This is a genomic window from Pedococcus sp. P2_E5 (genome assembly GCF_056403895.1).
The window spans coordinates 1-45385 of record NZ_JBFUEP010000037.1 but is presented as its reverse complement, the minus strand read 5'-3'; the positions used below and the strand labels follow the sequence as shown (position 1 = coordinate 45385).

The following is a 45385-nucleotide window of genomic DNA, read 5'->3' as shown; positions in this document are numbered from 1 at the left end:
CCACCGAGCCCACCGAGCCCACCGAGCCCACCGAGCAGACCGAGCCCAGCGCGGCGGAGCAACTCACGGCGACGACCCAGTCCACGGCGGTGACGACCACCCAGCCCACGGCAACGCCGGACCAACCTGTTGACGAGACACGGCGGACCGCGGTCGGCGAGACGGTGGACCCTGACAATGACGACGAGCTGGTGACGGTGGCCGGGCTCGGGATGCCCGGCACCACTCAGGTGCGGAAGTCGTGGCTCGAGACCCTCGGGGAGACCGCCGACCATGATCCCGGTGCCACGCGCGACAGCGCGGCGGGCAGCGAAGTGACAGTGCGCCACGACGTGGTCGCCTGCGACAACGAGACCGGTGCCTTGCTGTCCGTGACGACCGACCCCGACATGACCAGCCCAGAGAAGCCGGGTCGTCGACCAGTCACCGAGTCGAAGGCCTACCGACCACCCGCGGCACTGATCGACCTGGTCAAGGCCCGCGACGGGCGATGCCGTTTCCCCGGCTGCACCGTCAACGCACGGTTCTGCGACCTGGACCACGTCCGACCATGGCCTCTCGGGCAGACCCATGCGGCGAACCTGATGTGCCTGTGCCGCCGACACCACCGCATCAAGCAGACCGTGCGGTGGCGGGTCCGCATCGAGCCTGACGCCACCGTCACCTGGACCGACCCGACCGGCAGGGTGCGCACCACCCTGCCCCAGGACTTCCTGCAACGCCGAGACAACGAGCCGGTGCGTCGAGTCACCCTGCCTGCGGCCGTCGCGGGGCCCGAGCATGCGGGACCCGAGCATGCGGGACCCGAGCATCCGAGACCCGAACGCGCGGGACCCGAACCCGCAGGACCCGAACCCGTGGCTTCGGCGCCACGGGACGAACCCGGCGTGCTCTGGTCGGCCTGGGAGGAGGAGCTCGCCCACGAGCTGGCCCGGGCGGAACGCCACGCCGACAGACGGCGGGTCGACCCCCGGCGCGCCGAGGAGCGCGCCGCGCCACCTCGGCGAAGTGCCGGGCGAACTGCCGGGCGAACTGTCGGGCAAACTGTCGGGCGACCGGTCGTGCTGAGCGCCGAGCTGACCGCTGGACTCGATGACTACACGCTCGACCCCGCCTTCGCGGCAGCCTGTCCGGGTCGGAGGTTGCGCCGACGCACCAGTGGCGAGGGCGATCCACCGTTTTGAGCGGATAGCGTGACGGCCATGGCATCGGACCCGCCCTCCTTGCGATCACGACTGTCCCGGCTCTGGCGGCGAGCGTCCACGCCTGCCCATGACGCCCGGACCCCTACCCGCGACCCGCAGAGTCCAGCGCGTGACAACAGGACTCCCCCACCGGGTGCCACGCACCAGCACGAAGCCACCGCCTATCCGGGCGACTTCACCGGCACGCCAACCCTCGACTACGCTCCCAGGCCCGACGGCGAGCCCGACCCGGGCGAGATCGTCTGGACCTGGGTGCCGTACGAGGAGGACCACCGGCAGGGCAAGGACCGACCGGTGCTCGTCATCGGTCGCGACGGTGCGTGGCTGCTGGCTCTCATGCTGACCAGCAAGGACCACGACCGTGACCACGAGCAGGAAGCCCGACACGGTCGGCACTGGCAGGACATCGGACCAGGCGCCTGGGACCGCCAAGGGCGTCCCAGCGAGGTCCGCGTGGACCGGATCCTGCGCGTGGATCCTTCCGCGGTGCGTCGGGAGGGCGCGGTGCTCGACCGCGAGCGCTTCGACCAGGTGGCCGCGGCCGTCCGCGCTGCGAGCTGAACTCGGCCCCGCGGCATGCCCGTGGCCGCGCCCCACGAGGGGTGCCAAGGCACGACAGCGTCGACGAGGACAACGCGAAGGGCCGGTCACCCGCAGGTGACCGGCCCTTCGTGAGATGTGCAGTGGAAGGCGACTCGCGTCAGAGCGAGGTGACCTTCTTCGCCATGGCCGACTTCTTGTTGGCGGCCTGGTTGGCGTGGATGACACCCTTGCTCGCGGCCTTGTCGAGCTTCTTGCTCGCGGTCGCGAGGGCGTCGTTCGCCGCACTGGCGTCGCCGGAGTCGACGGCTGCCTGGAACTTGCGGATCCAGGTCTTGAGCTCGCTCTTGACGGCCTTGTTGCGCTCGGTCGCCGTGCGGTTCGTCTTGATCCGCTTGAGCTGGGACTTGATGTTTGCCACAGGTGTGTCTCTCTTGGTTGGTCGGTGGTTGCCGTTAGAGGGCGGCAGAAGCCTCTCGGGACCAGGCTGGTGGGGCGCCTGTGGTTGAGAGGCTCTGGATGGTGCTGCATGCGCGCACGACCATGCGCGCACGCGATGGGCAAATCTACCAGCGAGGTGCCCACTCCCCCAAAACGTGGGTATCCCGCGTGCTCAGCGGCCGCTGCGGGCGCGCGTGATCGTGAGGACGGCACGCTCGACGGCGTAGACCGGGTCGCGACCACCGCCCTTGACCTCGAAGTCGGCGTTCGCAACTGCCTGGATCGCCTCGGCAAGCCCCTCGGGCCCCCATCCGGACAGCCCGCGGCGTGCCTTGTCCACCTGCCACGGGGCCATGCCGAGGTCGCGCGCCACGTCGGCCGAGCGTCCCCGACCGGCCGCGCCCACCTTGACGAGCTGGCGCAGCTGCTGGGCGAGCACGGCGACGATCGGGACCGGGTCGACACCGGTGGCGATGGCGTGGCGCAGCAACCGGAGCGCCTCGCCGGCATTTCCCGCGAYCGCCGCGTCGGCCACCTTGAAGCCGGTCGCCTCGACCTTGCCCCCGTGGTACTTGGCGACGAGGTCCTCGTCGATGGTGCCCGTGGTGTCGGCGACGAGCTGCTGGYAGGCGGAGGCGAGCTCGCGCACGTCCTTCCCGATCGCCTCGATCAGTGCGCGCACGGCATCGGGGGTGGCCCGGCGGCCGGCTCGGCGGAACTCGTGCATGGCGAAGTCGGTCTTGTCGCGATCGGTCTTGAAGGCCGGAGCCTCGAGAACCCGCGCCTGCGACTTCTTGAGGGTGTCAAGGACCTTCTTGCCGCGCTGGCCCGACTTGTGGGTGACGACCAGGGTCACGTCGGGGTCCGGGGCGGCCAGGAAGGCGAGCAGGTCTTCCTGCAGCTCGTCCGGAGCCTCGTCGAGGTCGGCGACGACGATGCACTTCTCGCCCCCGAAGAGGGACGGGCTGGCGTGCATGCCGAGCGCGCCGGCCTCGTAGGTCTCGGCCGCCAGCCGGATGACCTCGAGGTCTGGGGCCGACGCTCGGAGCTCGTCGAGCGTGGTGCTGAGCGCGCGGTCGGCGATGACGGCCTCGGGTCCGCTGATGAGGACGAGAGGGGGCACGGTGCGCGTCGCGGTGGCGGTCACGGGCCCAGCCTCCCATGAGCCGGGGACAGTCTCAGCCGCCCGGGCAGTAGGCGTCGCCAGGTGTGAGCTCCGGATGGATCGGGCCCTCCCTGTCGCTCACCGAGCCGCCACCACTGCGCCCTGCGCGCACGGCGATGACCTCGGCGAGGATCGCCACGGCGATCTCTCCCGGGGCGTTGGCGCCGATGTCGAGCCCGATGGGGGCGTGCACCGTCGCCAGCGCCTCCTGCGTGACCCCGTGATCCAGCAACCAGGTGCGCCGGCGTTCCTGGGTGCGCCGCGACCCCATCCCCCCGATGTATGCCGTGCCAGCCTCCAGTGCCGCGGCGATCGCCGGGGCGTCCACGCCGTCGTGGTGACTCGTCACGACCAGGGCGTCGACGGCTTCGGGGACTGAGGGGTCGTCGGTCGACACCGTGACCGACCAGCCGAGCGGCGTGGAGAGGGCGACGAGCGCCTCGGCCACGGGGCCTTCACCGACGACGTGCAGCGCGCAGGGATCCGCCATGCGGCCAGTATCGTCCGCTGCCCGTTGCCGCGCTAACGGACCAGCGCTGCCCGGCGGCGGGCCCGAACCCGGCGGGCGAGCACGACCACGCCGAGGCCGACCAGGAGCAGGCCGACCACGAGCTCGCGCCACCACCACGTCCACCAGCCGCCGCTGGTCCCCCACGCCGTCCACGCAGGTTCGCCGGCCAGGGCATCCTCAGCCCACAGGATGCACTGCGCCCCGATCGCCGGGTCGGTTGTCGCCACCACCCGCCCGCCGTCGATCTGTGGGACGACCAGGGCGGTGCTTCCCCGCCAGTCGGCGTTGGCAGCAGCGCCCGCGCTCGTGAGTACCGGCCCACAGGCAGCATTGGCGCTGTCGCCACCCATGGCGACCGTGCTCTCGACGGCCCCCGTGTCCGGGTCCACCAGGCCGATCCGGGTCCCGTCCGACTCGACGGTCTCGTAGACGAGGCGTTGGGCGATCCGCGACCAGCGAAAGGTCCACTGGCTCGCCCGGGAGGCGTCGATGTGGGAAGGGCTGATCTGTGCGCCCAGTTCGACGTGGCGAGCGTCCACGTCGTACGTCCACAGCGTCAGGGGGGCCTCGGCCGTCACACCGACGAGCGTGTGGTTGTCCCGCCACCCTGCGATCCGAGCCGATTCCACGCCCGGCAGTGGAGTCTCGGAGCCATCGATCCCGAGCAGCACGGCCCCACCGTCGCCGTACGAACCAGCCGCCAGCGCCAGGTGCGAGCCGTCGGGCGAGAACCACGAGGGAGTCTGACCACTGGTCCACCACGGGCCACCGGGCTGCGAGCCGTCCACGAGGGCGTTGTCCGTGATGTCGCCGAACTCCACCCGCCGGCCTGTCACGAGGTTGTGCAGCACGTACGGACCATTCGGCGCCGAGAGGTAGCCCACGACGCTTCCGTCATCCGACACCGAGGGAAAGGAGTCGTTTCGAGCCGGGTCGGCTGGGAGTCGACGTAGACCACCCCCAGGCATGACTGCCAACCACTCGGTGTGTCCGGAATCCTGGTCCACAGACTGCACGAGTCCGGCGACCGGGCCCGGTCGGTCGCCGAGCCCAGGAGTCCACCACTGGTGGCCGATGCGCTGCGGATGGCCGCGTACGCCTTCTCCGTCTCCCCCCGCGGGGACGACGGTCAACCCGCCGGACGGAGCAAGGACCAGGGCCACCATCAGCACTGCGACCAGGGCTCCCCCGCCGGCCGCCACCCGGCGTCGGAGCCGACGACGGGCCCCAGCCCGCCACAGCCCTTCTGGCGCGGGCGTGACGGCACCGACCTCGAGCTCGTCGGCGACCGCCCCCATTCGTTCGCACAGTCGAGTGGTCACTGCAGTTCCTTTCCGACCGGCGTGAACTCGCGCACGACATCAGGCGCCAGCTCACGCATCCGGGCCAGCGCGTGCCGCGCCTGCGACTTGACCGTGTTGGGCGAGCACCCGAGCACCCGCGCTGTCTCGACCTCGGTGCGGTCCTCCAGGTAGCGGAGCACCAACACCGCCCGTTGGCGCGCGGTCAGCGCAGCGAGCGCCTGCCGCAGCAACAGCCGGTCGAGCGCCTCCCCCACCAGATCAACAGGTATGCCGCGCGGCTCGCCCAGCTGCTCGGTCACCGTCTCGGGTCGCACCCGTCGCCGACGCCACGAGTCAACGGCCAGCCGGTAGAGCACCGTGCGCGCGTAAGGCATCGGGTCATCACCCCCGCTGGTGAGGCGCGGCCAGCGGTCGGCGACCCGGGTCAACGTCTCCTGGACGAGGTCCTCACCCGCGTGCGTGTCGTTCGTCAGCAGGACTGCCGAGCGCAGCAGCGGACGCCACGCTGCCCGGACGAACGTGTCGAAGTCCTGCACTCCGCCCCCTCCCGGCCTCCTGGCCCCGTGCCCCCACACTCATACACGCACCAGACACCACGGACGGGTGGAACCGGTGAACTGGAGCTGCCCGGCGCAGGAGGACGAGGTTTGGTCCGGCTACTCGAACGCGAGGGTGGCAGCGCCGGTCGCCTCGAGGCCGAGGCCCTTGAGACGGGCCGCGACGACGTCGGCCGGCAGCTCGAGGCTCTCGGCGAGCTCGTCGACCGACAGTCCCAGCTCGACGCCGTCGCGCAGCTCCTCGTCGGACTCGGCCGTCCAGGCGTGGCCGCCCGTCACCGCGGTGCGCGTCGACTCGGCGGGTGGCGGGGAGTCGGCCACGGGTCGGGGATGCTCGGCCACGTCCTCCCCCGTCGCGCCCATCGACGTTCCGACCAGTGCGCCGGTGATGCCCCGCAGGGCGGGCTCGTGCACCTGAACTGGCGGAGCCGCCGTCTCGTCGAGCCGCCTGAGCGCGGCGAGGACCCGCTCGCGGTCGGTGGTCGGCCAGAACGGAGGCAGCGAACGCTGGAGGAAGCCGGCATACCTCGCCGTCATCATGCGGGAGTCGAGGAAGGCGACCACCCCGCGGTCGTCGGCGCGGCGGATGAGCCGCCCCGCGCCCTGCGACAGTCGCAGCGCGGCGTGGGTCGCGGAGACGGCCATGAAGCCGTTGCCCCCCATCCGGGCGATGGCCTGTGAACGCGCCGACGAGAGGGGGTCGTCGGGGCGCGGGAACGGGATCCGGTCGATGATGACCAGCTGGCAGGCCGAGCCGGGCACGTCGACGCCCTGCCAGAGGGTGAGGGTGCCGAACAGGCAGGTCTGCGGGTCTCGCGCGAACTGCCGCACCAGGGTGGTGATCTGGTCCTCGCCCTGGCAGAGGAAGCCGATGTCACCGTCGAACCTCTCGCGCATCGCCTCGGTGGCCTCCTTGGCCGCGCGCATCGAGGAGAACAGTCCGAGCGTCCGGCCCCCCGCAGCCCTGACCAGCGCCTCGATCTCGTCGAGGGTCTGCTCACTCAGGCCGTCGCGTCCCGGTGCCGGAAGGTGTTGCGCCACATAGGCGATCGCCTGCTGGGGATAGTCGAAGGGGCTGCCGACGTCGAGCCCACGCCACTCCGGAGCACCCTCGCCGCGCAGTCCCATCGTGCCCGCGACGGCATCGAACGTCCCACCCAGCTCGAGGGTCGCCGACGTCATCACCACGGTGCGGTCGCCAAAGACCTTGTCGCGCAACAGCATCGCCACGCTCATCGGCGCCACGCGCAGCACCGAACCGCGTCGCTGGTCACGACTCACCCACACGACGTCGAGGTCGCGCTGCTCGAGGACGCGAGACGAGTTCTCGAACATCTCGTCGATGGCGGCCTGCGCCACCTTGCGTGCGCCGTCGGGCTCGACACCCTTCTCCGGCTTGAGCTCGGACTGCACCTGCCTCGTCGTGTCCCTCACCCTCRCCAGGGCGAGCGACAGGGAGTCGGGTATGCCGTTGAGCTTGCCTTCGGGGAGCTGGTCGAGGACTCCCTGGAGGAAGACGGCCGCGTCGTCGACGGCCTCGGTCGACTCGGCCAGGCGTCCGGCCCGCTTGGCCGCGGCGCTGACCATGCTCGGTGTGATCTCGTCGGTAATCGTGGACGTGACCCGGTCGACCAGCTCGTGCGCCTCGTCGACGATGAGCAGGTCGTGCTCGGGCAGCATCTGACGGCCTTCGAAGGAGTCGATCGCCATGAACGAGTGGTTGGTGACGATGACGTCGCAGTCCTTGGCCGCGTCGCGCGAGCGCTCGACGAAGCAGTCGGCGAACGCCGGGCACTTGCTGCCCATGCACTCGTGGGCGCTGACCGACACCTGTCGCCACGCCCGTTCGCTCACCCCGGGCACCAGCTCGTCGCGGTCGCCGGACTCGGTCGTGTCGGCCCACTCGCGCAGGCGCACCACCTCCTGGCCCAGCCGCGAGGCCGCGCGGTCGACCTCGGCGACCTCGAACAGCCCTTCCTCGTCGTCGGGGAAGCCACCCTCGAGCTTGTGGGCGCACAGGTAGTTGCGGCGGCCCTTGACCAGGCCGTAGGTGGGTCGCTTCCCCAGCAGGGGGGCGATGGACTCGGCCAGCCGCGGCATGTCGCGGTCGACGATCTGGGCCTGCAGCGCGAGGGTCGCGGTGGCGACGACGGCCGGTTTGCCCGTCTTCTGCGCATGCATCACCGCGGGGATGAGGTAGGCGAGCGACTTGCCCGTGCCGGTGCCCGCCTGGACCAGGAGGTGCTCGTCCCTGGCCACGGCGTCCTCGACGGCGTGCGCCATCTCGACCTGACCGGGACGCTCGACCCCACCGACTCCCTGGACGGCGGCGTGCAGGAGGTCGTCGAGACTGGCCATTGGGTCAGCGTATGCCGTGCGACGGGCTCGTTCGTCGCCCGTCCCCACCCTGCGCCGCAGCCTGCCGTGAAGGCACAGCCGTGACCCCGGTGCCGATGGCGCCGGGGTCACGGTGGTGGGTTCCGGGTCAGGTCACCTCTCGTCCACCCAGGCGGGTGCCGGAACCCCGTTCCCCGTCAGGTTGTCGCACCCGACGAACTGGGTGTCCACGCGCTGGATGGCGCAGAAGTAGGTGACCGTCGGCTCGACGGGTGCCGGACCCGAGTCCTGCCGGGCCGAGGCCGGCAGGGTGCCGAGTGCGACGAGGAGGGCGGTGGCGGTGATCATGGGAAGGATTCGCCGGGTCTGCTGGATGGTGTTCACGGTGTGCTCCTGGTGCTGAGAGGTGTGTTGTGCTGACCTCTCCACGGTCCGACCGGGAGGCCCTGACCCACATCGGGTGCACCCCCTCAGAAGCACCGCCGAAACCCCTCAAGTAACGGGTGTCGGCCCGCCGGGCACAGGAACACACTGGGGACGTGCCCCCTGCGGACCCGCTCGCGAGCGACGGCTTCGTCGGCCGCTCCGGCGAGCTGGACGAGCTCGGCTCGGCCCTGGCATCGGCACGGGCGGGCCGCGGGCGTGCCGTGCTCGTCCTCGGTGATGCCGGGGTCGGCAAGACCCGGCTGGCGCAGCAGGCCTGCGTGCTGGCCGGGGACTTCCTCGTCCTCACGGGTGCCTGCCTGCCGCTGACCTCGATGAGCGTCCCCCTGCTGCCGTTGCGGACCGCAGTGGGTGGGCTTCCCGCCGAACAGCGGCCGGCCCTGCGGCGTGCTGCCGGCGTGGAGGCGGCGGAGGAGTTCGACCGGTGGCTCGACGACCGCTGCAGCCGGGGCCCGGTCGCCCTCGTGGTCGACGACCTGCAGTGGTCGGACCCCGCCACCCTCGACGTGCTGATGTGGGTCTTGGCAGGACTGACGACCCGCAGCCTGGCGCTCCTGGTGACGGTGCGCCGCGGGGAGGTCGGGCCCGGCCATCTGCTGCAGCGCTGGCTGGCCGACGTGCGGCGCCTGCCGGGATTCGTCGAGATGTCCCTGGGGCCCCTTGACCTCGAGGAGACCCGGGCCCAGCTGGCGGGCGTGCTGGGGGACGTCCCGCACGACGCCCTGGTGCGAGAGGTCTACAGCCGCACTGGCGGCAACTCCTACCTCAACCGACTGCTCGTCCAGGGCCTCTCCCCCACCGAGACGGCGCTCGGGCAGGGCCTCCCGACGGACCTGTCCTCAGCGGTGCTCCGCGCCTGGCACCGCCTCGACACCCCGGCTCGGGAACTCGCACGGGTCCTGGCCGTTCACGGACGGGTCGCTGGGGACGGCGCCCTGGACCGCGTGGCCGGCCTGGCCGGCGTGACCGACCTGCGCCCGGCACTGCGGGACTGCCTGGACGCCGACCTCCTCGAGGCCGACGGGAGAGGCGGCTACTGGTTCCACCACCCCCTCCAGGCAGAAGCCTTGGCGGGCAGTCTCGGCCGACTCGATCGGGAGCACCTCCACGCGGCCCTCGCCGAAGCCCTCGAGCACGACCTTGCCTCTGGGTCCTCCGTGTCCCCCGCACCCGCAGACCAGTCGACGCTCGAAACCCTCAGCCTCATCGCGGACCACCACCACCACGCCGGTCACGCCAGGGAGTCATACACCGTGGCTCTGCGCGCCGCTGACCTGGCCGAGGGCATCGGCGCGACGACCATGCAGGTCAGGCTGCTGAGGCGCGCGCTCGAGGTAAAGGAGCAGCTCGACGGCAGTGCGCCCGAACCGGCCGCCGCCCTGTGGGAGCGGATGCGCCGGGCGGCCGAGGCCGTCGGCGACTTCGAGGAGGAGCTCCACGCGGTCGAGGCCCTCCTGGGCGGGCTCGACGAGGTCCGCGAACCGCTCACCGTGGCCGAGCTCCTGGTGCGCCACCAGCACCTGCGGTTCATGACCGGTCGCGGCTTCCTCGACCCGTCCGAGCTCCGGCGGGCCGTGGAGCTCGCGCGAAGCGCGCCGGAGTCGTGGCAGCACGCGCTCGCCCTCGCCGAGCTGGCGCACGCGTCGCTGTGGGACGACGACCCCTCCTCCCCGCAGCTCGCCGCGGCTGCGCTGGAGCGCGCCCGGGACTGCGGCAACCCCCGCGCGCTGGCCTATGCCCTGGCGGCCAACGCGATGTTGGCGGTCTACGAAGATCGTCCGGAGGATGGGCAGCGGCTGGGGCACGAGGCTGTCAAGGCTGCTGTCGCGGCCCGGGACGGGTTTGCGTTCGTGCACGCGACGCTGTGGGAGGCCAACGCGGTCGACGGACCGATCAGCCCCGAGTGGAGGGCCGTGGTCGGTCGACGGAGGGCAGAGCTCGCCGAGCTCGGCATGCCGCACCCGGTGACGGCCTGGCTGGCCTGCAACGAGGCCTTCGGACACCTGCACGCCGGCGACGTGGACGCCTGCTCACGGCTGCTGCGCGTGGCCCTCGGGTCCACCCCGGGAACGCTCGCCGACGTCCAGACCCGGCTGAGTGCTGCATGGATGGCAGCCATCCAGGGCCGAACGCACGAGGCGGAAGGCCACCTGGCCCGCGCGGACGAGCTGTTCGCCGAGACGTCGACCTTCCTCGCCTTCGAGTTCGACGCCGTTCGGGCCATGGTGCTCCTGTCGGGTGGGCACCTCCGCGGTGCGCTCGAGGCGGCCTTGACCGGCACGGCAACGCCGGGTGCACCGCCCACCATGTGCGAGTGGCTGCTGCCCCTCGCCGCCCGTGCCCTCGCCGACCTGGTGCAGCAGGCACGCGACACGGGTGTCGACCCGAGGCCGTGCCTCGACGAGCTCGATGAGCTCACGGCCCGCTTTCCGGACACCATCGCCGACGTCGGAGGGACGACTCCCTTCTACCAGCGCCAGCTCGCCGGCCTCGGGGCGATGTACCACGCGGAGGTTGCCCGTGGTCGTCAGGCCGCCGACCAGCACCTCCTGTGGGAGCAGGCGTCGAACGCTCTGCACGAGATGCTCCCCTGGGAGGAGTGCTACTCGTTGTGGCGGCAGGCGGAGTCGTTGTTGCTCACAGGCCACGCGCATCGCGATGACGGTGTCGACGCCCTGCGACGGTCGTACGCCTTGGCGCGAGGACTGGGAGCGCTGCCCATCACGGACGAGCTCGAGGCGCTGGCCAGGGGCGCCCACGTCAGGCTCGGCGACCCGGCGACCAGCGGACCGCCACCCTTGGAGACACACCAGGTCGGACTCACGGCGCGTGAGACCGAGATCCTCGGACACATCGTGGCCGGTCGCACGTACGGCGAGATCGCCAGGGCCCTCGTGGTCAGCGAGAAGACCGTCAGCTCGCACGTCAGCCACCTGCTGAGCAAGACGGGGTGCGCGAACCGCGTCGACCTCGCCCGCTGGGCGACCCGGCGCCAGCCCACCGACGACGCGCCTGCCTAGATCCACCCCGGCGGCGTGGCGGCTGGGGCCACCGCGCCCTGCGAGGATGGCGGTGATGACTGCTGACCACGCGAGCCCCGAGGCCGCGAGCCCGCCACTGCTCACCGACCTCCTCCCGGGCGGCGTCGCGGACCCGGACGACGTGTATGCCACGTTCGAGGGCTGGGCGCGGGAGCGTGGGCTGCCGCTGTACCCCCACCAGGACGAGGCGCTGCTCGCCGTGCTGGCCGGGGAGAACGTCGTCCTGTCCACCCCGACGGGTTCCGGGAAGTCGCTCGTCGCCACGGGCGCGCACCTGGCCGCCCTCGCCACCGACAGGGTCAGCTTCTACACCGCTCCCATCAAGGCGCTGGTGAGCGAGAAGTTCTTTGCGCTGTGCGAGGTCTTCGGCGCGTCCGAGGTCGGCATGCTGACCGGCGACGCCTCCGTGAACCCCGACGCCCCGATCATCTGCTGCACGGCCGAGATCCTGGCCAACATCGCGCTGCGCGAGGGCGCCGATGCCGATGTGGGCCTGGTCATCATGGACGAGTTCCACTTCTACGCCGAGCCCGACCGGGGCTGGGCCTGGCAGGTGCCGCTGCTCGAGCTGCCGCAGGCACAGTTCGTCCTGATGTCCGCGACCCTGGGCGACCTCACCGACCTCGCTGAGGACCTGACCAGCCGCAACGGCCGACCGACGACCATGGTCACCGGGACCGAACGACCGGTGCCGCTGAGCTTCACGTGGGCGCTGACCCCTCTCGCGGAGACGATCGAGGAGCTCCTCACCACCCACCAGTCGCCCGTGTACGTCGTCCACTTCACCCAGGCCGCGGCGCTCGAGCAGGCCCAGGCACTGCTGTCGCTCAAGGGCACCGTGAAGGCGGACAAGGCCGCCATCGCCGAGCGGATCGGCGGGTTCCGGTTCACCGCCGGCTTCGGGCGGACGCTGTCGAAGCTCGTCCGCTCCGGCATCGGGGTCCACCACGCCGGGATGCTGCCGCGCTACCGGCGACTGGTCGAGCAGCTCGCCCAGGACGGCCTGCTCAAGGTCATCTGCGGGACCGACACCCTCGGTGTCGGCATCAACGTGCCGATCCGCACCGTCCTGTTCACCGGGCTGGTCAAGTTCGACGGGTCGCGGCAACGGGTGCTCAAGGCGCGCGAGTTCCACCAGATCGCGGGACGGGCGGGCCGGGCCGGGTTCGACACCAGCGGTTCGGTGGTCGTCCAGGCCCCCGAGCACGTCATCGACAACGCGCGGGCTATCGCCAAGGCCGGCGACGACCCCAAGAAGCTCAGGAAGGTGCAGCGTCGCAAGCCCGCCGACGGTGAGGTGTCGTGGACCGAGCAGACCTACGACAAGCTCGTCGCCGCCGAACCGGAACCGCTGGTCTCCCGCATGCGGGTGGACCACTCGATGATCCTCAACGTCGTCCAGCGGCCGGGCGACCCGGTACGCGCGCTCAGCCACCTCCTGCGGGACAACCACGAGCCGCCCCGCGGGCAGGCCAAGCTGTCCCGTCGCGCCATCACTCTGGGCAAGAGCCTGCTCGACACCGGGGTGCTCCGTCGCATCTCGCCGCCGGACCCCCACGGCCGCACCATCGAGGTGCGTGGTGAGCTGCAGCACGACTTCGCCCTCAACCAGCCGCTGGCACCGCTGGCCCTCGCCGCTCTCGACGTGCTCGACCCGCAGTCCCCCAGCTACGCCCTCGACGTCGTGTCGGTCATCGAGGCGATCCTCGACGATCCACTCCAGGTCCTGATGGCGCAGCAGTTCAAGGCCCGCGGCGAGGCGGTGGGTGAGATGAAGGCCGACKGGATCGAGTACGACGAGCGGATGGCCCTGCTCGAGGACGTGACGTGGCCGCGACCGCTCGCCGACCTGCTCGAGGCGACGTTCGAGATCTTCCGGCAGAGCCACCCGTGGGTGTCCGAGTCGGCGCTGTCGCCCAAGTCGGTGGTTCGCGACATGTACGAGCGCGCCATGACCTTCACCGAGTTCGTCTCGACCTACCAGCTGGCCCGGTCCGAGGGCCTCGTCCTGCGCTACCTCACCGATGCCTATCGGACCCTGCGCCAGACCGTGCCTGACGCCCACCACAGCGAGCAGTTCGACGACCTCTTCGAGTGGCTCGGCGAGACGGTGCGGCAGACCGACTCCTCGCTCCTCGACGAGTGGGAAGCCCTGACCGACCCCGACGCCAACGAACGCCTCGAGGAGCTCGAAGGACTGGCAGCACACGGCGGGACCCGGCCCACCCGACCGATCACGTCGAACGAGCGCGCCTTCCGGGTGATGGTCCGCAACGCCATGTTCCGTCGTGTCGAGCTCGCCAGCCGCGACCGGTTCGGCGACCTCGCCGCGCTGGACGCCTCCCAGGCCGCCCTTCCTGAGCCGCCGCGGAACACCCTGATGGACGCGGCGGCGTGGGACGAGGCTCTCGGCGACTACTACGCCGACCACGACACGATCGGCACCGACGCCGAGGCCCGCGGGCCCCAGCTCCTGACCATCACCCCATCGCAGGGCCCCCCGCCGGGCGCCGTGGAACCCGACACCGAGCACCGGCTCTGGCAGGCACGGCAGACCCTCCACGACCCCGAGGGCGACCACGACTGGGTGATCGAGGCGGTGGTCGACCTCGACGCCTCCGACGAGGCCGGCGAGCCGGTGGTCCTCACGACCGCGATGCGACGCCTGTGACACGGGCGAGGTCGAGGGTCATGAACACACTGAACTCGTCGGCCACATAGGGCCCGAACGGGCCGCACGCGGTGAAGCCGTGGGCGGCATACACGGTCCGGGCGGGCGCGAACTCCTCCGTCGAGCCGGTCTCGAGACTCAGGCGGGCGTAGCCCCGCCGCCCGGCTTCGGCCACGACGTGGTCGAGCAGGGTCGCGGCCACCCCGCGGCGGCGGTACGACGGTGCGGTGCGCATCGACTTGAGCTCACCGTGGGTGGCATCGAGCTCGCGCAGGGCCGCGCAGCCGAGCACCTGCTCGCGGTCCCAGAGACTCCAGAACGTCAGGTCGGGCGTCCGCAGCCGGTCGAGGTCGAGGGTGTGCACACTCTCCGGGGGCGAGTAGCGGCGCATGTCCTCGACGTGCTCGGCCAGCAGGGTCGCCACCTGGGGCGTGTCGAGGCCGCCCAGCCTGATCTCCATCACGTGTGGCGGGGGCAGGTGGCTCAGGCCGCGAAGCCCGCGAGCTCGCTGGCGAGCTCGGGGTGCACACGAGCCTTGAGCAGGGTGCCGTGGCCCGTGTGCTCGCTGGAGAGCACCTCGGCCTCCTCGTGCAGGCGGCTGACGAGGTCGCCGCGGTCGTAGGGCACCAGGACCTCGACGTCGATCGTGGGTCGCGGCAGCTCGTCGGCGATCAGGGCACGCAGCTCGTCCAGCCCGGCGCCCGTGCGGGCCGACACGACGATGGAGTGCTTCTCGTGACGCTGGATCCGGTCGAGCACCTCGGGGTCGGCCGCGTCGGCCTTGTTGATGACGATGACCTCGCGGACGTTGGCCGCCTCGACGTCGGCCAGGACCGCGCGGACGGCACTGATCTGTCCCTCGGGGTCCGGGTGCGAACCGTCGACGACGTGCAGCAGCAGGTCGGCGTCCGCCACCTCCTCGAGCGTCGAGCGGAAGGCCTCGACCAGCTGGGTGGGAAGCTGGCGGACGAACCCGACCGTGTCGGCGAGCGTGTAGAGCCGGCCGTCCTCGGTCTCGGCACGACGGACTGTCGGGTCGAGGGTGGCGAACAGCTGGTTCTCCACCAGGACACCGGCGCCGGTGAGTCGGTTGAGAAGCGAGGACTTGCCGGCGTTGGTGTAGCCGGCGATCGCGACGCTCGGCACCTCGTGGGTCTTGCGACTGAGGCGGCGGGTGTCGCGGCTGGTCTTCATCTCCTTGATCTCGCGGCGGAGCTTGGCCATCCGGGTGTTGATGCGGCGCCGGTCGAGCTCGATCTTCGTCTCACCTGGACCACGCGACCCCATGCCCTGGCCACCAGCAGCCTGTCCACCGGCCTGCCGGGACATCGACTCACCCCAGCCACGCAGGCGCGGCAGGAGGTACTGCAGCTGGGCCAGCTCGACCTGGGCCTTGCCCTCCTTGGACTTCGCGTGCTGGGCGAAGATGTCGAGGATCAAGGCGGTCCGGTCGATGACCTTGACCTTGACGACGTCCTCGAGCGCGCGGCGCTGGCTGGGCGTGAGCTCGGTGTCGCAGATGACCGTGTCGGCGCCTTCGGCGATGACGATGTCACGCAGCTCGATCGCCTTGCCCGAGCCGAGGTAGGTGCCGGTGTCGGGCTTGGCGCGGCGCTGGACGAGCCCGGCGAGCACGGTCGAACCCGCGGTCTCGGCCAGTGCGGCGAGCTCGCGCATCGAGTTGTCGGCGTCCTCGGCGGTGCCCTCTGTCCAGACGGCCGCGAGGACCACGCGCTCGAGCCGCAGCTGGCGGTACTCGACCTCGGTGATGTCCTCGAGCTCGGTGGACAGCCCCGCGACGCGGCGCAGGGCAGCGCGGTCCTCGCGGTCGTACTGGTCGCCGTCGTAGCCGGCCCCGTCGCTGTCGAGGAATCCGTCCTCGGTCGCCAGCGCGGTGGCCTTCAGGTCAAAGATGTCTGATCGCTTCAGTGTCATGTCCCCTCAAGAATCTCACCTTTTCAACCGCCGCAGCGACCGCTTTATGTCCCGCCGTCTACCGTTGGCCCCGATGAGCACGCAAGACCACTACTTCACGGCCGAACCGGCGAGCCCCGCCCAGCAGCGCACGATCACGGTGCGACTGGCCGGACAGACCGTCGAGGTGCGCTCCGCGGCGGGCATCTTCAGCCCCGGCGGCGTGGACCAGGGCACCGCCGTCCTGCTGCGGCACGCCCCCGCCCCGCCCCCCGAGGGCGCCCTGCTGGACCTCGGCTGCGGCTGGGGACCGATCGCCCTCACCCTGGCGCTCCGCTCGCCACAGGCGACCGTGTATGCCGTGGACGTGAACGAGCGTGCGCTGGACCTGCTGCGCACCACGGCGACGTCGCTGGGGCTGGACCGGGTGCACGCGACCCAGCCGGACGGCATACCGGAGGGTGTGCGGTTCGACGCGATCTGGTCGAACCCCCCGATCCGGGTCGGCAAGGCGGTGCTGCACGACCTCATGCTCACCTGGCTGCCGCGCCTGGCGCCCGGTGGCGCGGCCCACCTCGTCGTGCAGAAGAACCTCGGGTCGGACTCGTTGCAGCGCTGGCTCGCCGAGCAGCTGGACCCGCAGGCTTTCGCCGTGTCACGGTTCACCTCGGACAGGGGCTTTCGGATCCTGGAGGTCCGCCGCACTCCCTAGGGCGCGTCCGGTCAACCACTGGGCCCGAGGCCCGTAAGCACCTCAGACGAGGTCGGTGCTGCCGTCTGCGACCAGGGCTGCCGGGMCGGCCAGCTCGACCTCGTGGTCGGGCAGCGCGCGCACCCTGAGTCGGCCACCGGGGACGTCGACGGTCCAGGTGTCCGTCACGTCGCCTGCCCAGAAGCGGGTGGCCAGAGCCGCCGCGGCGGCACCGGTGCCACACGACCGCGTCTCCCCCACGCCACGCTCGTGCACCCGCATGCGGATGTGTCCGACGCCCATGGGCCGGACGAACTCGACGTTCGTGCCGTGCGGAGGGAGGGGGTTGACCAGCGGAAGTCGGTGCAGGTCAAGGGAATCCAGGTCGATCTGCTCCGGCAGCGCCACCACGGTGTGGGGGTTGCCGAGGTCCAGGCTGAGCGCGGACAGCGGTTCGTGGCCATCGAGGTGGACCAGCGCGTCGAACCCCTCCTCGTCGGCGATCACCTGCTGGGCCAACCGCCACGGCCCGAGGTTGACCGCGATGAGGTCGGGCGACTCGAACCGCACCAGCTTGGTGCCGGCCCGGGTCGCGATGGCGAACTCGTCCGCCGTCTCGAGGCCCTCTCGGCGCAGGTAGGCCGCGAAGACCCGGGTGCCGTTGCCGCACATCTCGGCGACGCTGCCATCGGCGTTGCGGTAGTCCATGAACCACCTGGCTGCCTGGGCCTGCGCCAGGATGCCGCCTTCGGTGGCCAGCGCCGTGGGCACCACCCGGATGACGCCGTCGCCACCGATGCCCGCCCGGCGGTCGGCCAGCCGGGCCGCCTGCTGCGCGGTCAGGTCGCGAACACCCTCCAGGTCGGGCACGAGCACGAAGTCGTTCTCGGTCCCGTGGCCCTTGGTGAAGGCGGTCTGGTCAGCCATGCGCCCCATTGTCCCTGATCGCCGCCCGGACCAGCGCAACTGCCTGTTCGGTCACGTCGGGGGCAAGTGCGTCGAGCCACGTGATGCGCGGGTCGGGGTTGAACCACGACTCCTGACGGCGGGCGAAACGCCGGGTCAGTGCGGTCGTCTGATCCTGGGCCTGCTCCGTGGTGAGGATCCCGTCGAGCTCGGCCAGGGCCTGCGCATAGCCCAGCGCCCGCGCAGCCGTCCGGCCCTCGCGCAACCCCAGGGACTCGAGGTGGCGCACCTCCCCGAGCAGCCCCTGCTCCCACATGCCGCGCACACGGGCGGCGATCCGCTCGTCGAGGCGGGCACGCGGCATACGCAGGCCGACCACGACGGTCGGCTGCACGTGGGTGCGCGTGGGCATCGTCGCCGAGAACGGTCGTCCCGTGAGCTCGATGACCTCGAGGGCGCGCACGATGCGCCGCACGTTGCCGGGCTCCATCGCCTGCGCCGCAACGGGATCCAGCTCCTCGAGGCGTGCATGGCTCGCGGCCGCACCGACGGCATCGGCCTCGGCCTCGAGTCGCGCGCGCACGGCGGCATCGGTCGGCGGGATGTCGAGGATGTCGAGGGCGGCACGGACATAGAGTCCCGAGCCACCTGCCAGCACCGGGTGGTGACCGCGGCCCTGGATGGCGGCGATGTCGGCTCGCGCCGCCAGCTGGTAGGCGGCGACGCTCGCCTCCTGCGTGACCTCCAGCACATCGAGCTGGTGGTGGGGTATGCCGCGTCGCTCGGCCAGCGGGACCTTGGCCGTCCCGATGTCCATGCCCCGGTAGAGCTGGCTGGCGTCGGCACTGACCACCTCGCCCCCGAGGGCCTCGGCGAGGTCGAGGGCGAGGTCGGACTTGCCCGTCGCCGTGGGTCCGACGACGCCGACCACCATGGGCGTCATCGGCGCACAGGTCGTGCTCGGGTCACAGGTCGTGCTCGTGGTCGTGCCAGTGCTCGCTGTCGGGGTCGTCGTGGTCGTGGTCGTGACCGAACGGATCCGGATCGACACCGGGGTGCCAGGCGAACCCGGGCTTGCCCCAGCCCTGCTTCTTGACCGCCTTGCGCGCCTTCCTGCCCCACCGCTCGCCCAGGCGGTCGACGTAGAGGAAGCCGTTGAGGTGGTCGTACTCGTGCTGCATGCAGCGGGCGAACCAGCCCGTGGCCTCGAACGAGAGCTCCGCACCGTCGACGTCGAAACCGGTGACCGTCGCCGACTCTCCGCGCTTGAGCGGGAAGCTCTCCCCCGGCACCGAGAGGCACCCCTCCGCCTCGTCGTGCGGGTCCGGCTCGTCGAGGGAGGCCTTGGTCGAGGTGACGTAGGGGTTGACGATGGCCCCCCGCGCGGGGACACCGTCCTCGTTGTCCATCTGCCAGGTGAAGACGCGAAGGCCGACGCCGATCTGGGGAGCGGCCAGGCCAACTCCGTTGGCGGCGTCCATGGTGTCGAACATGTCGGCGACGAGGCTGCGCAGGTCGTCGTCGAACGTCGCCACGGGTTCGGCCCGGCGATGGAGCACGGGCTCGCCGGTGATGACGATGGGGCGGACGGTCATGGCCGGAAGTCTTCCAGACGGCGCTGGTCGCACCCGGTTCCGGGTGCTGCCGCGCTCAGCCGCACGACGGCGCCGGGACCGCGGCCGGTCGGCCCACACCCGGCATACCCAGGGAAACCCCCGGCTTGCCCGGGACCGGCGCGTCCTGCAGGGCTGCCCACGCGTCGCCACCCGTGGTGCGCCGCACGGAGTAGGCACCACCCTCCAGGGCGGCGTCGGCCACGAGGTGGTGCGGGGCGCCGTAGGTGACACCGACGGTGACCATGTCGCCGGGCCGAGGGCGCTCAGCGCCGTCAGGGACGGCGAAGTGGACCAGCCGGTTGTCACGCGCGCGCCCCGAAAGGCGGTGTGTCGCAGTGTCCTTGCGACCTTCGCCGGTGGCGACGAGGACTTCGACGTCCCGACCCTCGACGGTGCGGTTCTCGGCCCAGGAGATCTCCTCCTGTGCGGCGATGAGCCGCTCGTACCGCTCCTGGACCACGGCCTTCGGCACCTGGTCCGCCATCGTCGCAGCCGGCGTGCCCGCGCGGATCGAGTACTGGAAGGTGAACGCGCTGGCGAACCGGGACTCGCGCACCACCCGCAGCGTCTCCTCGAAATCCGCCTCGGTCTCGCCCGGGAAACCCACGATGATGTCGGTCGTGATCGCGGCATCGGGGATCTGCTCACGCACCCGGTCGATGATGCCGAGGAACTTCTCGCTGCGGTAGGACCGGCGCATCTGCTTCAGGACGCGGTCCGACCCCGACTGCAAAGGCATGTGCAGGCTCGGCATGACGTTGGGGGTCTGGGCCATCGCGGCGATGACGTCGTCGGTGAAGGCCGCCGGGTGGGGGCTGGTGAAGCGCACCCGCTCGAGCCCGTCGACGTCACCGCAGGCGCGCAGGAGCTTGCCGAAGGCGAACCGGTCGCCGAACTCGACGCCGTAGGTGTTGACGTTCTGCCCCAGCAGGGTGATCTCGACGACGCCCTGCTCGACCAGGGCCTGTACCTCGGCAAGGACGTCACCGGGGCGACGGTCGGCCTCCTTGCCGCGCAGGCTCGGGACGATGCAGAACGTGCAGGTGTTGTTGCAGCCCACTGAGATCGACACCCATCCGGCGTAGGCCGAGTCGCGCCGGGTGGGGAGCGTGCTGGGGAACACCTCGAGGCTCTCGAGGATCTCGACCTCGGCGCGCTTGTTGTGGCGGGCCCGGTCGAGCAGGGCGGGCAGGCTTCCGATGTTGTTGGTGCCGAACACGACGTCGACCCACGGAGCACGCTGCACGATCGTGGAGCGGTCCTTCTGCGCCATGCAGCCGCCGACCGCGATCTGCATGTCGGGGTTCCTGGTCTTGGCAGGACGCAGCTGGCCGAGGTTGCCGTAGAGCTTGTTGTCGGCGTTCTCACGCACCGCACAGGTGTTGAAGACGACGACGTCGGCCGCCTCCGGCCGCGTGGTCGCGGGCAGGCTGTTGACGTCGATGTAGCCCGCCGTCTCGAGCAGGCCGGCGAGCCGCTCCGAGTCGTGCACGTTCATCTGGCAGCCGTGCGTGCGGACGTCGTAGGTCTTGGGTGCAGTGGTGGTGGTACTCATCGCACGCCAAGGGTACGGGGTGAACGCGCCGACTCAGTCGCGCTGATGCTCGGGGGCGGCGGCAATCGCCTCGCGGATGACCGCCATCGCCAGGTCTGCGGGGTAGCCCTTGCGCGCGAGCATCCCGGCCAGTCGCCGCTTCTGGACGACCGGCTCCAGTCCGTGCATCGACCTGAGCCGCTTGGTCACGAGCTGTGCGGCACGGTCGCGCTCGTCCTCGGGGTTGATCGACTCGAGGGTCGCCCTGGCGGTCTCGTCGTCGACACCCTTGGTCCGCAGCTCACGCGCCAGCGCGCGCCGGGCCAGGCCGCGTCCGGCTTGTTGCGACCGGACGAGCATCCCCGCGTAGGCCTCGTCGTCGACCAGCCCGACCGAGGTCATCCGGTCGAGCACGGCCTCGGCGACATCGTCGGGACAGTTGCGTTGGCGCAGCTTGTCACGCAGCTGCTGACGACTCTTGGGCGACAGGGCGAGCTGTCGCAGCACGATCTGGCGCGCGACGTCGTAGGCGTCCGGCTCGCCGTCACGCGCCTGGAGGTCTGCCTCGGGGTCGCCGGGGACGGGTTGCCAGGCCCGTGGGCGTGCCGGTCTCGGCTGCGGCTCGTCGGCGGGAGCGGACGCCGCGGCCAGGGCCGCCTCAAGGGCTGCCCTGGCCGCGTCGTGTCGTTCGGTCATTGCGGATCAGTCACTGCTCGCTCAGTGGCGGGTCGCTCGAGCCGTGGCTCAGAACTCGACCGGCACCTCGGGGACGGCGTCGGCCGGCTTGTCGACCTGCGGACCGATCCCGAGCTTTTCCTTGATCTTCTTCTCGATCTCGTTGCCGAGGTCGGGGTTGTCCTTGAGGAACTGACGGGCGTTCTCCTTGCCCTGCCCGAGCTGGTCACCCTCGTAGGTGTACCAAGCTCCGGCCTTGCGGACGAAGCCCTGCTCGACGCCCATGTCGATGAGCCCACCCTCGCGGGAGATGCCCTGGCCGTAGAGGATGTCGAACTCGGCCTGCTTGAACGGCGGCRCCACCTTGTTCTTGACGACCTTGACCCGGGTGCGGTTGCCGACCGGCTCGCTGCCGTCCTTGAGCGTCTCGATGCGACGCACGTCCAGGCGCACCGAGGCGTAGAACTTCAGCGCCTTGCCACCTGTCGTCGTCTCGGGCGAGCCGAACATGACGCCGATCTTCTCGCGCAGCTGGTTGATGAAGATGGCCGTCGTGCCGGTGTTGTTGAGGGCGCCGGTGAGCTTGCGCAGGGCCTGGGACATCAGCCGGGCCTGCAGGCCGACGTGGCTGTCACCCATCTCGCCCTCGATCTCGGCACGTGGCACGAGCGCGGCGACGGAGTCGATGACGATGATGTCGATGGCGCCCGAGCGGATCAGCATGTCGGCGATCTCGAGCGCCTGCTCCCCCGTGTCGGGCTGGCTGACCAGGAGTGCGTCGGTGTCGACCCCGAGCTTCTTGGCGTAGTCAGGGTCGAGGGCGTGCTCGGCGTCGATGAACGCTGCGATACCGCCGGCCTTCTGCGCACTGGCCACCGCGTGCAGCGCGACCGTCGTCTTGCCCGAGGACTCCGGGCCGTAGATCTCCACGACGCGGCCGCGGGGGAGCCCGCCGATGCCGAGCGCGACATCGAGCGCGATCGAGCCGGTGGGGATCACGTCGATGGGGGGCCGGACGTCGTCGCCGAGGCGCATGACCGCACCCTTGCCGAACGACTTCTCGATCTGCCCCATCACGCTGTCGAGGGACTTTGCCTTCTGGTCCACAGTGGGAGTGTTCGCTCCAGCCATTCTGGCCACCGTTCCTTCTTTCGCTTCGAGTCGGGCGCGCCTGCCTTCGACCCTGGGGCAGCTGATCTGCTTGTCGGGTCAGACGCTAGGTGTCGGCACCGACAGCCGTCCGGGACGCTCTCGCGGCCTGTGGACGGTGGGTCTGTCGCGGTTCCACCTGTGGATGACATTACCGAACACCTGTTCGAAATCCGGCATCCGACGCGCGACACGCCGCCATCTTTTCCGCGACACCTCTCGCGACCCTCCCCGGACGGTGCGAGACAGGTCCCGAGACCTTCCCCAAGGCGCTCGGGGAGACCAGCCGCAGGTCCGCCTCCGCCGGTTCAGTCCTCCGTGCGACCGTCGCGCCGCATCGGCGTGTGCGGGATCCCGTCGTCGAGGAAGCCTCGTCCGCTCGGCGCGAAACCGAACGCGGCATACCAGTCCACAAGGTGCGACTGGGCGTCGAGCACCACGGCTCGCTCCCCCGCCACGTCGAGCGCCGCTCGCACCAGCAGCCGGGCCAGACCGTGGCCGCGCGCCTGCGGCGCCGTCGCCACCCGACCGATGCGCAGGGCCTCCCCGTCGTCCAGCAACCGCAGGGTCGCCACCGGCAGACCGTCCTGCTCGACCCACAGGTGGCGCGTCGCCGGCTCGAGGTCACGGCCGTCGAGGTCGAGGTAGGGGCAGTCCTGCTCCACGACGAAGACCTGGGAACGCAGCGCCCACAAGCGGTACCCCGTCAGGGGGTCGAGGTCGGCAAAGCCCGCCAGCCGCACACCGTCCGCCCGCTCCTGCATGTCGTCGATGCTAGGCGCCCGGAGGACGACGACCGAGGGACTACGACCGAGGGACTACGAGAGGAGCAGCTTCTCCAGGCGGCGGGCCGTCCCCACGACGCCGATCCCGCCCAGCACCACGAGGTAGCCCACGTGCGCGAGCACCCCCCAGCCGACGTCGCCGAGCATCAGCGCGCGTTCGAGGGCGACGCCGTGGTAGAGCGGCGTCACCCGCACCAGCCACTGGAGGGCCTCGGGATAGGTCGACAGCGGGAAGAACGTCGCGGAGAACAGGAACATCGGCTGGATGGCCAAGGTGATGTAGTCGAAGTGCACCCAGGACTTCATGAACGTGGTCGCGAACATCCCCAGCGCGGCGAAGGCGAACCCTATGAAGACCGCAGCCGGCAGGGCCAGCAGAGCCCACCACGACCCGACCGCCCCTGCGAGCAGCGCGACGACGAGGAAGGCCGCGGAGTAGAGGCCACCACGGATGAGGGACCAGGCGATCTCGCCGACGGCGATGTCGCGCGGGCCCATCGGCGTCGCGAGGACCGCGTCGTAGAGCTTGGCGTAGCGCAGCTTGAAGAACACGTTGAAGGTCGAGTCGAACACGGCGCCGTTCATCGCCGAGGCGGCCAGCAGCGCGGGGGCCACGAACTGGGGGTAGGAGACCACTGCACCCGAGTCGGTCGTGACGGTCTTCACGAGCGCACCGATGCCGATACCGAGGGAGAACAGGTAGAACACCGGCTCGGCGAACCCGGTCACCAGCGCGATCCAGCCGTGGCGGAACGACGTGACGTTGCGTTCGATGAGCATCCTGGCCAGTCCGGCCCCGGCGGGCATCGGCACCAGCCTGGCCAGCCGCGCCGACGCCTGTGCGCGCCCGGACCCGGACGAGGACCCGGACGCGGACCGGGGGCTGGAGGTCGAGGTGCTCACGGGACCAGCCGCCTCGCGAAGGCCTTCTCCGCGAGCCACCAGCCCACCGCGGCATACATCGCCAGCACCAGCAGGTGACCGAAGAACGGCGCCCAGACGACAACACCTGTCGCCACCGCACGACACGCCTCCACCCCGTGCCACAGCGGGGTGACCCACGCGATGGGCTGCATCCAGCCGGGCAGCTGCTCGATGGGGAAGAACGTGCCGGAGAACAGCATCAGCGGCGTCACGATCCAGCGGAACAGGATGTTGAAGCCGTCATCGCCCTCCTGCCTGGCGGTGAACGCGAAGATCGGGGTGGTGAACGCCATCCCCGTGAGGATCGCGATCGGCAGGCACAGGACCGCGTACACGGACCCGAAGCCACCGAACAGCGACGCCACCGCCATGAAGATCGCCGTGGCCGTCGTGAGGTGGGCAGCCACCGCGAGGAAGTGGCCTCGCAGGACGTCGCGCACGGTCATGGGCGACGCGAGCATGGCGTGGTAGCCCATGTTCCACTTGATGTAGCCGAGCACCTGGTAGGTCGACTCCCCCATCGCGACCCACATCGTCTGGGTGGCGACGATGGCCGGGACGACGAACTGCAGGTAGGGCAGGCCGCCCACTCCGCCCACCCGGTCGTCGACGAGTGAGCCCAACCCGATGCCCATGGCCAGCAGGAAGAACAGCGGCGACAGGAACCGGCCGATGATGCTCCCTCGCCACGTGCGTCGGTAGACCGTGAGGAAGTAGGTGAAGACGGCGAGGACCCGTTCGGTGGCGGAGAGGGGCTGACGGATGCCGTGGTCCGCCCGGGACTGGGGATGAAGCTGCGGCTGCGGCTCGTGGAGCGCCATCAGTCCACCAGGGTCCGGCCGGTGAGGTGCAGGAACACGTCCTCGAGCGTGGCTCGGCGCACGAGCGAGGACAGGGGTGCGATCCCGCGCGAGTGCACGAGTGCCGCAGCCTGGTCACCGTCGTCGGCGTAGACGAGGAGTCGATCGGGCAGTACCTCGACCCGCTCGCCGATGCCGACGACCTGCTCGGCGAAGTCCTTGTGGTCCTCGGCGTCGAAGCGCAGCTCGAGGACCTCTCGCGTGGAGAACTCGTCGATGAGCGAGCGCGGCGACCCCTCGGCGACGATGCGTCCGTGGTCCATCACCACGAGCCGGTCGCAGAGCTGCTCGGCCTCGTCCATGTAGTGGGTGGTCAGCACGAGCGTCACCCCCGACCGCTTGAGCCGGAACAGCCTGTCCCACAACACGTGTCGAGCCTGTGGGTCCAGACCCGTGGTCGGCTCGTCGAGCAGCAGGATCTCGGGTGAGTTGATGAGGGAGCGCGCGATCGTCAGACGTCGCTTCATGCCGCCCGACAGCGGCTCGACCTTGTCCTTGGCGCGGTCGGTGAGCTGGGCGAAGTCGAGCAGCTCAGCCGCACGGGAGCGGGCCTCCCTGCGCGAGAGGCCGAAGTAGCGCCCGTAGATCCAGAGGTTCTCCTCGACGGTGAGCTCCTCGTCGAGGGTGTCGCGCTGCGGACAGTTGCCGAGCCTGGCCCGGATGGCGGGGCCGCTGCCGGCTGGGTCGAGCCCGAAGAGGCGCAGCTCGCCGCTCGTCACCGGGGACACGCAGCCGACCATCCGCATCGTGGATGACTTGCCGGCGCCATTGGGCCCGAGGAACCCGAAGCACTCGCCCTTGCGGACGGCGAAGTCGATCCCGTCGACCGCCGTGAACTCCCCGAACCTCTTGGTCAGTCCGGTCGCGCTCAACAGGATCTCGTCGTCACCACTCACTCGCCCCAACCTAGCGAGGTCCACCGACAGACTCACGCGCATTTCTGTCAGGTGGTCCAGGCGGTCAGGCGGTCTGGGCGACCTCGAGCTCGACGACCAACGACCGGGCGAGCTCGGCGGCCGGCAGCCTGCGCAGGCTCGCGTGGCCGGTGCCGGCCCACAGATGGACGAGCTCGGCCTCGCCGGTGGCCTTTCCGTGGGCCCGCAAGGGTGCCGTGAGGTGGTGGACGTGCGGGTATGCCGCGGGCGCAGCCTCGCTGAACAGCTCGGTCCACGTCGTGGTCAGGGCACGGGCACTGCGGCCGGTGAAGGCGCGGGTCACGGTGGTGCCGGTCCGGTGGGTCAGGGCGTGCCGGTGCACGGGCGCCGTCCCGGCCTCGGGGCAGTCCAGGAACGCCGTGCCCAGGGCCACTGCAGTCGCACCGGCGCGCAGGACGGCGGCTGCGTCGGCCCCGGTCATGACCCCACCGGTGCCCATCACCGGCAGTTCGGTGAGGCCAGCGACCTCGGTGACCAGTGGCAGCAGCTCGGACTGGGTGGCGCCGGTGTCGACGGGGCCGCCCCGGTGACCTCCCGCCTCCCAACCCTGCACGACGAGGCCGTCGACGCCGAGCTCCTGCGCCCACTCGACCTCCGTGGCCTCGTTGACGGTGACCCACACCTCGACCCCGGTGGCCTGCAGTCGCGCGACCACCTCCGCGGGCGGCCACCCGAAGGCAAAGCTCACCAGGGCGGGCGCCGACTCCACGAGGAGGTCGACCTTCGCGTCGAAGGCGTCGTCGTCGTAGCGCGGCGCCCCCAGCTCGACGCCCGCCGACGCCGCCCACGGGGCGAGCAGCGCGGCATACTCGAGGGCTTCCTGCTGCATGGACGGGCTGTCTGGTGACGGCGCAAAGATGTTGACACCAAAGGGTTCTGGCGTCGCTGCCCGCAGGGCGACGATGTCCTCGTGGAGGCGTTCCGGGGTGAGGTAGGCGCCCGCGAGGAAGGGGAAGACTCCGCCCTCGGTAGCTGCTGCGGCGAGCGCGACCGTCGACGGACCGCCCGCCATCGGTGCCAGGACCAACGGGCGGGCGGACCAGTCGACCGAGGTCACTTCGCCGGTCTCCGCTCGATGCCGAGCCGGCGCGACTCGGGCACGTCCATCGCGTCGCACAGGGCCAGCCAGACCCGCCGAGGGCTCTCTCCGGCCTCGAGCGCCTGGACCACCGTGCGCTCGCCGAGGACCCCGAGGACGAGGTGCTGCGCGAGCGAGGAGGCGTAGCCCTCCCCGAACTCGTCGTTCATCAACACCCAGAAATGGCTCAGCCGCACGCAGTGAGTGTAGGCGGCGGCGCGACCCTGCCCGGTCGGGGCGGGGTGAGGCGGGGCCGGCTCAGCCGGGGTTGGTGGAGGAGTCGCTCTCCAGGTGGAGGTCCGTGACGAGGTCTTCCGGTGCGCGCATCCGCCACGCGTCGGTCACGAGCTCGCGGAGACGGTCGAGCCCCACCTGGGCCAGACGCAGCATCACCAGGGGCACGTTCTCGTATCCGGGCGCGGTGAAGAAGGCGTCGGGCTCACCGAGGAGCAGCGCCTGCTTCTCGCCCTCGTCGCCGACGAAGAGCACCGCGATGTCCATGCGGATCAGCCGTGGCCTGCCCGGTCGGCGCTCCGGATAGGACCAGACGAACCCCTTGTCGCCCACCCGGAAGTCGAATCCGGAACTGGGCACCTCCACCACGTGGGGCAGCGACGTGGCGAGTCTGCGGACGTCCTCGGCGTCAGCCAACGCGGGCGCCCCCAGACCACATCGTGCCCATGCCGTAGAGGGTACGGCGTGGCTGTTCCCAAAGAACGCGCGCGTAGATCTTCACCTCGGGCAGGGCCCGGAGTAGAGTGGGCCTGCTGCCCCGGACCATGGTTGCGAATGAGTGACTGTCCGGGGCTTGTGCGCATCCCCAGACTCTCGTTCGCGACCCGAGGCAGGTCACCGCGCGCCCCTCCCTTCCGCCCCCGAGGGTCGAGGGGCGCGCGAATCAACGCCGACGCTCGACGCGCTCCCTCGCATCGGGCGTCGCGCTGCGAGCCCGCCCGCGCGAGGCCCGGTCGGAGGCCGGTCGGTGCGACGGGTGCCTGTCGGTGCGAGGGATGCCTGTCGGTGCGAGGTGAGAGGCTGTAGCCCTCATGGCAACGGACGTCCTCGACCGGTTCTCCCCAGCCACTGCCGAGTGGTTCAGGGGCTCGTTCAAGGCGCCCACCGCCGCCCAGGCGGGCGCCTGGGACGCGATCAGCTCCGGCCACCACGCCCTGGTCGTGGCCCCGACCGGATCCGGCAAGACCCTGTCGGCCTTCCTGTGGGCACTCGACCGGCTCGCGGCCGAGCCCCCACCGGCCGAGAAGATCAAGCGCTGCCGCGTCCTCTACGTCTCCCCCATGAAGGCACTCGCCGTCGACGTCGAGCGCAACCTGCGCTCCCCACTCGTCGGGATCGGGCACGCGGCAACCCGTCTGGGGCTCACGCCGCCGGACATCACGGTGTCGGTGCGGTCCGGCGACACCCCTGCCTCCGAACGACGAGCCTTCGCACGCACCCCCACCGACGTGCTCATCACGACCCCCGAGTCGCTGTTCCTCATCCTCACCTCGGCGGCTCGGGAGGCGCTGGCCGGCGTCGAGACCGTCATCCTCGACGAGGTGCACGCCGTGGCCGGCACCAAGCGGGGCGCCCACCTCGCGCTGTCCCTCGAGCGCCTCGACGCCCTGCTGGACAAGCCGGTCCAGCGCATCGGCCTGTCCGCCACGGTCGAGCCCGTGGCCGAGGTGGCGCGCTACCTCGCGGGAGGCCGGCCGGTCGAGATCGTGCGCCCGCCGTCCACCAAGGAGTGGGACCTCGAGGTCGTGGTGCCGATCGCCGACATGTCGGCACTCGGCGAGGTCATCGAGGACGACCTGTCCGGACCCGCGTCGGGAGCCGAGCGCCGTGCCTCCATCTGGCCGCACGTCGAGGAACGCATCGTCGACCTCATCGCCTCCCACCGGTCGACCCTGGTCTTCGCCAACTCCCGTCGCCTCGCCGAACGGCTCACGGCGCGGCTCAACGAGATCTGGGACGACCGCCTCGAGACGATGCGACAGGCGCGAGGCGACGAGCCGGGCGAGCCGGCCACGCGGCATACCGGCAACCGCACCCCGGCCCAGCTGATGGCGCAGTCAGGGGCGTCGTCCGGCGCTCCCGCGGTGCTGGCGCGCGCCCACCACGGCTCGGTGAGCAAGGAACACCGCCAGCTCATCGAGGAGGACCTCAAGGCCGGGCGGCTGCCCGCGGTGGTCGCGACCAGCTCGCTCGAGCTGGGCATCGACATGGGCGCGGTCGACCTGGTCATCCAGGTCGAGTCACCCCCGTCGGTGGCCTCGGGGCTGCAGCGGGTCGGGCGGGCCGGTCACCAGGTCGGAGCGGTGTCGAGGGGCGTGTTGTTCCCCAAGTTCCGTGGCGACCTGGTCCAGACCGCCGTCGTCGTCGAGCGCATGAGGGCCGGCGCGATCGAGTCGTTGCGCGTCCCCGCCAACCCGGTCGACGTGCTCGCCCAGCAGATCGTGGCGATGTGCGCCCTCGACGAGTGGTCCGTCGACGAGCTGGAGTCGGTGGTCCGCAAGGCGACGCCGTTCGCCTCGCTGCCGCGATCGATCCTCGAGTCGGTGCTCGACATGCTGTCGGGTCGCTATCCCAGTGACGAGTTCGCCGAGCTGCGCCCGCGCATCGTCTGGGACCGCGTGACAGGAGTGCTCACCGGGCGTCCGGGCGCGCAACGGCTCGCCGTCACCTCTGGGGGCACCATCCCCGACCGCGGCCTGTATGCCGTGTTCCTCGCTTCCAGCGAGGGCGCCGGGCGCAGGGTGGGTGAGCTCGACGAGGAGATGGTCTACGAGTCGCGGGTCGGCGACGTGTTCACCCTCGGCACCTCGACGTGGCGGATCGAGGACATCACCCACGACCAGGTGCTGGTCACACCGGCGCCAGGGCTTCCCGGGCGGCTTCCGTTCTGGAAGGGCGACCAGCAGGGGCGGCCTGCCGAGCTGGGGCGCGCCGTCGGGGCCTTCGTCCGCGAGGTGGTCGGGCTCGCGCCCGCCAAGGCCCGGGCCAGGGTGACCGCCGCAGGGCTCGACGAGTGGGCAGCGGACAACCTGCTCCGCTACCTCGCCGAGCAGCAGGAGGCGACCCGTCACGTCCCCGACGACCGCACGATCGTGGTCGAGCGGTTCCGCGACGAGATCGGTGACTGGCGGGTGGCGGTCCATTCGCCCTTCGGTGGCCAGGTGCACGCACCCTGGGCCCTGTGCGTCTCGGCTCGGATGCGAGAGCGCTACGGCGTCGACGTGCAGGCGATGCACGGCGACGACGGGATCGTGTTCCGGCTGCCCGACCTCGAGTTCGAGGACGACGGCGGCTCGGGCCGCGGGGTCGGTGCCGAGCTCCTGGAGCTGGTCCGCCTGGAGGCCGACGACGTCCACGACCTCGTCACGTCCGAGATCGGCGGGTCGGCACTGTTCGCCGCCCGGTTCCGGGAGTGCGCGTCCCGTGCCCTGCTGCTGCCGCGTCGGCGCCCCGATCGTCGCCAACCCCTGTGGCAGCAACGGCAGCGGGCGGCGCAGCTGCTCGAGGTCGCCAGCCAGTACGCGTCGTTCCCGATCGTCCTGGAGACGGTCCGTGAGTGCGTCCAGGACGTGTTCGACGTGCCCGGCCTGACTGCCCTGATGCGCTCGATCGAGTCTCGCGAGGTCACCCTCGTCGACGTCGAGTCGGCCCAGCCGTCGCCCTTCGCCCGGTCCCTGATGTTCGGCTACGTCGCCCAGTTCCTCTACGAGGGAGACTCCCCGCTGGCCGAGAAGCGAGCCGCCGCCCTCGCGCTCGACCCGACCCTGCTGGCCGAGCTGCTCGGCCGAGGCGAGGGCCTGTCCCTGCGTGACCTGCTGGATCCTGCCCAGGTCACCCGCACCGAGTCCGAGCTGCAGCGGCTGGTCCCCGAGCGGGCCTGCCGCGACGCCGAGGACGTGGCCGACCTGCTGCGCGTCCTGGGGCCGCTCCCCCTCGACGAGATCGTCCGCAGGTCGCAGGAGTCCTTGGCACGCAACGAGATCGGTGCGTGGTTGGTCGACCTCGAGGGGGCGCGACGGCTGATCCGCGTGCGCATCGCCGGTCAGGAGCGCTGGGCCGCGATCGAGGACGCCGGGCGCCTGCGTGACGCCCTGGGCAGCTCGTTGCCGGTCGGCGTACCGCAGACGTTCCTCGAGTCCGTGCCCGATCCGCTGGTAGACCTGGTCCGCCGCTATGCCCGCACCCACGGCCCCTTCCCTGCCGCGGCCGTGGCCGCCTGGTGGGGCATCGGTCCCGCTGTAGCCCTCGATGCGCTGCGACGACTCGTCTCCTCCGGTCGCGTCGTCGAGGGCGAGCTGCTCCCCACCGAGAACGGTGGTGGGCTGCACGGCCTCGACTACTGCGATGCCGAGGTGCTCCGCCTGCTTCGACGTCGCTCCCTGGCCGCCCTGCGCGCCGAGGTCGAGCCCGTCCCCGCCGTCGAGCTGGCCAGGTTCCTCCCCCAGTGGCAGTCGGTGGGTGGAGGCCTGCGCGGTCGCGAGGGCCTGGTCCGCGCCGTCGAGCAGCTGGCGGGAGCCGTGCTCCCGGCCAGTGCCGTGGAGAGCCTGGTCTTGCCCAGCCGCATCGTGGACTACTCCCCCGCACTGCTCGACGACCTCACGAGCAGCGGCGAGGTCCTCTGGCGCGGCCACGGGTCACTGCCCGGCGACGACGGCTGGGTGTCGTTGCACCTCGCCGACACCGCCCACCTGACCCTGGCGCCGCCTGCTGAGCGCACGCCCAGCGACGGGGAGCAGGCGGTGGTCGACGCCCTCGCGGGCGGCGGGGCCTACTTCTTCCGCCCCCTGGCCGACGCCGTGGGCAGCACCGACGACGAGTCCCTGCTCGCCGACCTGTGGGCTCTTGCCTGGGACGGCAGGGTCAGCAACGACACCCTCACCCCCCTGCGGGCCCTGCTCGCCGGCGGCCGCACCAGCCACAAGCGCAGCCGTCCCGGCCCACGCACCACGAGGTATGCCGGACGGCGGGGCTCGCTCGGCGCTCTCTCGGGCCAGCGTGAGCTGGGTCGTCCCACGGTGCCGACCCGCAGTGGGCCGCCGGCTGGGGCCGGACGCTGGTCGCTGCTGCCCGAGGTCGAGCTGGACTCAACGGTGCGGGCCTACGCGACGGCCGAGGTCCTCCTCGACCGCTACGGCGTGGTCACCCGTGGCTCGGTGGTCGCCGAGGACGTTCCCGGCGGGTTCGCCGGCGTCTACCGCGTGTTGGCCGCTGCCGAGGAGTCGGGGCGAGTCCGCCGCGGCTACTTCGTCGAGTCGCTGGGCGCCTCCCAGTTCTCCACCACCGGCTCCGTCGACCGGCTCCGCGCGGGCGCGCGACCGGTGGGCGACGATGCCGACCGAGCCGTCCCGGCGATGGTGCTCGCAGCCACCGACCCGGCGAATGCCTACGGGGCGGCACTGCCGTGGCCGGACCGTGCAACCGGTCCGGACGGCACCAGTGCCGACACGGGTGGCGACGGCTCAGGCGCCGGCGCCTCGGTGGCTGCCGTCCCAGGCATCGCGTCAGGAGGGAAGACCCCCACCTCCAAACGGGGCCATCAGCCGGCCCGCAAGGCAGGAGCCTTGGTGGTCCTGGTCGACGGCGAGCTGGTCCTCTACGTCGAACGTGGGGGCAAGACGCTCCTGTCGTGGACGGACGACGAGCAGTCGCTCCAGGGCGCAGCCGATGCCCTCGCCCTCGCCGTCCGCGAGGGTGCGCTGGGCAGGCTCACGGTCGAGAAGGCCGACGGCGGCGCTGTGCTGGGGTCTGCCCACCCACTCGCAGCCGCTCTGGCCAAAGCAGGCTTCCACGCCACCCCGCGCGGCCTGCGACTGCGGCGGTGAGGTCCACGGCCGCTGCCGGCGGGGACCGTCGTGCCTGAGGGCGACACCGTCTGGCGCACCGCCCAGCGACTGGACAAGGCCCTCGCGGGCGCTGTGGTCGTGCTGAGCGACCTACGCTTCCCCGAGGTGGCCACGGCCGACCTCCGCGGGTCCACGACCCTCGAGGTCGTCAGTCGTGGCAAGCACCTCCTGCACCGCTTCGACAACGGACTGACCCTGCACTCACACCTGCGCATGGAGGGTCAGTGGCGGGTCGAAGCCCCCGGCGACGCGGCCGGCTGGCTGCGCCGCGACGACCTGCGGGCGGCGGTGGGCACGTCCTCGTGGACCGCCCTGGGGCTGCGGCTCGGGATGCTCGACCTGCTCCCGACCGACCACGAGGCAACGGTGGTGGGCCACCTGGGGCCCGACCTGCTCGGGAGCGACTGGGACCTCGCGCGGGCGCTGGCCAACCTGCGGAGTTCGGACTCCTCGATCGGGGCCGCCCTCCTCGACCAGCGCAACCTCGCCGGCATCGGCACCCTGTGGGCCAGTGAGTCGCTCTTCCTGTCGCGGCTCGGACCGTGGACGCCCGTCGCCGAGCTCGCCGACGCGGATCTGGAGCGAATCGTCGCTCGGGCCCAGCAGCTGCTCGACCAGGCTCGACACCACGCCGTCCAGTCCAGCACCGGAAGCCGTCGCCGCGGAGAGGAGTCCTACGTCCATGCGCGCTCGGGTCGGCCCTGCCGTCGGTGCGGAACGACGGTGCGCGTCGCGATGATCGGGCCGCCGACTCGGGAGCGCACGATGTTCTACTGCCCCGGTTGTCAGGGCGGACTGGCCCCTACCGACGACGGTCGCCCCCAGCGTCCGCTCGGTGCCGCCACGGGACGCGGGACCACTCGGACCACGGGGAAACGTCGCGGCTGACCCGGAGTCCGCCAAGACCTGGGGCACAGCCCCGATCGTGCGTCAGGCGGCAGAGGCGGAAACCATCGCGGCCGCCGGCAGCGGCAGCGACACCGGCGCGGTCAGCGCCTCGGTCTCGGCGACTCGCTCGGAGACCTGACCGAGCACCTCGGACAACGGCAGGTGCAGTGCCCCACAGATCGAGGCGAGCAGCTCTGAGGACGCTTCCTTCTCGCCGCGCTCGACCTCGCTGAGGTAGCCGAGCGACACGGAAGCGGCAGCCGACACTTCGCGCAAGGTGCGTCCCTGCGACTGACGTTGCTCACGGAGCACGTCACCAAGTTCACGACGAAGCAGAATCATGACGCCTCCTTCACTGCTCGACTGCCGGTTGTCAGGGCACCAACGTTACCCCGAGCCCCTGACGCTGCGCGCGCGGGAACGCAGAACACGCGGTACGACGGGATCAACGGTCCACGGCATGAGAATCTTCCGTCCCACCGATCACAGCAGCCCCGGCGGGTCATGGCCGCCCGCGGAGCACCTCGGTCACGAGCGACAGGGCGTGCGCCACCGTCTCCCGTCGGATCGACCGACGGTCGCCGGTCAGCGCCAGCTCCCTGACCGCCACGTCGCCGTCGAACGCCACCGCGACGAACACCGTCCCGACCGCGCGGCCGTCCTGCGGGTCCGGCCCGGCCACCCCGGTGGTGGCGACGCCGACGTCGGACCCGAGCACGCGGCATACGCCGGTGGCCATCTGCCGGGCCACCTCGGCCTGGACAGCACCACCGGTGGCGAGCAGTCCGGCGTCGACGCCGAGGGCCTCGGTCTTGAGCTCGGTCGCATAGGCCACCACGGAGCCCCGCACCACGGCCGAGGCGCCGGGCACGTCGGTCAGCGCCGCGCAGACCAGGCCGCCGGTGAGCGACTCGGCGGTCGCGATGCTGCGCGAGGCCGCAGCCAGAGCCGCCACCACCTCGGAAGCGGTGCTCATCACTGTCGAGCGGCTCGGCGTGCGCGCTTCATCGCCGAGCGCTCGCTGGTCTGCCTCAGGCGCAGTGCCTTGAGCGCGATGTCCAGACCGGTCACGACGGTCACGACGACCGCGAGCCCCAGGACCGCGTCCGCGACGACCGTCCAGACGTCCGCGCCGGCAAAGGACGACAACGGGAGCGTGAACAACAGCAGGCCGAAGAACTGCAGTGCCGTCTTGACCTTGCCGCCGCGACCCGCGGGCATCACGCCGTGGCGGATGACGAAGAACCGCAGCACCGTCACTCCCCACTCGCGCACCAGGACGACGACGGTGACCCACCACGGCAGCTCACCGAGGACGGAGAGCCCCACGAACGCCATACCCATCAGGGTCTTGTCGGCGATCGGGTCGGCGATCTTGCCGAAGTTGGTGATCAGGCCGCGTCGCCGCGCGATGTCGCCGTCCACGCGGTCGGTGAGCGTCGCGAAGGTGAACACGGCCGCGGCCGCCCAGCGCATCCCTGGTCGGTCGCCACCGTCGAACAGCAGCAGCCAGCCGTAGACCGGCACGAGCAGGATCCGGGTGACCGTGAGGGCGTTCGCGATGTTCCAGGAGCTGGGCGGCGGCACGGCCACCGGGGCTGCGGCCGGGTCGGGAGCCGGCGCGGACTCGCTCAGCATGGCGCGGCCAGCAGGTCGATCCCCTCGGTGCCGGTCACGACGGCCCGCACGATGTCGCCCACCGCGACGTCGGGGAACTGAGAGGGATCGAGCATGGTCACGCCGTCGACGTCAGGTCCCTGGTGGGCCGCCCGACCCACGACGGACGTCTCCTCGTCCTCGTCATCCCCCGTGGGGACCGACTCGACGAGCACGTCGACGATCTCACCGATGCGCTCCTCGGCACGCTGGAGGTTGAGCTCCTCGATGAGGGCGGTGAAACGCGAAACCCGTTCTGCGACAACGTCATCGGGCAGCTTGTCGCCGTAGGTCTCGGCCTCGGTGCCGTCCTCGTCCGAGTAGCCGAACACTCCGACGACGTCGAGTCGGGCGGCCACGAGGAAGGCCTCGAGCTCGGCGAGGTCGTCCTCGGTCTCACCGGGGAACCCCACGATGACGTTGCTCCGGATGCCGGCCAGTGGCACGCGGGCGCGGACCTCGTCGAGCAGCCCGAGGAAGGCCTCGCGACCGCCGAACCTCCGCATCGAGCGCAGCAGGCTGGCAGAGGCGTGCTGGAACGAGATGTCGAAGTAGGGCACGACGCCCGGCACCGAGGCCATCGCGTCGAGCAGTGCGGGGCGGATCTCGGCGGGCTGCAGGTAGCTCACCCGCACCCGCTCGATCCCGGGGACCGCCGCGAGGTCGGGCAGGATCTTCTCGAGCAGCCCGATGTCGCCGAGGTCCTTGCCGTAGGACGTGGAGTTCTCGCTGACGAGGAACAGCTCCTTGACTCCGCGCTCCCCCAGCCAGCGCGCCTCGGCGACGATGTCGTGCGGCCGCCGCGACACGAAGGCACCGCGGAACATCGGGATGGCGCAGAACGCACACCGACGGTCGCAGCCGCTGGCGATCTTGAGCGGAGCCCAGGGCCGCCCGTCGAGACGGGCGCGGATCACCCGTGGGCCGGAGGCGGGGACCGGTCCGTCGATGGTGACGTCGACGGGCTCCGTCGAGACCTGCTCGGGCGACGTGGGGTCGGTGGAGATGCCGTGGCCGGGCAGCGCCACGCCGGCGGACCCGTCCTGCCGCTCGACCGGGGACAACGGGAGCAGCCGGCGGCGGTCGGAGGGAACGTGCGAAGCCGGCGCGTGGCCGTCGAGGACGGCCCGCAGGTGGGTCGACATGTCCGCATAGGAGTCGAACCCCAGCACGGCGTCGGCCTCGGGCAGCTCGTCGGCGAGCTGCTGGCCGTAGCGCTCGGCCAGGCATCCGACCGCGACGACCTTCTGGGTCCTGGAGTGTCCCTTGCGCGCCGAGGCCTCGAGGAGCACGTCGATCGAGTCCTTCTTGGCCTGCTCGACGAACCCGCAGGTGTTGACGACGGCGACGTCCGCGTCGTCCGCGTCGTCGACGAGCAACCAGCCCTCCGCAGCCAGACGTCCGGCGAGCTCCTCGGAGTCGACTTCGTTGCGGGTGCACCCCAGGGTGACCAGGGCGACACTGCGCTGGGCGGTGGGAGTGCCCTGTGCCGTTGAACTGTCCAGGGCCGTCGAACTCATGGCCCCACTGTACGGGTGGGTAGCGTGGCGTCATGACCGCGACAACCGATGCGACCACCTCCCGGATCAGCGCGCTGCTCGAGCGCCACCCCGTCATCGACGGGCACAACGACCTCCTGTGGGAGGCGCGCGACCAGGTCGGCTACGACTTCGACCGGCTCGACATCGAGGCGGGGGGCACCCCCACCCACACCGACCTGCCGCGGCTGGCCCAGGGCGGCGTCGGCGGCCAGTTCTGGTCGGTCTTCGTGCCTGCGTCCTTCACGGGGGACGACGCCGTGAGCGCCACGCTGGAGCAGATCGACGCGGGCCACCAGATGGTGGCGAGGTATGCCGGCCAGCTGGCTTTCGCCCGTACGGCTGACGACGTGGCCCGCGCCTGGGAGTCGGGACGGATCGCCTCCCTGCTGGGGGCCGAGGGCGGGCACTCCATCAACAACTCGCTCGCGACCCTGCGCATGCTGCACGTCCTGGGCGTCCGCTACCTCACGCTGACCCACAACAGCAATGTCGACTGGGCCGACTCGGCCACGGATGTGCCAGTGCACCAGGGACTCTCTGCCTTCGGGGTGGAGGTCGTGCGCGAGATGAACCGGATCGGCATGCTCGTCGACCTCAGCCACGTCTCGGCCGACACCATGCGCGACGCGCTGAGGGTGGCCGAGGTGCCTGCCATCTTCAGCCACTCCTCCGCGCGAGCGGTCTGCGACAGCCCACGCAACGCGCCCGACGACGTGCTGGAGTCGTTGCGCGACAACAACGGCGTCTGCATGGTGACCTTCGTGCCGACGTTCGTGAACCCTGAGGCGGCAGCCTGGCGCGAGGAGCTCAATGCCGTGGCCGGAGCACAGGGAGTCACGCCGGCCGACGCGGCCGCGTACACCACGTTCTACGACGAGTACTGCCTCACCCGGCCCACCCCCAAGGCCACATTGGACGACGTCGTCCGCCACGTCGAGCACGTCCGGGACGTGGCGGGAGTCGACCACGTCGGCCTCGGCGGCGACTACGACGGAGTGGCCACGCTGCCCGAGGGTCTCGAGGACGTCACCGGCTACCCCCGGTTGCTGGCTGCCCTGGCCGACCGCGGGTGGTCCGACGACGACCTCGGCAAGCTCACCAGCGGCAACATCCTGCGGGTGATGAGGGACGCCGAGTCAGGGGCGAGGTCGCTGCAGGAGCAGCGTGGCCCGAGCCTGGCCACCATCAAGGACCTCGACGGCGAGCCGACTGACAGCCAGGCCCGCCGCTAGTTGCGCCAGCGGGAGATGGTCAGGCCGACGACGCGGGCGATGATCAGCGCGACGTACATGACGCCGGCCACCTGCTCGATGATCACCACCGACCGCGCGAAGGGCAGCACCGCGGTGACGTCGGAGAGCCCGACGCTGGTGAGGTTGGCGAAGGACAGGTACAGCAGCTCGAGGAAGGTCCGGTGGCCCTCGCCCTGGTAGGCGGTGAACGAGCCCGGATATACCACCTGCACGGCCATGAACAGGTGCGCGAACATCCACGACACCACCGTGAAGTTCGCGCCCACGGCGAAGATCTCGTCGCGGGTCACCCAGGAGTCGTCGAACAGGTAGCGGATCAGGCCGTACCCGGTGTAGCCGTAGAACGCGGCGTGCAGGATCGCGGACCAGAAGACCACCTGGTGGTTCGCCGGGAGGAGCCCTTCGGCGACGGTCARCGCCACGACGGGCACCCCCAGCACGACCGCGACCCACGTCAGCGCAGGTGTCGCCCTGACGGCGTAGACGGCGATCGACAGCACGAGCACGCCGAACACCCCGATGAGCGTGCGCCCGAGGGGCGTGTCCCCGGCAAAGGGGTATGCCAGCACCTCGAGCAGCTGCGCCGCGAGGAGCACCCCACTGGGGTGCCCCTTGACGGCGTTGAACCATTCACGCATGGCGACACCCTATGGGTGTGCGCCGAGGGGTCAGGTTGCGTGCCTCAGTTCGTGACGACCCTCACGCGCAGCGTCCGGGCGGCAACCACGGCCGCCAGACAGGCGGTGACCGCCATGACCAGCGCCATCGGGACGGCTGAGCCCGAACCCATCGCGCCGATGAGCGGGGCGGACACGCCACCGATGACGAACTGCGACGCGCCCAGCAGGGCAGCAGCAGTCCCGGCGGCCTCACCGTGGCGGGTGAGGGCCAACGCGGGGGTGTTGGGCAGGGTGAGCCCGCACGCGAGCAGGAGGAACCAGAGCGAGACGAGGACCATGGCCAGCCCGCCGAGACCGGTGACCGCCGAAGCCAGGAGCAACAGCGCGGCGACCGCACCGATCGACACGCCCGCGCGGACCAGCTGTCGCGGCTGGAAGCGCTTGAGCAGGAAGGGGTTTGCCTGCGACCCGGTGAGGAAGCCCAGCGAGTTCAGGCCGAAGGCCAGCCCGAACTGGGTCACGCTCAGGCCGTAGATGTCCTGCAGCACGAAGGAGGAGCCGCCGATGTACGAGAACAGCGTCGCGAACATCAGGCCACTGATGAGGACGAGCCCGACGAAGGTCCGGTCGCGCAGGAGCATGCCGTAGGTGTTGAGCACCGGACGGAGGGCCAGGGGGCGACGACGCTCGGCCGGAAGCGTCTCGCGCAGCGCGAGGCTGGCCAGCGTCACCAGGAGCACCCCCGCCACGGCGAGGATGACGAAGACGCCGCGCCACGAGGTGAGCTTGAGGATGAAGCCACCCAACGTCGGGGCGAGCACCGGCGCCAGACCCATGACGAGCATCAGGCGGGACAGCATCGTCGCGGCGGCGGACCCGGCGAACAGGTCGCGGACCATCGCCATGGCAACGACCGACACGGCTGCGTTGCCGAGCCCCTGGATCGCACGCCCGACGGTGAGGAGCTCGATGGTCGGGGCGAAGGCACAGAATACCGAGGCCGCGATGTGCAGTGCCAGTCCGGCGATCAACGGCCGGCGCCGACCGATGGCATCGGCGAGCGGGCCGACGAGGAGCTGCCCAAGCCCCATGCCGAGCAGGATGCCGGTCAGCGTGCCCTGCACGGCCGACTCCGATGCCGCGAGGTCGCGGGTGATGGAGGGCAGCGCGGGGAGGTAGGTGTCGATGGTCAGCGGACCGATCGCGATCAGCGCGCCGAGCACGAGGACGAAGCGAACGTAGGAACGGCCCGTCGGGGCGGTCTGGACACCAGTGGTGGGATGCGGTGACGGCGTGCCCGTGGAGGTCGCGGTCGACGTCGGGGCGGTCGAAGCCTGGGCGGTCGAAGTCGGGGCGGTCGAAGTCGGGGCGGTCGAAGTCTGGGCGGTCGAAGTCGGGGCTGTCGGAGTCGGGGCGGTGGCGTCAGTCAGGGTCTCGGGGGCGGCAGTCACCTCTGCGCAACGACGAAGGGCACGGGATCTATTTCATCCCGCGCCCTTCGATCTCAGGTGATGTCGCCCACGCCGTGGTCAGTCCCTGCCGGTGAGCTCCCAGGCGTCGAGCGACTCCTCGACTTCCTCCCGACCGGCCAGGCCTCTCGCGACCGGGTCGTTGTCGTAGCGCGAGTCGGGCGCGTAGCCAGGCGTGTAGCCGGCGCCGGGCAGGACGACCTCGTCGGTGCGCTCGACCCCGGCGTCGGCCGGAGCGGCCTGTCCGTCGAACACCGGCTCCATCTCGGGCACCTCGTCCCCACGCATCAGGGCCAAGGTCATCGGCAGGTCGTCGAGCTTGATCAGCACGTCGCGCGCCTTCGAGCCCTCGGACGGACCCACCACCCCACGGGACTCCAACAGGTCCATCAGTCGCCCGGCCTTGGCGAACCCGACGCGCAGCTTGCGCTGGAGCATCGAGGTCGAGCCGAACTGGGTCGTCACGACGAGCTCGGTCGCCTGGAGGAGCAGCTCGAGGTCGTCGCCGATGTCGTCCTCGACCTGCTTCTTGGCCGCGACCACGGTCACGTCCTCGCGGTAGCTGGGCTTGAGCTGTGCGGTCACGTGCTTGACGACCTGCTGGATCTCGGACTCGGTGACCCACGCCCCCTGCACGCGCATGGTCTTGGACGAACCCATGGGCAGGAACAGCGCGTCGCCCTGACCGATCAGCTTCTCGGCACCGGGCTGGTCGAGCACGACGCGGCTGTCCGCCAGCGAGGACGTCGCGAACGCCATCCGCGACGGCACGTTGGCCTTGATCAGGCCGGTGACGACGTCGACCGACGGCCGCTGGGTGGCCAGCACGAGGTGGATGCCGGCGGCCCGCGCCAGCTGGGTGATCCGGACGATCGACTCCTCGACGTCCCGCGGGGCGACCATCATCAGGTCGGCGAGCTCGTCGACGATGACCAGCAGGTAGGGGTAGGGGTGGATGACCCGCTCCGACCCCGCCAGCGGCTTGACCTTGCCCGCCTTGACCGCCTTGTTGAAGTCGTCGATGTGCTTGAACCCGAACTGCGCGAGGTCGTCGTAGCGGGTGTCCATCTCGCGCACCACCCAGGCGAGCGCCTCGGCAGCCTTCTTGGGGTTCGTGATGATCGGCGTGATGAGGTGCGGGATCCCCTCGTATGCCGTGAGCTCCACCCGCTTGGGGTCGACCAGGACCATGCGCACCTCGTCGGGCGTGGCCCGCATCAGGATCGAGGTGATCATCGAGTTGACGAAGCTGGACTTGCCCGCGCCGGTGGCGCCGGCGACGAGGAGGTGCGGCATCTTGGCGAGGTTGGCGATGACGTAGCCGCCCTCGACGTCCTTGCCGACCCCCATCACCATCGGGTGCTCGTTGCCCCGCGCCGCCTGGCTGCGGAGCACGTCGCCGAGGCTGACCTTCTCGCGGTCGGCGTTCGGGATCTCGATCCCGATCGCGGACTTGCCCGGGATCGGCGAGAGGATGCGGACGTCGGCGGAGGCCACGGCATACGCGATGTTCTTGGAGAGCGCGGTGACGCGCTCGACCTTGGTGCCACGGCCGAGCTCGACTTCGTAGCGGGTGACCGTCGGTCCACGGCTGAAGCCGGTGACCTGGGCATCGATGTCGAACTGCTCGAGCACCTGGCTGAGCGACTCGACCACGCGGTCGTTGGCGGCGCTGCGGGTCTTGTGCGGTGAGCCGGGTTCGAGGATCGCGTTGTCGGGCAACGTGTAGGTGATGTCGCCCGCCAGGGCGAGCTGCTCGACGCGCTGTGGCAACGGGGTCGTCGGCGGCGCCTCGAGCGCGGCCTTGACCTCGATCGCCGGGCCCCTGACGGGAGAGGCGGGTTCGGCGGCCGCCGAAGGGGCCAGCACGCCGGGCGAGGTCGGGCGCTTCTCGCCCGGGCGGAACCGCCGACCGTCGGGTGCCACGAGGGCGGCCTGCTCGAATGCCTCGTCCCCCTCGAGCGGACCGTCCGGGTCGATCACGCGGCGACGACGCTTCGGCTTGTCCTCGCCCGCATCGGTGAGCGCATCGGTCCCGGGGTCGTCGGCTCCGCGGTGGAGCAGGTGGTCGCGCAGCTCGGCGAGTCGGGTCGGGACCATGTGGACCGGGGTCGCGGTCATGACCAGGAGGCCGAAGAAGCCGAGCATCAACAGGATCGGCACCGTGCCGTAGACCGACACCGCCGCCTCCAGCGGGCTGGAGGCGAGGAAGCCGATGATGCCACCGCCGTCGCGCATCCCGTCGGCGCCCCGCGGCGGAGTGGGGACTCCGGCAGCGACGTGCGCCAGGCCCGAGGCAGCGAAGGCGAGTGCGCCGAGACCGACGCCGATGCGTGAGTTGGCCGAGTCGTCCTGCGGTGCCCGCAGGAAACGGATGCCGAGGAAGAGCAGGGCGAGCGGCACGGCATACGCCACACGCCCGAAGGTGCCGGCCACGATCGCGTGGATCACGTCGCCGATCGCTCCCTCGAAGGCCCACCACTCGCGGGCGGCCACGACGATCGACAGCCCGATGAGGGCGAAGCCGACCCCGTCGCGGCGGTGCTCGGGCTCGAGCTCGCGGGCGCTGCTGCCGACCCTGCGCACGGCTCCACCGGCCACGTGTGCCATGCCCATCCAGGTCCCCCGGACGGCGCGCAGGGGCAGCGGCAGTCCGCCCCCGCTGGCCTTGCCACGGGCTGGGGACTTGCGAGGCGCGCTGCTCTTGCGGTTGGCGGGGCGTGTTGCGGTGCCCCGGCCCCCGGATGAGCGCGCCCCTGCTGTTGATCGCGTGGGTGTGGACGGACGTGTCGCCATGGTCCGCAGGCTACGCGAAGGTCACACCGGACACACGCGTCACACGCGTTCCACGGGCAGGCAATGTGCACGTCCGGGCCTCGACCGAACGGCCGATTTGCCGTCCCCGATCGGGCACGAAGGCCCGGCAGCCCTTACCAGCGCGCACGCCCGGTGGGACGCTGGGCCTTGCGTCTGGCGGGGCCTGTGCCGACGACCAGAGATGGTCGTCGGCACAGGCGCGCACCCAGGGGGAAAAGGTCGCGCGGGGACGGCGGTGCCGACCCACCCCGCCAGACCGCTTGGCAGCACGCCGCCCAGCCCGGACCGCCGCCATCTCAGATCGCGGGAACCCCGCCCACCTGCTGGATCACGCTGGGTGGGTGCCGCTACCCTCGACGACAGGTCATGAGTGTCAGCGCGAAGCCCCGGCTTGCTGACCAGCAACCCTCCTCCGCGGTGGGGTGCTCCGGGTGACGACCGGGCCGACTGCACCCGCAGTCGGCAAGCGCGGACTCGGGAGCTCTCTCGGGTCCCACCCGGACCAGGAGCTCTACCCATGTCGATCGCGAGCACTCCGCCACCCGCCTTCCGTCGCAGCGCGCCCCTCGCACACGCCCGCACCCAGAGCCACCTGCGTCCCGTTCCCGACCCGGGATCGCTGGGCGAGGTCGGCCCGCTGCCCGCGGTCGTGTCCGAGTCGCTGCTCGTGCCGACGGTCGACGGCGCCGTCGACTACGCCAACTTCGACCACGCGGCGTCCACACCCGCGCTGGTCAGCGTCAAGAAGGCCGTCGACACGGCGTTGCGCACCTACTCGTCGGTCCACCGGGGCAACGGCTGGGCCTCCCGGGTGACCTCCGCCTGGTACGAGCAGGCGCGGGCCGAGGTGCGGGCGTTCGTCGGTGCACGCGAAGGCGACGAGGTCGTCTTCACCCGCAACAGCACCGACTCGTTCAACCTCCTGGCCCGCTGTCTGCCGCGTCACACGCAGGTGTTCGTCTTCGAGTCCGAGCACCACGCCGCGCTGCTGCCCTGGCCGAGGAACCGGACCCATCGGCTTCCGGTCCCCGGCAGCGTCAGCGATGCGAGGGCACTGCTGAGCACCGCACTCCGCGACCACCCTGGCAGGAACCGCCTCGTCGTGCTGGCCGGCGCCTCCAACGTCACCGGTGAGATCTGGCCGGTCCGCGAGCTGGCCGCGATCGCCCGCAAGGCCGGCGCGCGGGTGGTCCTCGATGCCGCGCAGTACGCTCCGCACCGCCCGGTGGACCTCGACGACCTCGGCGTCGACTACGCCGTGCTGTCGGGCCACAAGCTGTACGCGCCGTTCGGCACGGGAGTCCTGGCGGGTCGGGCCGACTGGCTCGACGCTGCGGCGCCCTACCTCGCCGGTGGCGGCGCCACGAAGTCGGTGACCGAGCGCGGCGTCGTGTGGCAGCAGGGGGCTGCACGCCACGAGGGCGGCAGTCCCAACGTCATCGGCGCCATCGCCCTGGCGGCCGCGTGCCACGCCCTGCGCGCGCACTCCGACGCCGTCGAGGAGCACGAGCACACCCTGGGCGCGCGCCTGCTGGAGGGCCTTGCCGCCATCGACGGTGTGCAGACCTACTCGCTCTTCAGCCCCGACCACGAGCGCGTGGCGGTGGCGACCTTCACGATCGACGGCGTCGACTCGTCACTGGTGTCGGCCGCCCTGTCGGCCGAACACGGCATCGGGGTCCGGGATGGCAAGTTCTGCGCGCACCTGTGCGTCGACGCCCTGCTCGACGACCCGTATGCCGTGGGCTCCACGACCGCCGTCCGCGCCAGCGTCGGCCTGGCCACGACCGCGGAGCACGTCGAGCGGCTGCTCTCCGCCGTGGCCGAGCTCGCCGAGCACGGACCGCGCGCCGAGTACGTCGACGGTCCGCAGGGCTGGTCGCCKGTCGGCGACCCGCGCGCGCTCGACCTCGCCCGCCCCTGGTAGCCAGCAACCTTTGCTAGCAAAGGTTGCTCGTTGAGGGACAGGTTGCACCCTGTCCGTCAACGAGGAACTTGTG

Annotated in this window: 38 protein-coding genes and 1 riboswitch; of the genes, 9 read left to right on the top strand and 29 right to left on the bottom strand. The window is 71.1% G+C overall.

Annotation, left to right across the window (positions count from 1 at the left end; translation table 11 throughout):
• Both AC1DVZ_RS13725 and AC1DVZ_RS13720 read left to right on the top strand, forming a co-directional pair.
• Positions 1–1184 (top strand): HNH endonuclease signature motif containing protein (locus tag AC1DVZ_RS13725; protein ID WP_477618758.1); only part of this gene is annotated, 1184 nt, incomplete at its 5' end.
• A gap of 18 nt (positions 1185–1202) precedes the next feature.
• Positions 1203–1766 carry a type II toxin-antitoxin system PemK/MazF family toxin gene (locus tag AC1DVZ_RS13720; protein ID WP_477618757.1) on the top strand — a complete coding sequence of 188 codons (564 nt, stop codon included), beginning with the start codon at positions 1203–1205 and terminating at the stop codon, positions 1764–1766.
• A 139-nt stretch (positions 1767–1905) separates the two neighbouring features.
• Here AC1DVZ_RS13720 and rpsT read toward each other — a convergent pair whose 3' ends face one another.
• The 7 genes from rpsT to AC1DVZ_RS13685 all read right to left on the bottom strand — a co-directional run bounded on the left by rpsT (position 1906) and on the right by AC1DVZ_RS13685 (position 8444).
• Positions 1906–2166: a 30S ribosomal protein S20 gene (gene rpsT / locus AC1DVZ_RS13715; RefSeq protein WP_477618756.1), complete on the bottom strand. Its 261-nt coding sequence runs from the start codon at positions 2164–2166 to the stop codon at positions 1906–1908.
• Between the two features lie 192 nt (positions 2167–2358).
• Complete coding sequence (gene holA / locus AC1DVZ_RS13710) at positions 2359–3333, bottom strand: DNA polymerase III subunit delta (RefSeq protein ID WP_477618755.1); 975 nt, start codon at positions 3331–3333, stop codon at positions 2359–2361.
• Positions 3334–3364: 31 nt separating this feature from the next.
• On the bottom strand, positions 3365–3841 hold the full coding sequence (locus AC1DVZ_RS13705; RefSeq protein ID WP_477618754.1) for an XdhC family protein: 477 nt from the start codon (positions 3839–3841) through the stop codon (positions 3365–3367).
• Positions 3842–3873: 32 nt separating this feature from the next.
• Entirely contained in the window at positions 3874–5184 is a 1311-nt protein-coding gene (locus AC1DVZ_RS13700) for a TolB-like translocation protein (RefSeq protein WP_477618753.1), read from the bottom strand.
• Positions 5181–5702, bottom strand: a complete 522-nt coding sequence (locus AC1DVZ_RS13695; RefSeq protein ID WP_477618752.1) for a SigE family RNA polymerase sigma factor — start codon at positions 5700–5702, stop codon at positions 5181–5183. The genes AC1DVZ_RS13700 and AC1DVZ_RS13695 overlap by 4 nt, the downstream gene beginning before the upstream one ends.
• Positions 5703–5822: 120 nt before the next feature.
• Entirely contained in the window at positions 5823–8081 is a 2259-nt protein-coding gene (locus tag AC1DVZ_RS13690; RefSeq protein ID WP_477618751.1) for an ATP-dependent DNA helicase, read from the bottom strand.
• Between the two features lie 132 nt (positions 8082–8213).
• Entirely contained in the window at positions 8214–8444 is a 231-nt protein-coding gene (locus AC1DVZ_RS13685; RefSeq protein WP_477618750.1) for a hypothetical protein, read from the bottom strand.
• A gap of 155 nt (positions 8445–8599) precedes the next feature.
• Here AC1DVZ_RS13685 and AC1DVZ_RS13680 point away from each other — a divergent pair, with 155 nt between their 5' ends.
• Positions 8600–11524, top strand: coding sequence for a helix-turn-helix transcriptional regulator (locus tag AC1DVZ_RS13680; protein ID WP_477618749.1), 2925 nt, complete (start codon positions 8600–8602; stop codon positions 11522–11524).
• A 55-nt stretch (positions 11525–11579) separates the two neighbouring features.
• Positions 11580–14216: a DEAD/DEAH box helicase gene (locus AC1DVZ_RS13675; RefSeq protein WP_477618748.1), complete on the top strand. Its 2637-nt coding sequence runs from the start codon at positions 11580–11582 to the stop codon at positions 14214–14216.
• On the opposite strand, the gene AC1DVZ_RS13670 is transcribed toward AC1DVZ_RS13675, so the two are convergent.
• Positions 14191–14676: a GNAT family N-acetyltransferase gene (locus AC1DVZ_RS13670; protein WP_477618747.1), complete on the bottom strand. Its 486-nt coding sequence runs from the start codon at positions 14674–14676 to the stop codon at positions 14191–14193. The two genes, AC1DVZ_RS13675 and AC1DVZ_RS13670, sit on opposite strands and share 26 nt — an antisense overlap.
• 23 nt (positions 14677–14699) lie before the next feature.
• Complete coding sequence (gene hflX, locus AC1DVZ_RS13665) at positions 14700–16151, bottom strand: GTPase HflX (RefSeq protein WP_477618746.1); 1452 nt, start codon at positions 16149–16151, stop codon at positions 14700–14702.
• A gap of 73 nt (positions 16152–16224) precedes the next feature.
• On the opposite strand from hflX, the gene AC1DVZ_RS13660 reads away from it, so the two are divergent.
• Complete coding sequence (locus tag AC1DVZ_RS13660; protein ID WP_477618745.1) at positions 16225–16842, top strand: class I SAM-dependent methyltransferase; 618 nt, start codon at positions 16225–16227, stop codon at positions 16840–16842.
• Positions 16843–16884: 42 nt separating this feature from the next.
• Here AC1DVZ_RS13660 and dapF read toward each other — a convergent pair whose 3' ends face one another.
• From dapF to AC1DVZ_RS13595, 13 genes are all read right to left on the bottom strand, one after another.
• Positions 16885–17748 (bottom strand): diaminopimelate epimerase, encoded by an 864-nt coding sequence (gene dapF, locus AC1DVZ_RS13655; RefSeq protein WP_477618744.1) that lies wholly within the window; start codon positions 17746–17748, stop codon positions 16885–16887.
• Positions 17741–18670 (bottom strand): tRNA (adenosine(37)-N6)-dimethylallyltransferase MiaA, encoded by a 930-nt coding sequence (miaA, locus tag AC1DVZ_RS13650; protein WP_477618743.1) that lies wholly within the window; start codon positions 18668–18670, stop codon positions 17741–17743. Before miaA ends, dapF begins: the two co-directional genes overlap by 8 nt.
• 22 nt (positions 18671–18692) lie before the next feature.
• A complete protein-coding gene (gene def / locus AC1DVZ_RS13645; RefSeq protein WP_477618742.1) occupies positions 18693–19322 on the bottom strand; it encodes a peptide deformylase in 630 nt (209 codons plus the stop codon).
• 55 nt (positions 19323–19377) lie between these two features.
• Positions 19378–20898 (bottom strand): tRNA (N6-isopentenyl adenosine(37)-C2)-methylthiotransferase MiaB, encoded by a 1521-nt coding sequence (gene miaB / locus AC1DVZ_RS13640; protein ID WP_477618741.1) that lies wholly within the window; start codon positions 20896–20898, stop codon positions 19378–19380.
• A gap of 33 nt (positions 20899–20931) precedes the next feature.
• Positions 20932–21573, bottom strand: coding sequence for a regulatory protein RecX (locus AC1DVZ_RS13635; protein ID WP_477618740.1), 642 nt, complete (start codon positions 21571–21573; stop codon positions 20932–20934).
• Between the two features lie 48 nt (positions 21574–21621).
• A complete protein-coding gene (gene recA, locus AC1DVZ_RS13630) occupies positions 21622–22683 on the bottom strand; it encodes a recombinase RecA (protein WP_477618739.1) in 1062 nt (353 codons plus the stop codon).
• A 326-nt stretch (positions 22684–23009) separates the two neighbouring features.
• A complete protein-coding gene (locus tag AC1DVZ_RS13625; protein ID WP_477618738.1) occupies positions 23010–23465 on the bottom strand; it encodes a GNAT family N-acetyltransferase in 456 nt (151 codons plus the stop codon).
• Between the two features lie 54 nt (positions 23466–23519).
• Positions 23520–24389: an ABC transporter permease gene (locus tag AC1DVZ_RS13620; RefSeq protein WP_477618737.1), complete on the bottom strand. Its 870-nt coding sequence runs from the start codon at positions 24387–24389 to the stop codon at positions 23520–23522.
• Positions 24386–25231 (bottom strand): ABC transporter permease, encoded by an 846-nt coding sequence (locus tag AC1DVZ_RS13615; RefSeq protein ID WP_477618736.1) that lies wholly within the window; start codon positions 25229–25231, stop codon positions 24386–24388. Before AC1DVZ_RS13615 ends, AC1DVZ_RS13620 begins: the two co-directional genes overlap by 4 nt.
• On the bottom strand, positions 25231–26166 hold the full coding sequence (locus AC1DVZ_RS13610; protein ID WP_477618735.1) for an ABC transporter ATP-binding protein: 936 nt from the start codon (positions 26164–26166) through the stop codon (positions 25231–25233). Before AC1DVZ_RS13610 ends, AC1DVZ_RS13615 begins: the two co-directional genes overlap by 1 nt.
• A 64-nt stretch (positions 26167–26230) precedes the next feature.
• Complete coding sequence (locus AC1DVZ_RS13605) at positions 26231–27262, bottom strand: nitronate monooxygenase (RefSeq protein ID WP_477618734.1); 1032 nt, start codon at positions 27260–27262, stop codon at positions 26231–26233.
• Positions 27259–27480, bottom strand: a complete 222-nt coding sequence (locus tag AC1DVZ_RS13600) for a DUF3046 domain-containing protein (protein ID WP_477612510.1) — start codon at positions 27478–27480, stop codon at positions 27259–27261. The genes AC1DVZ_RS13605 and AC1DVZ_RS13600 overlap by 4 nt, the downstream gene beginning before the upstream one ends.
• A gap of 61 nt (positions 27481–27541) precedes the next feature.
• Positions 27542–27934 carry an MmcQ/YjbR family DNA-binding protein gene (locus tag AC1DVZ_RS13595; protein WP_477618733.1) on the bottom strand — a complete coding sequence of 131 codons (393 nt, stop codon included), beginning with the start codon at positions 27932–27934 and terminating at the stop codon, positions 27542–27544.
• Positions 27935–28329: 395 nt separating this feature from the next.
• Here AC1DVZ_RS13595 and AC1DVZ_RS13590 point away from each other — a divergent pair, with 395 nt between their 5' ends.
• Both AC1DVZ_RS13590 and AC1DVZ_RS13585 read left to right on the top strand, forming a co-directional pair.
• On the top strand, positions 28330–33120 hold the full coding sequence (locus tag AC1DVZ_RS13590) for an ATP-dependent helicase (RefSeq protein WP_477618732.1): 4791 nt from the start codon (positions 28330–28332) through the stop codon (positions 33118–33120).
• A 30-nt stretch (positions 33121–33150) separates the two neighbouring features.
• Complete coding sequence (locus AC1DVZ_RS13585) at positions 33151–34029, top strand: Fpg/Nei family DNA glycosylase (RefSeq protein ID WP_477618731.1); 879 nt, start codon at positions 33151–33153, stop codon at positions 34027–34029.
• Positions 34030–34071: 42 nt separating this feature from the next.
• On the opposite strand, the gene AC1DVZ_RS13580 is transcribed toward AC1DVZ_RS13585, so the two are convergent.
• The 4 genes from AC1DVZ_RS13580 to rimO all read right to left on the bottom strand — a co-directional run bounded on the left by AC1DVZ_RS13580 (position 34072) and on the right by rimO (position 37205).
• Complete coding sequence (locus AC1DVZ_RS13580) at positions 34072–34371, bottom strand: helix-turn-helix domain-containing protein (RefSeq protein ID WP_477618730.1); 300 nt, start codon at positions 34369–34371, stop codon at positions 34072–34074.
• A gap of 160 nt (positions 34372–34531) precedes the next feature.
• On the bottom strand, positions 34532–35005 hold the full coding sequence (locus AC1DVZ_RS13575; RefSeq protein ID WP_477618729.1) for a CinA family protein: 474 nt from the start codon (positions 35003–35005) through the stop codon (positions 34532–34534).
• Positions 35005–35667, bottom strand: a complete 663-nt coding sequence (locus AC1DVZ_RS13570) for a CDP-alcohol phosphatidyltransferase family protein (protein WP_477618728.1) — start codon at positions 35665–35667, stop codon at positions 35005–35007. Before AC1DVZ_RS13570 ends, AC1DVZ_RS13575 begins: the two co-directional genes overlap by 1 nt.
• Positions 35661–37205, bottom strand: a complete 1545-nt coding sequence (gene rimO, locus AC1DVZ_RS13565) for a 30S ribosomal protein S12 methylthiotransferase RimO (protein ID WP_477618727.1) — start codon at positions 37203–37205, stop codon at positions 35661–35663. The genes AC1DVZ_RS13570 and rimO overlap by 7 nt, the downstream gene beginning before the upstream one ends.
• A 32-nt stretch (positions 37206–37237) precedes the next feature.
• On the opposite strand from rimO, the gene AC1DVZ_RS13560 reads away from it, so the two are divergent.
• A complete protein-coding gene (locus tag AC1DVZ_RS13560; RefSeq protein WP_477618726.1) occupies positions 37238–38458 on the top strand; it encodes a dipeptidase in 1221 nt (406 codons plus the stop codon).
• On the opposite strand, the gene AC1DVZ_RS13555 is transcribed toward AC1DVZ_RS13560, so the two are convergent.
• The 3 genes from AC1DVZ_RS13555 to AC1DVZ_RS13545 all read right to left on the bottom strand — a co-directional run bounded on the left by AC1DVZ_RS13555 (position 38455) and on the right by AC1DVZ_RS13545 (position 43184).
• On the bottom strand, positions 38455–39117 hold the full coding sequence (locus tag AC1DVZ_RS13555) for an ion channel (protein WP_477618725.1): 663 nt from the start codon (positions 39115–39117) through the stop codon (positions 38455–38457). The genes AC1DVZ_RS13560 and AC1DVZ_RS13555 overlap by 4 nt on opposite strands.
• Before the next feature lie 44 nt (positions 39118–39161).
• Positions 39162–40550, bottom strand: coding sequence for a multidrug effflux MFS transporter (locus tag AC1DVZ_RS13550; RefSeq protein ID WP_477618724.1), 1389 nt, complete (start codon positions 40548–40550; stop codon positions 39162–39164).
• A gap of 78 nt (positions 40551–40628) precedes the next feature.
• Positions 40629–43184 carry an FtsK/SpoIIIE family DNA translocase gene (locus AC1DVZ_RS13545; RefSeq protein WP_477618759.1) on the bottom strand — a complete coding sequence of 852 codons (2556 nt, stop codon included), beginning with the start codon at positions 43182–43184 and terminating at the stop codon, positions 40629–40631.
• Positions 43185–43747: 563 nt separating this feature from the next.
• Positions 43748–43860, top strand: a riboswitch (SAM riboswitch).
• Between the two features lie 42 nt (positions 43861–43902).
• Between AC1DVZ_RS13545 and AC1DVZ_RS13540 the strand changes: the two genes are divergently transcribed.
• Positions 43903–45312: an aminotransferase class V-fold PLP-dependent enzyme gene (locus AC1DVZ_RS13540; RefSeq protein WP_477618723.1), complete on the top strand. Its 1410-nt coding sequence runs from the start codon at positions 43903–43905 to the stop codon at positions 45310–45312.
• Positions 45313–45385: the final 73 nt, after the last annotated feature.

What these genes read in the sequence shown, in the direction of transcription:
- AC1DVZ_RS13720 (WP_477618757.1), top strand. Translation starts at nt 1,203, where the DNA reads ATGGCATCGGACCCGCCCTCCTTGCGATCACGACTGTCCCGGCTCTGG.
- AC1DVZ_RS13705 (WP_477618754.1), bottom strand. Translation starts at nt 3,841, where the DNA reads ATGGCGGATCCCTGCGCGCTGCACGTCGTCGGTGAAGGCCCCGTGGCC.
- AC1DVZ_RS13670 (WP_477618747.1), bottom strand. Translation starts at nt 14,676, where the DNA reads ATGGAGATCAGGCTGGGCGGCCTCGACACGCCCCAGGTGGCGACCCTG.
- hflX (WP_477618746.1), bottom strand. Translation starts at nt 16,151, where the DNA reads ATGACACTGAAGCGATCAGACATCTTTGACCTGAAGGCCACCGCGCTG.
- AC1DVZ_RS13660 (WP_477618745.1), top strand. Translation starts at nt 16,225, where the DNA reads ATGAGCACGCAAGACCACTACTTCACGGCCGAACCGGCGAGCCCCGCC.
- miaA (WP_477618743.1), bottom strand. Translation starts at nt 18,670, where the DNA reads ATGACGCCCATGGTGGTCGGCGTCGTCGGACCCACGGCGACGGGCAAG.
- def (WP_477618742.1), bottom strand. Translation starts at nt 19,322, where the DNA reads ATGACCGTCCGCCCCATCGTCATCACCGGCGAGCCCGTGCTCCATCGC.
- miaB (WP_477618741.1), bottom strand. Translation starts at nt 20,898, where the DNA reads ATGAGTACCACCACCACTGCACCCAAGACCTACGACGTCCGCACGCAC.
- AC1DVZ_RS13635 (WP_477618740.1), bottom strand. Translation starts at nt 21,573, where the DNA reads ATGACCGAACGACACGACGCGGCCAGGGCAGCCCTTGAGGCGGCCCTG.
- AC1DVZ_RS13625 (WP_477618738.1), bottom strand. Translation starts at nt 23,465, where the DNA reads ATGCAGGAGCGGGCGGACGGTGTGCGGCTGGCGGGCTTTGCCGACCTC.
- AC1DVZ_RS13615 (WP_477618736.1), bottom strand. Translation starts at nt 25,231, where the DNA reads ATGGCGCTCCACGAGCCGCAGCCGCAGCTTCATCCCCAGTCCCGGGCG.
- AC1DVZ_RS13590 (WP_477618732.1), top strand. Translation starts at nt 28,330, where the DNA reads ATGGCAACGGACGTCCTCGACCGGTTCTCCCCAGCCACTGCCGAGTGG.
- AC1DVZ_RS13580 (WP_477618730.1), bottom strand. Translation starts at nt 34,371, where the DNA reads ATGATTCTGCTTCGTCGTGAACTTGGTGACGTGCTCCGTGAGCAACGT.
- AC1DVZ_RS13575 (WP_477618729.1), bottom strand. Translation starts at nt 35,005, where the DNA reads ATGAGCACCGCTTCCGAGGTGGTGGCGGCTCTGGCTGCGGCCTCGCGC.
- AC1DVZ_RS13570 (WP_477618728.1), bottom strand. Translation starts at nt 35,667, where the DNA reads ATGCTGAGCGAGTCCGCGCCGGCTCCCGACCCGGCCGCAGCCCCGGTG.
- rimO (WP_477618727.1), bottom strand. Translation starts at nt 37,205, where the DNA reads ATGAGTTCGACGGCCCTGGACAGTTCAACGGCACAGGGCACTCCCACC.
- AC1DVZ_RS13560 (WP_477618726.1), top strand. Translation starts at nt 37,238, where the DNA reads ATGACCGCGACAACCGATGCGACCACCTCCCGGATCAGCGCGCTGCTC.
- AC1DVZ_RS13545 (WP_477618759.1), bottom strand. Translation starts at nt 43,184, where the DNA reads ATGGGCATGGCACACGTGGCCGGTGGAGCCGTGCGCAGGGTCGGCAGC.